At 65.7% G+C, this 56926-nt stretch carries 57 protein-coding genes (1 of these 57 cut by a window edge); 43 read left to right on the top strand and 14 right to left on the bottom strand.

Annotated elements, in window-relative coordinates:
- Positions 1–122, bottom strand: partial view of a Glu/Leu/Phe/Val dehydrogenase dimerization domain-containing protein gene (locus Q7514_RS12695; protein ID WP_330133625.1) — the beginning only. It extends 1132 nt beyond the left edge of the window; 122 of the gene's 1254 nt are visible here — the first part of the coding sequence; it begins with the start codon at positions 120–122; its stop codon lies off the left edge, out of view.
- Between the two features lie 141 nt (positions 123–263).
- Positions 264–773 (bottom strand): Lrp/AsnC family transcriptional regulator, encoded by a 510-nt coding sequence (locus Q7514_RS12690; protein WP_330133624.1) that lies wholly within the window; start codon positions 771–773, stop codon positions 264–266.
- A gap of 187 nt (positions 774–960) precedes the next feature.
- On the opposite strand from Q7514_RS12690, the gene hppD reads away from it, so the two are divergent.
- The 3 genes from hppD to Q7514_RS12675 all read left to right on the top strand — a co-directional run bounded on the left by hppD (position 961) and on the right by Q7514_RS12675 (position 2671).
- Entirely contained in the window at positions 961–2166 is a 1206-nt protein-coding gene (hppD, locus tag Q7514_RS12685; protein WP_330133623.1) for a 4-hydroxyphenylpyruvate dioxygenase, read from the top strand.
- A gap of 68 nt (positions 2167–2234) precedes the next feature.
- Positions 2235–2510 (top strand): maleylpyruvate isomerase N-terminal domain-containing protein, encoded by a 276-nt coding sequence (locus tag Q7514_RS12680; RefSeq protein WP_330133622.1) that lies wholly within the window; start codon positions 2235–2237, stop codon positions 2508–2510.
- Positions 2456–2671: a hypothetical protein gene (locus Q7514_RS12675; RefSeq protein ID WP_330133945.1), complete on the top strand. Its 216-nt coding sequence runs from the start codon at positions 2456–2458 to the stop codon at positions 2669–2671. Before Q7514_RS12680 ends, Q7514_RS12675 begins: the two co-directional genes overlap by 55 nt.
- 14 nt (positions 2672–2685) lie before the next feature.
- On the opposite strand, the gene Q7514_RS12670 is transcribed toward Q7514_RS12675, so the two are convergent.
- On the bottom strand, positions 2686–3129 hold the full coding sequence (locus tag Q7514_RS12670) for an SRPBCC family protein (RefSeq protein ID WP_330133621.1): 444 nt from the start codon (positions 3127–3129) through the stop codon (positions 2686–2688).
- A 155-nt stretch (positions 3130–3284) separates the two neighbouring features.
- On the opposite strand from Q7514_RS12670, the gene Q7514_RS12665 reads away from it, so the two are divergent.
- The 9 genes from Q7514_RS12665 (at position 3285) to Q7514_RS12625 (ending at position 10783) form a co-directional block, all read left to right on the top strand.
- Positions 3285–4412: an NDMA-dependent alcohol dehydrogenase gene (locus Q7514_RS12665; protein WP_330133620.1), complete on the top strand. Its 1128-nt coding sequence runs from the start codon at positions 3285–3287 to the stop codon at positions 4410–4412.
- A 35-nt stretch (positions 4413–4447) separates the two neighbouring features.
- Positions 4448–5074: a TetR/AcrR family transcriptional regulator gene (locus Q7514_RS12660; protein WP_330133619.1), complete on the top strand. Its 627-nt coding sequence runs from the start codon at positions 4448–4450 to the stop codon at positions 5072–5074.
- Positions 5075–5161: 87 nt separating this feature from the next.
- A complete protein-coding gene (locus tag Q7514_RS12655) occupies positions 5162–6379 on the top strand; it encodes an acyl-CoA dehydrogenase family protein (RefSeq protein WP_330133618.1) in 1218 nt (405 codons plus the stop codon).
- A gap of 2 nt (positions 6380–6381) precedes the next feature.
- Positions 6382–7407, top strand: coding sequence for a phosphotransferase family protein (locus Q7514_RS12650; protein ID WP_330133924.1), 1026 nt, complete (start codon positions 6382–6384; stop codon positions 7405–7407).
- On the top strand, positions 7404–8141 hold the full coding sequence (locus tag Q7514_RS12645) for an SDR family NAD(P)-dependent oxidoreductase (protein WP_330133617.1): 738 nt from the start codon (positions 7404–7406) through the stop codon (positions 8139–8141). The genes Q7514_RS12650 and Q7514_RS12645 overlap by 4 nt, the downstream gene beginning before the upstream one ends.
- Before the next feature lie 195 nt (positions 8142–8336).
- Entirely contained in the window at positions 8337–8840 is a 504-nt protein-coding gene (locus Q7514_RS12640; RefSeq protein WP_330133616.1) for a methylated-DNA--[protein]-cysteine S-methyltransferase, read from the top strand.
- The gene (locus Q7514_RS12635) at positions 8821–9330 is read left to right on the top strand and encodes an RNA polymerase sigma factor (protein ID WP_330133615.1); all 510 of its coding nucleotides are present in this window, start codon (positions 8821–8823) and stop codon (positions 9328–9330) included. Before Q7514_RS12640 ends, Q7514_RS12635 begins: the two co-directional genes overlap by 20 nt.
- An 8-nt stretch (positions 9331–9338) precedes the next feature.
- A complete protein-coding gene (locus Q7514_RS12630) occupies positions 9339–9914 on the top strand; it encodes a methylated-DNA--[protein]-cysteine S-methyltransferase (protein ID WP_408016089.1) in 576 nt (191 codons plus the stop codon).
- The gene (locus Q7514_RS12625) at positions 9911–10783 is read left to right on the top strand and encodes a DNA-3-methyladenine glycosylase family protein (RefSeq protein ID WP_330133613.1); all 873 of its coding nucleotides are present in this window, start codon (positions 9911–9913) and stop codon (positions 10781–10783) included. The genes Q7514_RS12630 and Q7514_RS12625 overlap by 4 nt, the downstream gene beginning before the upstream one ends.
- Positions 10784–10818: 35 nt before the next feature.
- Here Q7514_RS12625 and Q7514_RS12620 read toward each other — a convergent pair whose 3' ends face one another.
- Positions 10819–11481: a TetR/AcrR family transcriptional regulator gene (locus Q7514_RS12620; protein WP_330133612.1), complete on the bottom strand. Its 663-nt coding sequence runs from the start codon at positions 11479–11481 to the stop codon at positions 10819–10821.
- Between the two features lie 280 nt (positions 11482–11761).
- Between Q7514_RS12620 and Q7514_RS12615 the strand changes: the two genes are divergently transcribed.
- Both Q7514_RS12615 and Q7514_RS12610 read left to right on the top strand, forming a co-directional pair.
- Positions 11762–13123 carry an MFS transporter gene (locus tag Q7514_RS12615; RefSeq protein ID WP_330133611.1) on the top strand — a complete coding sequence of 454 codons (1362 nt, stop codon included), beginning with the start codon at positions 11762–11764 and terminating at the stop codon, positions 13121–13123.
- 188 nt (positions 13124–13311) lie between these two features.
- Positions 13312–13476, top strand: a complete 165-nt coding sequence (locus tag Q7514_RS12610) for a hypothetical protein (protein ID WP_330133610.1) — start codon at positions 13312–13314, stop codon at positions 13474–13476.
- Positions 13477–13560: 84 nt separating this feature from the next.
- Here the strand turns inward: Q7514_RS12610 and Q7514_RS12605 are convergent, their stop codons facing one another.
- Entirely contained in the window at positions 13561–15147 is a 1587-nt protein-coding gene (locus tag Q7514_RS12605) for a bifunctional 3'-5' exonuclease/DNA polymerase (protein ID WP_408016079.1), read from the bottom strand.
- A gap of 4 nt (positions 15148–15151) precedes the next feature.
- Positions 15152–16495, bottom strand: coding sequence for a YhgE/Pip domain-containing protein (locus Q7514_RS12600; protein ID WP_330133609.1), 1344 nt, complete (start codon positions 16493–16495; stop codon positions 15152–15154).
- 210 nt (positions 16496–16705) lie between these two features.
- On the opposite strand from Q7514_RS12600, the gene Q7514_RS12595 reads away from it, so the two are divergent.
- Both Q7514_RS12595 and Q7514_RS12590 read left to right on the top strand, forming a co-directional pair.
- Positions 16706–17056 (top strand): PadR family transcriptional regulator, encoded by a 351-nt coding sequence (locus tag Q7514_RS12595; RefSeq protein ID WP_330133608.1) that lies wholly within the window; start codon positions 16706–16708, stop codon positions 17054–17056.
- Positions 17053–18006 (top strand): permease prefix domain 1-containing protein, encoded by a 954-nt coding sequence (locus Q7514_RS12590; protein WP_330133607.1) that lies wholly within the window; start codon positions 17053–17055, stop codon positions 18004–18006. Before Q7514_RS12595 ends, Q7514_RS12590 begins: the two co-directional genes overlap by 4 nt.
- Positions 18007–18010: 4 nt before the next feature.
- Here Q7514_RS12590 and Q7514_RS12585 read toward each other — a convergent pair whose 3' ends face one another.
- Positions 18011–19000 carry an ABC transporter substrate-binding protein gene (locus tag Q7514_RS12585; protein WP_330133606.1) on the bottom strand — a complete coding sequence of 330 codons (990 nt, stop codon included), beginning with the start codon at positions 18998–19000 and terminating at the stop codon, positions 18011–18013.
- A gap of 69 nt (positions 19001–19069) precedes the next feature.
- A complete protein-coding gene (locus Q7514_RS12580) occupies positions 19070–19732 on the bottom strand; it encodes an IclR family transcriptional regulator (RefSeq protein WP_330133922.1) in 663 nt (220 codons plus the stop codon).
- Between the two features lie 176 nt (positions 19733–19908).
- On the opposite strand from Q7514_RS12580, the gene Q7514_RS12575 reads away from it, so the two are divergent.
- The 11 genes from Q7514_RS12575 (at position 19909) to Q7514_RS12525 (ending at position 30328) form a co-directional block, all read left to right on the top strand.
- On the top strand, positions 19909–20340 hold the full coding sequence (locus Q7514_RS12575) for a nuclear transport factor 2 family protein (protein WP_330133605.1): 432 nt from the start codon (positions 19909–19911) through the stop codon (positions 20338–20340).
- 80 nt (positions 20341–20420) lie between these two features.
- Positions 20421–21251 carry an SDR family NAD(P)-dependent oxidoreductase gene (locus Q7514_RS12570; RefSeq protein WP_330133604.1) on the top strand — a complete coding sequence of 277 codons (831 nt, stop codon included), beginning with the start codon at positions 20421–20423 and terminating at the stop codon, positions 21249–21251.
- Positions 21244–22041: an SDR family NAD(P)-dependent oxidoreductase gene (locus tag Q7514_RS12565; protein WP_330133603.1), complete on the top strand. Its 798-nt coding sequence runs from the start codon at positions 21244–21246 to the stop codon at positions 22039–22041. The genes Q7514_RS12570 and Q7514_RS12565 overlap by 8 nt, the downstream gene beginning before the upstream one ends.
- Positions 22038–23498 carry an FAD-dependent oxidoreductase gene (locus tag Q7514_RS12560; protein ID WP_330133602.1) on the top strand — a complete coding sequence of 487 codons (1461 nt, stop codon included), beginning with the start codon at positions 22038–22040 and terminating at the stop codon, positions 23496–23498. Before Q7514_RS12565 ends, Q7514_RS12560 begins: the two co-directional genes overlap by 4 nt.
- Before the next feature lie 36 nt (positions 23499–23534).
- Positions 23535–24866 (top strand): MFS transporter, encoded by a 1332-nt coding sequence (locus Q7514_RS12555; RefSeq protein WP_330133601.1) that lies wholly within the window; start codon positions 23535–23537, stop codon positions 24864–24866.
- A gap of 110 nt (positions 24867–24976) precedes the next feature.
- A complete protein-coding gene (locus tag Q7514_RS12550; RefSeq protein WP_330133600.1) occupies positions 24977–25504 on the top strand; it encodes a MarR family winged helix-turn-helix transcriptional regulator in 528 nt (175 codons plus the stop codon).
- Between the two features lie 121 nt (positions 25505–25625).
- Positions 25626–26828, top strand: coding sequence for a homogentisate 1,2-dioxygenase (locus tag Q7514_RS12545; RefSeq protein WP_330133598.1), 1203 nt, complete (start codon positions 25626–25628; stop codon positions 26826–26828).
- Positions 26825–27736: a hypothetical protein gene (locus Q7514_RS12540; protein WP_330133597.1), complete on the top strand. Its 912-nt coding sequence runs from the start codon at positions 26825–26827 to the stop codon at positions 27734–27736. Before Q7514_RS12545 ends, Q7514_RS12540 begins: the two co-directional genes overlap by 4 nt.
- The gene (fahA, locus tag Q7514_RS12535; protein WP_330133596.1) at positions 27733–28923 is read left to right on the top strand and encodes a fumarylacetoacetase; all 1191 of its coding nucleotides are present in this window, start codon (positions 27733–27735) and stop codon (positions 28921–28923) included. The genes Q7514_RS12540 and fahA overlap by 4 nt, the downstream gene beginning before the upstream one ends.
- Positions 28920–29678 (top strand): CoA transferase subunit A, encoded by a 759-nt coding sequence (locus Q7514_RS12530; protein WP_330133595.1) that lies wholly within the window; start codon positions 28920–28922, stop codon positions 29676–29678. The genes fahA and Q7514_RS12530 overlap by 4 nt, the downstream gene beginning before the upstream one ends.
- A gap of 2 nt (positions 29679–29680) precedes the next feature.
- Positions 29681–30328 (top strand): CoA transferase subunit B, encoded by a 648-nt coding sequence (locus Q7514_RS12525; RefSeq protein WP_330133594.1) that lies wholly within the window; start codon positions 29681–29683, stop codon positions 30326–30328.
- A gap of 61 nt (positions 30329–30389) precedes the next feature.
- Here Q7514_RS12525 and Q7514_RS12520 read toward each other — a convergent pair whose 3' ends face one another.
- The 3 genes from Q7514_RS12520 to Q7514_RS12510 form a co-directional block, all read right to left on the bottom strand.
- Positions 30390–30608 carry a helix-turn-helix domain-containing protein gene (locus tag Q7514_RS12520; protein WP_330133593.1) on the bottom strand — a complete coding sequence of 73 codons (219 nt, stop codon included), beginning with the start codon at positions 30606–30608 and terminating at the stop codon, positions 30390–30392.
- Positions 30608–31240, bottom strand: coding sequence for a hypothetical protein (locus tag Q7514_RS12515; protein ID WP_330133592.1), 633 nt, complete (start codon positions 31238–31240; stop codon positions 30608–30610). The genes Q7514_RS12520 and Q7514_RS12515 overlap by 1 nt, the downstream gene beginning before the upstream one ends.
- A 165-nt stretch (positions 31241–31405) precedes the next feature.
- Positions 31406–32200: an MOSC domain-containing protein gene (locus tag Q7514_RS12510; protein ID WP_330133591.1), complete on the bottom strand. Its 795-nt coding sequence runs from the start codon at positions 32198–32200 to the stop codon at positions 31406–31408.
- Between Q7514_RS12510 and Q7514_RS12505 the strand changes: the two genes are divergently transcribed.
- A complete protein-coding gene (locus Q7514_RS12505) occupies positions 32199–33167 on the top strand; it encodes an LLM class F420-dependent oxidoreductase (protein ID WP_330133590.1) in 969 nt (322 codons plus the stop codon). The two genes, Q7514_RS12510 and Q7514_RS12505, sit on opposite strands and share 2 nt — an antisense overlap.
- An 87-nt stretch (positions 33168–33254) precedes the next feature.
- A complete protein-coding gene (locus tag Q7514_RS12500) occupies positions 33255–34151 on the top strand; it encodes an alpha/beta fold hydrolase (protein WP_330133589.1) in 897 nt (298 codons plus the stop codon).
- Here the strand turns inward: Q7514_RS12500 and Q7514_RS12495 are convergent.
- Positions 34111–35301 (bottom strand): MFS transporter, encoded by a 1191-nt coding sequence (locus tag Q7514_RS12495; protein WP_330133588.1) that lies wholly within the window; start codon positions 35299–35301, stop codon positions 34111–34113. The two genes, Q7514_RS12500 and Q7514_RS12495, sit on opposite strands and share 41 nt — an antisense overlap.
- 159 nt (positions 35302–35460) lie before the next feature.
- Here Q7514_RS12495 and Q7514_RS12490 point away from each other — a divergent pair, with 159 nt between their 5' ends.
- Positions 35461–36843: an amidase gene (locus Q7514_RS12490; RefSeq protein ID WP_330133921.1), complete on the top strand. Its 1383-nt coding sequence runs from the start codon at positions 35461–35463 to the stop codon at positions 36841–36843.
- On the opposite strand, the gene Q7514_RS12485 is transcribed toward Q7514_RS12490, so the two are convergent.
- Positions 36836–38023: a CaiB/BaiF CoA transferase family protein gene (locus Q7514_RS12485; RefSeq protein WP_330133587.1), complete on the bottom strand. Its 1188-nt coding sequence runs from the start codon at positions 38021–38023 to the stop codon at positions 36836–36838. The two genes, Q7514_RS12490 and Q7514_RS12485, sit on opposite strands and share 8 nt — an antisense overlap.
- A gap of 239 nt (positions 38024–38262) precedes the next feature.
- Between Q7514_RS12485 and Q7514_RS12480 the strand changes: the two genes are divergently transcribed.
- The 12 genes from Q7514_RS12480 (at position 38263) to Q7514_RS12425 (ending at position 55056) form a co-directional block, all read left to right on the top strand.
- Complete coding sequence (locus Q7514_RS12480; protein WP_330133586.1) at positions 38263–39924, top strand: helix-turn-helix domain-containing protein; 1662 nt, start codon at positions 38263–38265, stop codon at positions 39922–39924.
- Positions 39925–40089: 165 nt separating this feature from the next.
- Positions 40090–41529 (top strand): uracil-xanthine permease family protein, encoded by a 1440-nt coding sequence (locus tag Q7514_RS12475; protein WP_330133585.1) that lies wholly within the window; start codon positions 40090–40092, stop codon positions 41527–41529.
- An 87-nt stretch (positions 41530–41616) separates the two neighbouring features.
- The gene (locus tag Q7514_RS12470) at positions 41617–42531 is read left to right on the top strand and encodes an FAD binding domain-containing protein (RefSeq protein ID WP_330133584.1); all 915 of its coding nucleotides are present in this window, start codon (positions 41617–41619) and stop codon (positions 42529–42531) included.
- An 8-nt stretch (positions 42532–42539) separates the two neighbouring features.
- Positions 42540–43202, top strand: coding sequence for a (2Fe-2S)-binding protein (locus Q7514_RS12465; protein WP_408016088.1), 663 nt, complete (start codon positions 42540–42542; stop codon positions 43200–43202).
- Positions 43199–45691, top strand: coding sequence for an aerobic carbon-monoxide dehydrogenase large subunit (gene cutA, locus Q7514_RS12460; RefSeq protein ID WP_330133582.1), 2493 nt, complete (start codon positions 43199–43201; stop codon positions 45689–45691). The genes Q7514_RS12465 and cutA overlap by 4 nt, the downstream gene beginning before the upstream one ends.
- Positions 45688–46344 carry an SRPBCC family protein gene (locus tag Q7514_RS12455; RefSeq protein ID WP_330133581.1) on the top strand — a complete coding sequence of 219 codons (657 nt, stop codon included), beginning with the start codon at positions 45688–45690 and terminating at the stop codon, positions 46342–46344. The genes cutA and Q7514_RS12455 overlap by 4 nt, the downstream gene beginning before the upstream one ends.
- Before the next feature lie 196 nt (positions 46345–46540).
- Positions 46541–48643 carry a hydantoinase/oxoprolinase family protein gene (locus Q7514_RS12450; protein WP_330133580.1) on the top strand — a complete coding sequence of 701 codons (2103 nt, stop codon included), beginning with the start codon at positions 46541–46543 and terminating at the stop codon, positions 48641–48643.
- Positions 48640–50592, top strand: coding sequence for a hydantoinase B/oxoprolinase family protein (locus tag Q7514_RS12445; RefSeq protein ID WP_330133579.1), 1953 nt, complete (start codon positions 48640–48642; stop codon positions 50590–50592). The genes Q7514_RS12450 and Q7514_RS12445 overlap by 4 nt, the downstream gene beginning before the upstream one ends.
- 4 nt (positions 50593–50596) lie before the next feature.
- Positions 50597–51427 carry an SDR family oxidoreductase gene (locus Q7514_RS12440; protein ID WP_330133578.1) on the top strand — a complete coding sequence of 277 codons (831 nt, stop codon included), beginning with the start codon at positions 50597–50599 and terminating at the stop codon, positions 51425–51427.
- Positions 51428–51504: 77 nt separating this feature from the next.
- Complete coding sequence (locus Q7514_RS12435; protein WP_330133920.1) at positions 51505–52284, top strand: enoyl-CoA hydratase; 780 nt, start codon at positions 51505–51507, stop codon at positions 52282–52284.
- A 67-nt stretch (positions 52285–52351) separates the two neighbouring features.
- On the top strand, positions 52352–53866 hold the full coding sequence (locus tag Q7514_RS12430) for an acyl-CoA synthetase (RefSeq protein WP_330133577.1): 1515 nt from the start codon (positions 52352–52354) through the stop codon (positions 53864–53866).
- 38 nt (positions 53867–53904) lie between these two features.
- On the top strand, positions 53905–55056 hold the full coding sequence (locus tag Q7514_RS12425) for an acyl-CoA dehydrogenase family protein (RefSeq protein WP_330133576.1): 1152 nt from the start codon (positions 53905–53907) through the stop codon (positions 55054–55056).
- Positions 55057–55068: 12 nt separating this feature from the next.
- On the opposite strand, the gene Q7514_RS12420 is transcribed toward Q7514_RS12425, so the two are convergent.
- Positions 55069–55908: an SDR family NAD(P)-dependent oxidoreductase gene (locus Q7514_RS12420; RefSeq protein ID WP_330133575.1), complete on the bottom strand. Its 840-nt coding sequence runs from the start codon at positions 55906–55908 to the stop codon at positions 55069–55071.
- 92 nt (positions 55909–56000) lie between these two features.
- On the opposite strand from Q7514_RS12420, the gene Q7514_RS12415 reads away from it, so the two are divergent.
- The gene (locus Q7514_RS12415; RefSeq protein WP_330133574.1) at positions 56001–56810 is read left to right on the top strand and encodes an SDR family oxidoreductase; all 810 of its coding nucleotides are present in this window, start codon (positions 56001–56003) and stop codon (positions 56808–56810) included.
- The last annotated feature ends 116 nt before the right edge of the window (positions 56811–56926 follow it).

The raw sequence follows: 56926 nt of genomic DNA, 5'->3' as shown, positions 1-56926 counted from the left end.
CCGGCCGCTCCGCCGCGTAAGGAGTTGATGACGACCCAGCCGCGTGCGGTGGTGTCGGTGTCGTGCCATTCGAAGACGATCTCGGGGGCCTTGTCTTCGAATTTCGTCAGCAGGTTCTTCATGGGAGAGAACTGTGACGGCAGTAACAATCTGACCGCAACTGCGGTTCAGGCAACTGTGCACGCTGCGGAGGTTCGGTTGAGTACTGAAGCAATTTTCTGTGCAATTCGTCCAGTTGAGTAGGTTCCCGCTGGTGGATCGGGTCAACGACGATATGCGGGGGCCTTCGCCGATCGTTCGGGTTCGAGGGTCCGGAGCAGCGGCATCGCGCGGTAGTGCACCACCTCCGACAGCACCATGACACTCGTCGATCGGGCGACGATCGACGAGCGGTTCAATTCGATGAGGGTCTGCTGTAGCCCGATGTGTGAATCGGCACCGATGCGGCACAGGATGTCGCCGGCGCCGGTGGTGGCGAATGCTTCGAGCACACCGGGGATCGCCTCGAGCACGTCGGTGACTGCTTCGAGTGCACCCTGGACGATTTCCATCGTCACGAATGCCTGGACCTCGAAACCTGCTGCAGACAAGTTGATTCTGGGTTCATAGCCAGCGATGACACCGGTGTCCTCGAGGCGTTTGAGGCGTGCCGACACCGTGGCGCGTGCGACCGTCAGGCGGCGTGACAGTTCGAGCGCGCCGACCTTCGGATCGGTGTGCAGTGCCTCGAGAAGCGCAAAATCCAACTCGTCCAGTTGCACGGGCTCACGCATGGCGGGTCCTTCCCATCGAGCCACAAATTCTAGACCGATTGTATAGCTGAACGGCGCCTCCCCTGTGGATTCGAGCCAACCCGACCAGTTGGGAAAGGCGACGTTGCGCGACGACATTCGATGGGTTTTTCCTGGTGATACACGACACATCGACCGGTGCCGCGGACGGCGGCAGGAGGTTCACGACATGACGCTCGAATACACCCTCACCGACAGCGAGAAACTCGCCCACCTCGACGCCGACGAGCTGCATCGTCTCGTCGGGCTCGTCGAATACGACAGTGAGAGTGACCCGTTCCCGGTGAGCGGCTGGGATGCGGTGGTGTGGGTGGTCGGCAACGCGACCCAGACCGCCCACTACTTCCAGTCCGTCTACGGAATGGAACTCGTCGCGTATTCCGGCCCGAACACCGGAAATCGCGACCATCATGCATATGTATTACGCAGCGGTGCAGTGCGATTCGTGATCAAGGGCGCGGTCGACCCGAACAGTGCGCTGATCGAGCATCACCGACTCCACGGTGACGGGGTCGTCGATATCGCGCTGCAGGTGCCCGACGTCGACAAGTGCATCGAGCATGCCCGCCTGCAGGGGGCGACGATCATCGAGGAACCCCGCGACACCGCGGACGAGCACGGCACCGTACGTACCGCGGCAATCGCGACGTACGGCGACACCCGGCACACCCTCGTCGACCGGTCGCGCTACAACGGGCCTTACCTGCCCGGATACGTCGAGCGCACGTCGACCTTCCGTAAGCGTGACGGTGCTCCGAAGCGGCTGTTCCAGGCCCTCGACCACGTGGTCGGCAATGTCGAACTCGGCCGGATGGACGAGTGGGTGGGCTTCTACAACCGTGTCATGGGGTTCACGAACATGGCCGAGTTCGTCGGCGACGACATCGCCACCGACTACTCGGCGCTCATGAGCAAGGTGGTGTGCAACGGCAATCACCGCGTGAAGTTCCCGCTCAACGAGCCGGCGATCGCCAAGAAGCGCTCGCAGATCGACGAGTATCTCGACTTCTATCAGGGTCCGGGAGCGCAGCATCTTGCGTTGGCCACCAACGACATTCTCACCACGGTCGATCAGTTGCGAGATGAGGGCGTCGAATTTCTCGCCACCCCCGACGCATACTACGAGGATCCTGAACTGCGTGCGCGGATCGGTGAGGTGCGCGTGCCGATCGAGGAACTCAAGAAGCGGGGGATCCTCGTCGACCGCGACGAAGACGGCTATCTGCTGCAGATCTTCACCAAGCCGATCGGTGATCGTCCGACCGTGTTCTTCGAACTGATCGAGCGCCACGGATCGCTCGGTTTCGGGAAGGGAAACTTCAAGGCCCTCTTCGAAGCGATCGAGCGGGAGCAGGCTGCGCGCGGCAATTTCTGATTGCACGATGAGTTCCTTACGTCGGACGGGTCTGCCCTGGCAGAAACTCCGAGTGAAGGGACCGACCGATGCCGAAGTCTGCACACCCCTATGTTGCTGGGGAACGGCGGGATCTCCTCGAGGTGCTCGACCGGCTCGACGAGCGGCAGTGGGATATCGCGTCGTTGTGCGAGGAGTGGAGGATCCGAGAGGTGCTCGCGCACACCACCACAGCGTTTCGCTACAGCATTCCGAGACTCGCGCTCGCCATGGTGAAGGCGCGGGGCGACATCAACCGCGCGTCCGACGCGTGCGCCCGCGCCGACACGCGCGCATTGCCATCGACTTCTTCGGTGCCGACCTGACCGGTGTTCGTCTGCAGGCCGATGATCACGACTGGTCGTACGGCACCGGTTCCACTGTCACCGGATCGGCGCAGCATCTCCTGCTGGTCTTGGCCGGCCGGACCCTGCCACCGGGTCTGTTGGCGGGGGAGCAGAGCGGGCGGTTCACCGCAGGGGTGTGAACCGCCCGCTGGAGTCAGGCGAGCTGCGTGAGTTGGACGCGCAGCGCCTGCTCGGTCTGTCGTACGGCCGTGCCCACGATCGGCTCGATGAGCTTGCCGAGGGCACGGCCGGCGAGTCCTCCGGGAAGTTCGTAACCGAAGATGACGTCCAGGCGTGCCTGCCGGTCGTCGAGTTCGGTGAACCTCCACGACGATGACGTCCGGAACCCCGAAATCGACGACAACACGATCGCCTTGCTGTGTTCCCACTCGACGATCTCGACGCGGGAATCGAGGTTCTTCGGGCCGACCCGCATGGTGGCATCGAACTTCGCGCCGAGGCCGTGGATCTGTGCTCCGACCGGCTCGAATCGGACGACGCCGAACATCCAGTCGGGGACGGTCCGGTGGTCGTCGATGTAGTCGAACGCGACGTCGACGGGAACCTCCGCGACGGCGGTGTGGTGGACCTCGATCATGGCGGGCGGGTTCCCTTCAAGATTTGTTTCTGTTACGAACAGTAGCTGTTACCTTCTGGCGCGGGAAGGGATACGGATGGATTTTTCCCCGAAATGCCGGAAAACCTGTTTCACTCTCCGATGGATCACGTGGTTCCCATCACTCAGGAGGCTCGGTGAAGGTAAAAGCGGCAGTCATCAAGGGCGTAAACCAGCCGTGGGAGATCGAGGAGATCGATCTCGGCGACCCGGTGGCGGGTGAAGTGCAGGTCAAGCTCGCGGCGTCGGGTCTGTGCCACTCCGACGAGCATCTGAGGACCGGGGCCTCGCCGCTTCCGTCGTTCCCTGCGCTCGGCGGTCACGAAGGTGCCGGCGTTGTCACCAAGGTCGGACCGGGCGTGACCAGCGTGGAGGAGGGCGACCACGTCGTTCTCGCGTTCATCCCGGCATGCGGGCGGTGTCGCTCGTGCGCGAAGGGGTTGCAGAACATCTGCGACGAGGGTGCCGGACTCCTGACCGGAAAGGCGATCTCCGACAAAACCAATCGTGTGACCCTGGGCGGTGAGCCGGTCATTCAGATGTGCCTGCTCGGCACCTTCGCCCCGTACGTCACGGTCAACGAGGCGTCGGTCATCAAGATCGAGAAGGATATCCCTCTCGAGAAGGCGGCGCTTCTCGGTTGCGGCGTCGCGACCGGCTGGGGATCGGCGACGGCGATCGGCGGAACCAAGGTCGGTGACGCGGTGGTGGTCATCGGCGTCGGTGGCGTCGGTATCAATTCCGTGCAGGGCGCTGCCCACGCAGGTGCGCGCTTCGTGATCGCAATCGACCCCGTCGAATTCAAACGGGACAAGGCGAAGGAGTTCGGCGCGACACACACGTTCGCGTCGCTCGAGGAAGCTGCGCCCGTGATCGGTGAAATCACCTGGGGTGCAATGGCCGACGTCACCATCATCACCGTCGGTGAGATCCACGGCGACATGATCGCACCGGCGCTCGCGGTGACGGCGAAGGGCGGCCAGGTGGTGGTCGTCGGTATGGGCGACGCGCGGGACACCGATGTCACCATGAGCCTGTTCGAGCTCACGCTGTTGCAGAAGCGGGTGCAGGGCGCGATCTTCGGCGGTGTCGGGCCGCGTTCGCAGATCCCGAAGCTGCTCGAGCTCTACCGCAACAACCAGCTCGACCTGGACGGCCTCGTCACCAAAACCTACAAACTCGAGGACATCAACGAGGGCTATGCCGACATGCTTGCCGGCAAGAACCTGCGCGGTGTCATCGTCTACGGCGACGACGACTACTGAATCTGTGAGGATGGCCGTCCTTTACCGTGATGTCCATGGACACGCGTGAGGATCAGGTCTCCGGCGACGCCGGGTCGTGGCGACACTACGGCCCGGTGTCATTGCCGAAACCCCTCGCTGCGGCACTCGACGCGTTCGCTGAGCGAGGCTACGACGGCACGTCGATCCGGGAGGTCGCCGCACGCGCGGGACTCTCTGTCCCCGGTCTCTATCACCATTACCCGTCCAAGCAGGCGCTTCTGGTGTCGCTGACGACGGCCGTCATGAACGAGCTGCTGGACCGTAGTCGGCGCGCCCTCTCAGAAGCCGGCCCGACCCCGTCCGAGCGGTTCGACGCGGTGGTGGAGTCGCTGCTGCGGTTCCACATGTTCCGCCGCGACCAGGCCTTCGTGGCCTCTACGGAGATGCGCAGCATGGAGCCGGAGAGTCGTGAGGCGTACGTCGCGCTGCGCGACGAACAGCAGCGAATGATCGATGAGATCATCGAGGCCGGGGTCGAGTCGGGCGAGTTCACCACGCCGTTTCCCAGGGATGCGGGGCGTGCGGTGGCCACCATGTGTATCGGGGTGGCCGATTGGTACCGCCCGGATGGCATGCTCACGCCCGATGAACTCGTCGAGCGGAATCTCGCGATCGCGCGCAGTGCAGTGGGAGCGCTCTGAGTCCTGGTTCCTTGACCGCACCGATGCCGGTGTGTCACCGTATCCAGAACCGAGCGATCGATCGGTCGGTGTGGAGAGGGAGTGATCATGGCAGTCGATCTGTCGTATTCGGATCAGGTAACCGGCCTGGTCGCGAAGACCGAAGCATTCATCCGCGACCACGTGTTGCCCATCGAGGACGCGCACGGCGGTGACATCACTGCGGCCGGGGGCGACGCCGTCCGCACCGACCTGCAGAAAGCCGCGAAGGACGCCGGTGTCTTCGCGCCTCACGCCCCCATCGAGTACGGCGGGCACGGACTCGGTATGTCCGACCGCGCACCCGTCTTCGAAGCGGCCGGCTACTCGCTCTTCGGCCCCACCGCGCTGAACATCGCCGCACCCGACGAGGGCAACGTGCATATGCTCGCGCACATCGCGAGCGACGAGCAGAAGCAGCAGTTCCTCGCACCGCTCGCAGCGGGTGACGTGCGTTCCGCGTTCGCGATGACCGAACCCGCCCCCGGTGCCGGTGCCGACCCCAACGCCCTCAACACACTCGCCGAGAAGGTGTCGGGCGGCTGGAAAATCAACGGACGCAAGCACTTCATCACCGGAGCCGATGGCGCCGGATTCTTCATCATCATGGCCCGCACCTCCGGTGAACCCGGTCAGCGTGGCGGGGCCACCATGTTCCTCGCGCCCGCCGATACCGAGGGGCTGACGGTCGGCCGGCACATCGCCACCCTCGACAAGTCGATGCTCGGCGGTCATTGCGAGGTGGCGTTCGAGGATCTGTTCGTACCGGACTCCGCCGTTCTCGGTGAGGTCGACCAAGGCTTCGCCTACGCGCAGGTCCGTCTGGGCCCCGCCCGCATGACCCACGTGATGCGCTGGCTCGGTGCTGCCCGCCGCGGCCACGACATCGCCGTCGGTTACGTCGCCGAACGCGAGGGTTTCGGATCGAAGCTCGGTGATCTCGGAATGATCCAGAAGATGGTCGCCGACAACGAGATCGACATCGCCGCTACCCGCGCTCTACTCACACAGGCATGCTGGGAGCTCGACCAGGGTTCGCACGCCGCCAACGCCACGTCCATCGCAAAGACGTTCGCCGCCGAGGCGATCTTCCGGATCGTCGACCGATCGGTGCAGATGTGCGGTGGTCTCGGTGTTTCCGAAGACCTTCCACTCGCACGTCTCTCGCGTGAGGTGCGTCCGTTCCGCGTCTACGACGGACCGTCCGAGGTGCACCGCTGGGCCATCGCCAAGCGCACCGTCGGTGCTGCTCGTAAGGCTGCTGCAGCGAAGGCGGCCCGGTCGTGACCGTGGTCGAGCACGAAGGCCTGGATCTTCCTGCTCTCCAGCGTTTCCTGTCGGAATCCGGAGTCGGTCTCGACGGTGAGCTGCGCGCGGAACTCATCTCCGGCGGCAAATCGAACCTCACCTACGGGATCTTCGACGACACGTCGAAATGGGTTCTCCGCCGTCCGCCCACCGCGGGTCTGACACCCTCCGCACACGATGTGGCCCGAGAATTCCGCATCACCTCGGCGCTGCAGGACAGCGGAGTCCCGGTTGCGCGGACGGTCGCGCTGTGCGAGGACGACGCAGTGATGGGTGCGCCCTTCACCGTCGTCGAGCACATCGACGGCCGCGTCATCCGCAGCAAGGACGATCTCGACACGCTGACCGACGACGAGATCACGGGCTGCACCGACGAACTCGTTCGCATCATTGCTGCGCTGCACAACGTCGACTTCGTCGCGGTGGGTCTCGGCGAACTCGGTCGCCCCGACGGATATGTCACGCGGCAGGTGAAGCTGTGGGCCGGCCAGTGGGGCCGCGTCAAGACCCGGGAACTTCCCGACCTCGACCGCCTCCATGCCACCCTCGCCGACGCGATTCCCGAATCACCCGCGCCGTCGATCGTGCACGGCGACTACCGGATCGACAACACCATCCTCGACAAGAACGATGCGAGCAAAATTGCCGCAGTGGTGGATTGGGAACTGTCGACGCTCGGTGATCCGCTCACCGATCTCGCGTTGATGTGCGTCTACCGGCACCCGGCGCTCGACGACGTGCTCGGCTTCCCAGCCGCGTGGACGAGCTCCCGGCTGCCGGCCGACAACGACCTCGTTCAGCGCTACGCCGTGGCCTCCGGTCGCGAGATCGCACACTGGGACTTCTACATGGGTCTCGCGTATTTCAAACTCGCAGTGATCGCGGAAGGGATCAACCACCGGTGGCGCGTCGGCGCGACCATCGGTGAGGGTTTCGACAAAGCAGGAGAAGCGGTTCCGGCGCTCGTCGCAGCCGGACTGGATGCAGTGAAGGGAGCGTTCTCGTGACTGCGAGTGCACTGGTCACCGGAGCGTCGCGCGGCATCGGGCTGGGTGTCGCGCTGAGGCTCGCCGAGCAGGGCTATGCCCTGACGATCTCGGCGCGCGGCGAGGAGCGGCTCGAGAAGGCGGCCGCACACCTGCGCGAGGCGGGTGCCTCGGAGGTGCGCGCGGTCGCTGCGGATCTCGCCGATCCCGAAGCACCGGCACGGGTGGTGGGCGCGCACGAAGAATCGTTCGGCACGATGCGTGCGCTGATCCTCAACGCCGGCGTCGGCACTGCGGGTGCGATCGCGGACTTCCCGGCGCGACGCTTCGACAAGACGCTCGCGGTGAACCTTGCTGCACCGTTCGCGCTGCTCCAGGCTTCGCTGCCGTTGCTGCGGGCAGCTGCTGCAGCCGATCCCGCCCGGGGCGCGAAGGTGGTGGCGTTGTCGTCCATCACCGGTGTCTATGCCGAAGCCGGACTCGCTGCCTACGGGGCGACGAAGGCCGCGCTGATCTCCCTGGTCGAGACCCTCAATCTCGAGGAGTCCGGCAACGGGGTCTCCGCGTCGGCGATCGCGCCGGCCTACGTCGACACCGACATGTCCGACTGGATCAAGGAGAAGATCCCCGCCGAGTCGATGCTCGAGGTGAACGACGTCGTCGAATTGGTCGACGCGCTGCTCAAGTTGTCGTCGCGGGCGGTGCTGCCGCGGCTGGTGCTCAGCCGCGCGGGATCGAGCATGTACGAGGCCTGACGAATCGGCGGTGTCCCGACCCCCTCCCCCCTTTGTGAGCGAATGGCTCACTCGTCTCCGTAGTCGAGACGGGTGAGCCATTCGCTCAGTTGGGGTCCATGTCTTCGACACGGGCAGGTGCGGGCAACCTCACGTTTCCACCGACCCGTGCGTCTACCTCGTGAAGACCTTGCACCGGATGGAAGGATCGAAGCCGTGACCGCATCACGAACCCACACCGTGATCGACTCGCCGATCGGCGAGCTGACCCTCGTGAACACCGACGGCATGCTGTCGGGCCTGTACATGTCCGATCACCAACCGGCACCCGACGCCACCACCTTCGGGCCACAGACGTCCGAGGGGTTCGACGAGGCCGTCGGGCAACTTCGCGAGTACTTCGACGGCACACGGACGACGTTTACGTTCCCGATAGCGCCGGTCGGCACGGAGTTCCAGCGCACCGTGTGGACGGCCCTCCGGGCGATCGAATACGGAACCACGTCGACGTATGGGGAAGTCGCGGCATCGATCGGCCGGCCCACCGCGGTCCGGGCGGTCGCGGCGGCCAACGCACGGAATCCGCTGAGCATCATCGTTCCGTGTCATCGCGTCATCGGCAGCGGCGGGCGGCTTACCGGGTATGCAGGGGGAGTCGAACGCAAACAGTTCCTCCTCGAACAAGAGGCGCGGATCGCCCATGCCCCCACGCCGTCCTGATGCGCACCTGCCACCGTTCGAGCGGGTCGTCGCCGACCACGGCCCGACGGTGCTCCGGGTATGCCGCGCCATGCTCAGCGCCGCCGACGCCGACGACGCATGGTCGGAGACGTTCCTGGCTGCTCTGCGTGCCTATCCGGATCTGAAGCCGGGTGCCAACATCGAGGCATGGCTCGTGACCATCGCTCATCGCAAGGCCATCGACGTCCACCGCGTGCACGGGCGAACACCGGTACCCACCGAGACGCTGCCCGAGCGCGCCTCGACCACCGACCTCCCCGGCACCGGCGACGATGAACTGTGGGGCGAGGTCGCGGCATTGCCGTTCACCCAGCGGGCCGCGCTCGTCTACCACTACCTCGGAGGAATGCCGTACGCGGAGATCGGTGAACTTCTCGGCAACACCGCAGAGGCCGCGCGCCGCGCAGCCTCCGACGGTCGTGCAGCGTTGCGACGTCGCTACAGCACAGAGACAGGGAGCGTGAAATGACCTTTCCGATGCCACCGGTCTCGACGCCCGACCTCGCATGGCTACATCAGCGGCTCACGATCGACGCCGAAGCTGCAGGCCTCCTCGACGTCGCGTACCGAATCCTCGACACCCCCGTCGGCCCGCTGCTGCTCGCGGCAACCGAGGCGGGACTCGTGAGGGTGGCGTATGTCGTCGATGGCCTGGACGACGTGCTCGGCGAACTCGCCGCGCGGATCAGTCCTCGGATCCTCGAATCTCCGGCACGGCTCGACACCGCGGCAGCTCAGCTCGACGAGTACTTCGAGGGTGCTCGGTCGTCGTTCGATCTGCCTCTCGATCTCAGACTCGCGACCGGGTTCCGTCGCGACGTGATCACGCACCTACCCGACATTGCCTACGGACATACGGCCAGCTACGCGGAGGTCGCGGCGGCGGCCGGCAGCCCCAGAGCGGTGCGCGCTGTGGGTACGGCGTGCGCGAAAAATCCGCTGCCGGTGGTCATTCCCTGCCATCGGGTGGTGCGCAGCGACGGCGGGATCGGGCAGTATGCAGGGGGAGTCGACGCGAAACGGATCCTGCTGAGTCTCGAGACCGCGGCATGACCACGCTGCGATTGCCGTTGACACCGCCGTTCGCTGCGTCGGCGATGCTCGATGCGCTGCGGAGTCACACCGTTGCAGGATACGAACGGCACGACGCACAGACCCGCACCCACAGCCGTGCGGTCGGGGGTCGCGGAGGTCCCGCGGTCGTGTCGGTGACGTTCGGGGACGATCCGGAAGCCGCGCACCTCACTGCGCGGATCGATGCCACCGATAATCGAGATGTTGCCGAACTCGAACGGTGCATTACCGCCTGGCTCGACCTCGACGCGGAGTCGGCCGCGATCGACGCCGTGCTGGGCACAGACCCGTTGCTCGCGCCGTTCGTGTCGGCGAGGCCCGGTCTGCGCGTGCTCGGTGCCACCGACTGGTTCGCCACCGCCGTGCAGACAGTGATCGGGCAACAGGTGAGTCTCGCGGCGGCCGCGACCTTCACGTCGAGACTCGTTGCTGCATATGGTGAACCTGCGTCAGCCGGGTTGCGGTGCTTCCCGACACCGCAGCGTCTCGCGGGTGTGGACCCGGACGAACTGAAGGCGACGGTGCGGGTCACGGGTGCGCGTTCCCGCACGGTGCACGCACTCGCGACCGCCGCGGCCGACGGACTCGACGCGACGCCGACCGCCGACTTCCGAACAGAACTGCTGGCCCTACCGGGAATCGGACCGTGGACCGTCGACTACCTGTCGCTGCGTGCACTCGGAGACCGCGACGCGTATCCCTCCGGCGACCTGGTGCTGCGCCGAGCGTTGGGAGGCATCACCGCCGGTGAGGCGACCACGCGCGCCGAACCCTGGCGGCCGTGGCGCGCTTACGCCGTATCGCACCTGTGGGCCTCCGCCGCCTACTCGAGAGGCCTCGGTCCCTGAGAGTAACGGCCGGCCGGCGAGATCGTCGCCGACGCTCAGCTGGCGAGATGCCGGTATGAATCGCGGTGTTCCGGCGCGACGATCGCCTCCAACACAAACCGCAATTGCGCGTGTGCGTATGTCTCCGCGGTGAATTTGGGTGCGAAGTGCCAGTGCTTGAGTGACCATCCATGCGCGATCATCATCAGATCGAACGACATGAGGTCGACATCGAGGTCGTTCATGAGCCCGGCCTCCACGCCGTCTTCGAGGGCATCCCGCAGTGGTGCCGACGTGGTCACCTCGAGTTCCTTGAGGGTGTCGCGTCCGCGCTGGTCGAGGGTCCGGCTCTCCCTGTAGGTGAGGGCGACGGCGTGGAGGTTCTCGTCGACGATCTGCACGTAGCGGTGAAAACCGGCGGCCAGCCTCTCGATCGGGTCGCTGCCGGCCGCGTCCATGGCGGGTGCGATGCGGTCGCGGAATTGATCGAGGATGTCCACGATCGTGGCGAGGAGGATCTCCTCCTTGCCGCCGAAGTACTTGTAGATGAGGCCGACACTGACTTTCGCTTCGTCGGCGAGCGCCTGCATCGACATTTGGTGGAATCCGGTGCGTTGCATCACTACGACGGCGGCGTCGAGTACCTGCCGTCGGCGCGAACTCGCACGGACGGCGCGCACCGCCTCTTCGACCTGCACTCCCGCGCTGTCCTTGGCCACGTCGGCTCCTCCCGATCGGCGGGCCACCGCCGATCGGGTCCACCGTAGGCCACGAGCCGGTCTTCTCGGCTACCGGCGCGCAATTTCGCTTGCGACGCCATGGGGTGCGACGGCACATGTCCCTTGACAGAGTGACCCGTGACACATTACTGTCCTGCTTCGTGAATGAATGAACATTCACGAAGCGCGAATTTATATTCACCGACGTCGTCGAGGGTTGATTCCGACTCGGCGCACCCTCCCCACCGCGCACCATCCCCACTGGACACATGGAGCCCCCATGCCCTCTGCCCCGACCGACTGGACCAGTCCGCAGCACCGGCGCTCGGTGACGTGGATCGTCGCGCTGGCGACCGCGGCTCTCGCCTTCGACGGATACGACCTGGTCGTATACGGCACGATCCTGCCGATCCTCATGGCCGACCCAACTCAACTGGGCCCGGTGTCTGCAGAACAGGCAGGCGCACTGGGCTCATATGCCCTGATCGGAGTTATGGTCGGTGCCTTGCTTGCCGGCGCTGTCGGCGACCGCATCGGGCGCCGGAAACTCCTCTTGATCTCCATCGCGTGGTTCTCCCTCGGTATGGGTGCTGCTGCGATGACCCACACAACTGCAGCGTTCGGCATCATGCGCATGCTCACCGGCATCGGCCTGGGCGGACTCCTCGCGACCGCCGGTGCCGTCGTCGCCGAGTTCGCGCCCGCAAGCAAGAAGAACGTGTACAACGCCATCGTCTACTGCGGGGTTCCCTTCGGCGGCGTCGTGGCGGCTCTGCTCGCGATGCTGCTGCGGGATTCGATCGGCTGGCGGGGTCTGTTCTGGATCGGAGCGCTGCCCCTCATCATCCTTCTCCCGCTGGTGGCGTGGAAGATACCCGAGTCGCCGCGGTGGCTCGTGTCACGCGGCCGCGCCGACGAGGCCCGCGCGATCGCGACCGCTACCGGTATTCCCTCGCCGACCCCGGAGGAACTCGTCGTCGAACGGGCCGGTGTCGACAAGGTGGGCTTTGCCGCGCTGGTGACCCGGCGGTACGCGTTGGGTACAGCTCTGCTCGGCCTCATGAGCTTCGGTGGCATCATGCTCACCTACGGGCTCAACACGTGGCTGCCGAAAATCATGGAGAACGTGGGTTTCGACGCGAAGAACTCGCTCGCGTTCCTTCTGGTACTCAACGGTGGCGCGATCGCCGGCGGCATGCTCGCATCCCGAGTGGCCGACCGTACCGGCCCGCAACGGGTCATCGTGGCCACCTTCCTCTTGGCAGTCCTCTCGATCGTCGTCCTCACGATGAACATGCCGCTCTGGGTTCTGCTCGCTGCGGTGGCAGCGGCCGGTATCGGTGGAATCGGCACGCAGATCCTCATCTACGGATTCGTCGCCAACTACTATTCGACGAATGCACGTGCTGCAGGTATCGCGTGGTGTGCCGGGTTCGGCCGGCTCGGCGGGATCTTCGGCCCCATCATCGGCGGACTGATCCTAGGTGCCGGGCTGGGTAGTAACGTTGCCCTCTACATCTTCGCGGGTGTGGCACTGATCGGAGCGGTCCTGACCGCGCTCGTGCCCGCGCGGCGCACCGCTGCGGCACCCGGCCGGGTGGACACGGTAACGGACATGGAACCCGACGCCGTCCGGTCGTGATGCGCGACGCGAGGGCCGGTATCACCGTGTGATACCGGCCCTCGCGCGTGTGGTCTCGGGTACGGTCGTAGAACGGTGCGCCACCGGGGAGGGCTCGAACTCGCCCTCGCGTGCGACTTCCGCGTCGCGGGTGAGTCCGTGAAACTGGGTCCTGCCGGAGGTGGGTATCGGAATGCTACCCGGTTCCGTTGGCACCCAACATCTTACGAGGCTCGCCGGTCCGTGCCGTGGCACACCGCATCACTCTCGGCGCCGAACTGGTCAACGGTGCGCAGGCAGAGAAGCTCGGGATCATGCACTCGGCGACGTCGAAGACGAGGGGCGTGCGCTGGCCGATCGTCTCGCAGCTGTGAGGTCGACGAGATCACGCGCTTGATCGAGACACCGGAGACAGCCGGTCTGCCGGAGGCATTCGTCGCACGCGCCCGCTGACCGTGCTACATGCCGTTTCCGGCAGCACCGTGGTTGCCGGACTCGTCGGCATAACAGGTGCGGACCGACGTCGACATGGGAAACCGGACGTCGGTCGCGCCGAACATCAACCGAGTTGCCGCCTCGACCGACGCCTCGATGTGCGCGGCCGCGGCATCGGCATGTCGTGTGTGCACCATCACCTCATCGTGTTGGAAGAACACCAGTTTGCCGTCCTGGCCGTCCGGTGCCGCCGTGAGCCGGCGACGAAGTTCGGCCAGCACGCACAACGCCCATTCCGCGGCCGTGGCCTGGACGACAAAATTGCGGGTGAATCGCCCGCGGGCGCGTGTGTCCCCGTGCGTGAGAAACTCAGGTTCCGTTGGGGGACAGGCGCGCCCGAGCCACGAATGCACCACCTCCCCGCGCTCTCCGGTGCGGGCTGCACGTTCGACGAATTCGACTGCGTCGGGGAAGCTTCTCCGCAACACTGTCAGTAGCGCACGGGAATCACCGGAGGTCGCGCCGTACAGCACACCGAGCACCGCGACCTTCGCTTTCGCACGGTCACCACCGAATGCTGCCGCCGCAACCGGTGCGTACAGGTCGTCGCTGCCTGCGGCAGCGACCATGCGGGGGTCTCCCGACATGGCGGCGAGGATACGAGGTTCGAGCTGCCCGGCGTCGGCGATGACGAAGGTATGACCGGGGTCGGCGACCACGCTCGACCGCAACGCTTTGGGGATCTGCAGAGCGCCACCACCGCGGCTCGCCCACCTCCCCGAGACGACGGCACCCGGCACGTAGACGGGGCGGAAACGGTTGTCGTGCACCCATGTGTCGAGCCAACTCCAACCGTTGGTGCTGTACAGCTTCGACAGGTCGCGGTGCCTCAACAACAATGGCACCGCGGGATGGTCGAGTTCGCGCAGCACGTGCTTGCGTGTCGACGACAGTTCGATGCCCTCGCGGCGGAACGCGTCGAGCACCTCGACATGCGATGCCGGGTTCACGGGCCGGCCGAACACGGCCTGAATCTCTGCGATCACCTCGGCGATCCGAGAGGGTGGTTCGTAGCCGAGGGGGCGTCGGCCGAGGGTGCGCTCCAGTAGGTCGCGGTGCACGTCGGCGGAGAACGGCAACCCGCCGAACCCCATTTCGGCTGCAGCGAGTGTCCCCGCAGATTCGGCAGCCACAAGCAGATCGAGACGTCGATCGGTGGCCGTGCGACGACGTTGCTCGACGAATCGCTCGATCACGGTGGCGATGTCGACGCCGGGCGCCGCGTCGAACAGCCCCGGGCGTTCGTCCACCGGTTCCTCGACGGGATCCGGCGGGATCCCGTCGCGCGTGTTCAGAATTGCGGCGGTGGTCGCCAGATCATGGCACCGCTGAACCCGCACACCGGCGCGCAGCAGATCCGGGTACACGGTTGCGGTGGAGGTCCACACCCAGCGTGGGCTGCGGGACGCTTCGAGTTCCGCAACGGTCGCCGCGAGGTCGCGACACTCATGGGATTCGCCCACCTGGGCACCCGCGTCGTCGACCAGGGCGATGGTGCCGCCCCGCACACCTCTGCTCTCGGAGGGATGGGGGACGACGACGGCACGCACCGCCCTAGTCTGCGCTATCGGCCACAGAGCTGCTGCCGTCTGCCAGCAGTTCGGCGGAGCGGTGGAATCCCCGACGGTCGTACAGCCACGTCACGATCGCCCCGAGCGCCACGCCGACACCGAGCCCGACGAATGTCATCGCGACGCCGTGTGTCAATCCTGCCGCGCCGTGACCGTCGAAGTAGAGGATCGCGCGTGTGGCGATGTAGATCTGGTGCATCGGCTCGAACGTGGACAGCCACTCGAACATCTTGGGCATCGCCTCGATCGGGACAGTGCCACCGGACGACGGCAGCCCGAGCACGATGAAGATGAACAGGTTCACGAGCAGACCTGCGGATCCGAACACGGACATCACCGACACCGAGGTGATGCCGACCGCGCTGATCGCGAGTGCTCCGTATTCCCACATCAGCAGGGCTCGCGGAACGGGCATACCGAGTGCTGTGGCGATCCACAGATACAGCGCCGACACGATCAACGACAGGACGACGATGATTCCCCATTTGATGAACAACACCGTCAAACGGGACATGCGGGTGGTCTCTTTGTTGATATAGAGCGGACCGTATTCGGTGGGGATGAACCCGAGAGCTGTGTCGACGAGGGTGTTGACGATCGTGGCGCCGGTGAATCCCGCGAGGATCAGCAGCAGCGTGAAGTAGAACGCGGACAGGCCGGCGCCGGTGCCGTCGGGTAGCGGTTTGTGTTCGACGTTGAGGACGTTGATCGGTTCCTGGAGCGTGAGCAGGCTTCCGCCCGACAACTGCAGGTCTGGTGCGGTCTCGGCGAGGGTGTTCGTGACCTGGGTGGTGAGCTGTTCCCCGACAGTGTCGTTGACCTGGGTCATGGCGGTGTCGCTGATCATGCCGACGATGCCGGTCGCGAACGTTCCGGTCCGGGGATTCGAGTAGACGGTGATGATCGGCTTTTCGATGTCGCCGGGCACGACGCTGCCTTGCGCAAGAATCGAGGTGCGTTTGGTGAAGTCGCTGGGGATCACGATCGCGCCGTACAACGACCCGGTGTCGAGACCGGAGTTGGCCGCGGAGATGCCCATCTCCTGCATGTCGATCTCTGCCGGATCGATACCGTCCAGGACCGCGGCGGTGATCTCGTTTCCGAGGTTCCGTGGTTCGTCGTCGCCGGGCATGACGTCACCGACGTCCTGGTTGACGATCGCCATGGGGAACTCGCGCAGGTTGTCCGCCGGACTGACCATGCTCGCGAGGTAGAAGTACCCGAGCGCAGACATCACTGCAGTTACGACGACGAGCGGCGCGAGCCAGAATCGAGGCCCCCGCAGTGTCTTGCGGTGGGGATCGGTCGCGGTACCTGTTGAACTCACCCATTGATTGTGCACACGAGTGTGCGAAATTGTGCCCGATGGGCGGGACGAAGTGCTCGAGAGCACGGCGCCGGACGGCTGGGGTGAGGCTCACGTCGGTCGGTGAGGCAGACCCACGGAGCTGCTGTGGACCTGGGGCTTGTCGCGTCGGCGTGCACTTCGGGTATGTGCCCGTTGCAATAGTGTGTGACGCACACTATCGTGTGACGTGTGATCGATCCTGAGATCTTCGCCGGCCACAGTCAAGAAGTGCGACGAGGTTCCGTCGTCGTCGCGAGTCTCCTGATGCTGCGCACCCCCGGGTACGGCTACGGCCTGCTCGAAGCGCTGGCCGCTGCAGGCGTCGCCGTCGATGCCAACACGCTCTATCCGCTGTTGCGGCGCCTCGAGAAGCAGGGCCTTCTCGTCAGCGAGTGGAACACCGATGAGGCACGTCCACGCAAGTTCTATCGGACCTCCGAGGCAGGGGAGCAACTTGCGGCGGTTCTGCTCGACGAGTGGACCGCCCTCGGACGCAGCCTGAGGACGATCGATTCCCACACCGAAGGAGATGTGCGATGACACTCACCACACTCACCGATCGTTACGTCGCCACGACGTTGCGCAGAATCCCCGCCGACAAACGCGACGACATCGATCGTGAACTGCGCGGGTCGATCGCAGACGCTGTCGATGCGCGGGTCGAATCCGGCGCCGACCCGGTCGAGGCCGAGACCGAGGTGCTCACCGAGCTCGGCGATCCCGACCGGTTGGCGGCCGAATACATCGGGCGGCCGCTGTACCTGATCGGGCCCGGTCTCTATCTCGACTGGCGCCGGCTGCTCTCGGTTCTGCTGTGGATCGCGCCGCTTCCCGGGGCTGTTGTGCTGGTCCTCGACCTCCTCGACGACGCGTCTCCCGGAGAGGCGATCGCGTCAGGTCTCTGGACGACGGCGATGGTGGCGCTGCAGATCGCGTTCTGGACGACCTTGGTCTTCGGCGTCCTGGAACGCAACGGGCATCGACGCGGAAACCTCACCGGGGAATGGACGGTGGAGAGGTTGCCGGAGACAGATCCGAACAATCGGGTGTCGCTCGGCGACACGGCCTGGACGATCGCACTTCTTGTTGTCGGGATCGCGGCAGTGGTTCTGCAGCGCAGCTTCTCGGCCTACCGGTATGCCGACGGATCCTCGATCCCGATCCTTGATCCCGACCTGTGGTCGTTCTGGCTGCCCGCCCTCATCGTCGTGCTGGCACTCAGCGCTGTGTTCGAGATCGTCAAGTATGTCGTCGGGCACTGGACCACCGCGCTCGCTGTCGTCAACACAGTGCTCAACCTGCTGTTCACCATCCCACTGGTCTGGCTCGCGTCGGTCGACCGGCTGTTCGAGCCCGACTACTTCGAGGCGGCGTTCGGCGACACCGGCGACTCGATGCGCGCAGCGAACACCATCGTCATCGTCGTTGCAATCGGGGTGGCGGTGTGGGAGATCGGCGAAGGTTGGTGGAAGGTGCTGCGCTCCCGCTGATCGCTCATTCCTCGACGGCAGGGACGACGGTCGCGGGATCGTCGTCGCTCGCCGCTGCGAGCGACGGGAGTGCCGCGCCGATCAGGTACGGCAGACTGAGAGGGCTCGCGAAACCGAGCGCCGCAGGCGCGGTGGTACCGAACTCGCCGAGGTAGACGGTGCGGTCGGAACTCACCACATCCAGTGATTGGAAGAGTTCGTCGTCCGCCAGCGTTTCGGCCGTCGCGCCCACGACGATGAGGTTCTCCTGGTCGAGCAGGTCGTAGCGTTCGGGGCCGACTTCGCCGGTGACCGCTGGAGTCGCGAAACCGAGGTCGGAGAAGAACCGATTGCGCGGATCCCCGGCCTCGAGAATGTAGAACGATCCGTCGTCCATGTGCAGCGCAACGGCGGCGGTGCGGCCCTCGAACTGCGGATTCGCCTCGACCGCGTCTCTGAAGTCCTGCTCGACGTCGGCGCGGAGTTGCTCTGCCTCTGCACGCGCGCCCATCGCGTCGCCGATCGCCGCGAGTTGTTCCTGCCACGACGGAGTGGAGGTGCCGTCGCCGGCCTCGAGATCGCCCACCATCGGTGCGATCTGGGAGAGCGTGTCGTACTGGTCCGGTTCGAGCACTGAATAGGTGCCGAGGATCAGGTCGGGCCCCAGCGCCGCCACCTGCTCGGCGTTTACCTCGAGCCCACCGACCTCGGGAATCTCCTGCCCGTCGAGTTGCTCCTGAGCCCACGGGCGGTTCCGGTAGTCGAATCCCATGTACTCGCGGGTGCCCACCGGAATCCGGCCGAGTGCGAGGACGAAGTCCTGGTCGTTGAAGCCCACCGTCACGATCCGTTCGGGCTGTTCTTCGATGGTGACGGTGCCGTATTTGTCGGTGACCTCGACAGGGAAGGCGCCCTCCGCGCCATCGCCCGACTCGGGGCCGGTGGAATCGTCCGAGGTTCCGCAGGCGGTCAGTATCAGTGCCGCGGCGGTGGTGAGTACGAGTGCGACACGCATGCGCGATATCCCTTCGTCCGCAGATCGCGAAATCGTTCCCGGATACGGGCAGCGTACTCACTTCGTGTCTCAGTGCAGGAGATCTCCGAGAGATCTCGCTGCCGCCGCAACGGCCGCACCGATCCGTGCTTCGTCGGTGGCATCGAAGACCGAGACACCTACCGCTGCCTGTGCCCCGCCGACGCGGCGGGGGACACCGGCGGAGATACCGATGGTGGTGGAGACGACCTCGCCCGCAGAGATCGCGTATCCGAGTCGACGTGCTCGGTCGACTTCTGGACGCTCGTCGGCTGTCGGTGGCAGCGTCGACAAGATGGCCAGGCCCGCGGAGCCGCGATTGACCGGATGGACCTGTCCGGGACGAAAAGCGATGTGGACCTGCGATCGTCGCGGCTCGATCACCATCATCGCTCGGACGGTGGTGTCCGATTCGCGGACGACGAGGTGGGCGGTCGCTTCCACGGTGTCGGCGAGATCTTCGAGGATCGGGCGCGCGAGCGTGCGCAGATCCTGTTCGACCGATTCCGACAGAGTGACGAGTCCGGCTCCGAGCGAGATCCGCTTGTACTCGTCGCGGCGGCACAAGCGGTGCGCTTCGAGGGTTCGGATCAGCCGATGGGCCACCGTCCGGTGCACGCCGATGCATTCGGCAATCTCACTGACGGACAACCCGTTCGGGTGCGCAGCCAGTAGCTCGAGGATCTCGAGACCGTTGTGAAGTGTCTTCGACATGCCCGAATCCGGCTCGATCCGCGCCATGTCGAACGCCCGCATAGGCGCAGCCTCATCCTGCGTTTGGGTCATCTCGCCCCGTACCTCCTTGACGTCTGTGAACTGTAACACCTAGCATTATCGTTAATCGCACGGATAGTGCGATTATCGCACACATACGAATGGGTTTCCACGACATGACACGCATTGACAACGGTGTCGACGCGGCGCTGCTCGCGCAGGTCCATCAGCTCTACGGACTGCAGAGCCACCTCATCGACGGTGGCTCCGCGCGGGCATGGGCGGAGACGTTCACGCCCGACGGCGAGTTCTGCTCACCCAGCTATCCGGCGCCCGTCTCCGGTACCGACAATCTCGAGGCTTTCGCCGGGCGGTTCTACTCCGGCGCGCACGATGCCGACGAGGTCCACCGTCACGTCGTCACCAACGTGGCGGTCGACAGAATCGACGACGACACCCTGCGCGTCCGGGCGTATCTGCAGATCGTGGCCACCGCCCGCGCCGGCGACTCGCGCCTCGTCCGATTCACCACGATCGACGACCGAATCGTCCGGCACGGCGACACGTGGCTCGTCGACCGCCGCACCGTCGCTCGCGACGACGCATGAACCACCGTCGCTCGCGACGACGCAAGAACTCGGTGTTGTTGTAACCCACTTTGTTTCGTACTTACGGAGGAATTTCCACGATGACCACTGATGCTCAGAACCCGGGTCGTACCGTCACCTCTCAGATCATCGCGCAGTACCCGGAGATGGCCGGCAAGGTCGCCGTCGTCACCGGAGCCGCACGCGGAATGGGGGCACAGTTCGCCCGTGGTCTCGCCTCGCGCGGCGTCAACGTCGTCGGTGGTGACATCAACGACGTCCAGATGAAGGAGACCGCCGAGCAGATCAACGCCGAGCTCGCGGCCGAGTCCCTCGCCGAGACTCCCGGCATCGTGGTCGGCGCGCGTATCGACGTCACCGATCCTGCCGAGCACGAGGCGCTCGCTCAGGTCGCGCTGCAGGAGTTCGGCTGGATCGACTTCTGGATCAACAACGCCGGCATCTTCCCGTTTGCGCTCGCCGACGAGATCTCGAAGGAGCAGATCGCAGCCACGCTCGACGTCAACGTCGAGGGTGTCCTCTTCGGTGCGCAGGCCGCGGCGCGGCACATGCAGCCGGGCAGCGCGATCGTCAACATGTCGTCGGTGTCGGCGCTGCGCGTGCGCAAGGGGCGCGGTGCCTACTGCGCGTCGAAGGCTGCTGTCGCGCATCTCACCGAGTCTCTCGCAGTCGAATTCGGCGACAAGGGAATTCGTGTCAACTCGATCGCTCCGGGCTACATCGACACCGAGATGACCCGCTGGGTGCAGGAGGATCCGGCAGCGCTGAAGCACGCACTCGACGTCGTGCCGCTGCACCGTCTGGGCTCGCCGGAAGAGGTCTTCGGTCCGCTCCTGTTCCTCCTGTCCGACAGTGCCCGCTACGTCACGGGACACTCGATCGCGGTCGACGGTGGCTCACGCCATGTCTGATCCGGTCCTGGAAACCGTGACGTACCCGTCGGTCGTTCTCGTCACGGGCGCGGCTGCGGGTATGGGCGCCAACCACTCTCGTGTGCTCGCGGCCCGCGGTGCTCATGTGTGCCTGGCCGACGTGGCAGATACCTCCGCGGTCGTCGAGGAGATCGAAGCTGCGGGGGGTTCCGCGTCGGCCTACACGCTCGACGTCGCCGACTCGGCGTCGTGGACCCGGGTGGTGAACGAGATCAGTTCTCGGCATGGGGCACTCGGTGGACTGGTCAACAACGCCGGGATCTCGCGGCGGCTCGAGTTCATGGATACCCCGGACGATGTCTGGGAATCCACGATGCGTATCAATCTGTTCGGTCCCTTCTACGGCATGAAAGCCGTTGCGCCCCTCATGCGCGACAGCGGCGGCGGCTCCATCGTCAACATCTCCTCGATCTCCGGGCAGATCGGCTACTTCTCTCCGGCCTACTCGTCGAGCAAGTGGGGAGTGCGGGGCCTGTCGAAATCGGCAGCAGGTAATTTCGCGAAGTGGGGAATCCGAGTCAACTCGGTGCACCCCGGGCTGGTCGGGACGTCGCTGCTGGGAGGGGCGGACGCATTCGTCGGTGCCGCTCTCGAGAGCGTTCCGGTCGGGCGGATGGCGACGGTCGACGAGATCACCGACGCCGTGATGTTCCTGCTCTCGGATCGGTCCACGTACATGACCGGCAGTGAGGTCACCGTCGACGGCGGGATGACCTCCAACGGCCTCTACCACCGCATCATCGCGGAGACGGGAGATCAACTGTCATGAGCGACGACATCATCGACGTCGTGGTGATCGGCGGCGGCGGCGCGGGCCTCGCTGCGGCGGTCTCTGCCGCCGAAGCCGGCGCGAGCGTTCTGCTGTTCGAATCCGAAACGGAACTGGGCGGGTCGACGCAGTTGTCGGCCGGGCTCTTCACGGCTGCAGGGACGAGCGTGCAGGCAGGACTCGGCATCGAGGACACCGCCGACAAGTTCTTCCAGCACTACATGGACCTCAACCACTGGATCCTCAACCCCGGTCTCGTCCGGGCGTTCTGCGACAACGCCGGTCCCACTCTCGAGTGGCTCCTCGAACTCGGTGTGGAGATCCCGGCGCGGGTGTCGTCGAATGCCCACATGCCGGGCCTGTGCCAGGCCGGGGTCGAGGACGTGTGGCGCGGCCACGTGCCGAAGGACCAGGGTTACGGACTCGTCCAGACGCTCGACCGGGCCCGCCGCGCCCATGGCGTCGAGGCGATCCTCGCCACCCGGGTGCAGCGCCTGCTCGTCGAGGGCGGTCGGGTCGTCGGTGTCGTCGCGGATGATATCGAGGTCCGCGCGCACTCCGTGGTCGTGGCGTCCGGCGGATTCGCACAGAGCACTGAACTGCTCGAGCAGTACTACCCGTACCCTCTCGCCGCGGGCGAGTCGTTGTTCGTGGTCGCCGCACCCGGTAGCCGCGGTGATCATCTCCGGTTCGGCGAGCAGATCGGGTCCGCGGTCGTCGGCAAGGACTGGGGCTTGACCATGCCCACCGCCTACTTCCAGCGCTACCACCACTGGCAGGCGGGGTTCCCGCCCAAATCGCGGATCTACGTCAACAAGGCCGGTCGCCGGTTCATGGACGAGGATGCCTCGTACGCCGTGTCGGGTGGTCTCATGGACGCGCAGGACGGGCCCGTGTGGGCGATCTTCGATGAGAAGGCGCGTACGGAGCTCCCCGCCGGTTACGCCGACTGGGACGCCGAGCGCGTCGCGGCGGAAGCCGACGCGGGGCGTACTGTGCGCGCAGGTACCCTCGTCGAACTCGCAGGGCTGATCGGCGTGCCCGTGCCCGCGCTGGTGGCCACCGTGACCCGGTGGAACTCCCAGCTCCCGAACGGTGTCGACGACGATTTCCTGCGCCACCGCACCCTTGCGAACAAGGGCTCGACCTCCGATCCCGACCCCGTCGCGCAGGGACCGTTCTACGCGGTGCGTATGCTGCCCGCCGAACTGGTCTGTACGCACGCGGGGCTCGAGATCAATCAGAACGCCGAAGTTCTCGACACGATCGGGAACGTCGTCCCCGGCCTGTATGCGGCCGGAGAAGCGGGAGCCGGGATCCTCGGCCTCCGCTATGTGGGTGGCGGAAACGCCGTCGCCAACGCATTGACCATGGGGCGCATCGCCGGCCGCAACGCGGCACGGGCGTCCTCCGTCGGCTCCACGCCGCCGTCTGAACTCGGGACAGCCGGCGTCTGACGCCCGCCTGTCCCCTCGAACCACTAAGGACACACCATGCTTGGATCCGACGCGGCAACGGCCGCGGAAAGGCCGCCGCACGCAGACCCCGCACCGAAGAAACAGTCGACGGCCACGGTCATCCGCGCGGCGGTCGTGGGTACCGTCGTCGAGTACTACGACTTCGGTATCTACGGCTACATGGCAACGATGGTTGCCACGCTGTTCTTCGTCTCGGAGAACGACACGGCCGCTCTGCTGGGGACCTTCGCGGCCTTCGCGGTGGCCTTCTTCCTGCGGGTGCCCGGCGGCATCGTCTTCGGTCACATCGGCGACAGATACGGACGTAAGACCGCGCTGTCGTGGACCATCCTGCTGATGGTGGTGGCGACGGCGGCCATGGGTCTGATGCCCACCTACGCCACCCTCGGCGTGTGGGCGACCGTCCTGCTCGTGCTGGCCCGCTGTCTGCAGGGCTTCGCAGCCGGCGGTGAGCTCGGAGGTGCCAACGCGTTCGTGTCCGAATCCGCACCGGCACGGTGGCGTGCGACGCAGACCTCGATGGTCAACTCCGGCACGTACCTCGGTTCTCTGGTGGCGTCGCTCGTCGCACTCGGTATCACGTCGACCTTCTCGGAGGAGCAGATCCTCGAGTGGGCTTGGCGCATCCCGTTCCTGCTCAGCGTCGTGATCGGTGTCATCGGCGTCTGGATCCGTAACCACCTCGAAGACACCCCGCAGTTCGAGGAGATGGCGGAGAAGGGCGAAACGAAGAAGCTGCCCGTCGTGGAACTCCTGAAGACCTCCGGCGGAAGCGTCCTCAAGATCATCATGCTCGGGGCGCTCATCGTCGGCGGCTACTACGTCGCGTCGGTCTACGCGGCGACGTACTTGCAGACCGAAGGTGGACAGACGTCGTCGGCGGCGTTCCTGTCGACGTCGCTCGCGCTGGTCCTGGGCGTGATCACCCTGCCGATCTCCGGCTACATGGCCGACAAATACGGACGTAAGCCGGTGTTGTTCGCCGGTAGCCTCGCTGCGGCGGTGCTCGGCGTCCCGATGTTCATGTTGATGGCAGGCGGAACCCTGTGGCAGGCCGTTCTCGGTCAGTCGGTGTTGTTCATCTGTGTGTCGGTCGTCAACGGCGCTTCCTTCGTCGTCTACGTCGAGATGCTGAAGGCGTCGGTGCGGTACAGCGGTATCGCACTCGGTAACAACGTCACGAACATGTGCCTGGGCGGCACCGCACCCTTCATTGCCACGTGGCTGATCGATGTCACCGGGAACTCGCTGGCTCCGGCCGGGTACTTCGTGTTCACGGCGCTGCTGACCTTGGTAGCGGTGTTCCTCATCGAGGAGACCAAGGGCATCGAGTTGCCGACCGACTGACGCCGGACCTGTATCGAGCGAACGCCGGCACCCGATGTGGGTGTCGGCGTTCGTTGTTCAGCAGATGATAAATGTGTGAACAAGCTCGCGGTCTGCGGTACTGTGACCGCATGTCCGCACCCCGCGACCTCGACTACTGGTCCTTCGTCGAACTCGCGCAGGAGCGTCTGAACAGCAAGTTCGGCGACCATCACCGCAGCGCGACCGAAGTGTTGCTCACGTTGAACCGAGCGTCGGACATCGTCACCTACGATCTCGAATCGAGCGTGCACCGCCCGCGCGGGCGCTCGTGGTCGGCGTATCGCCTGATGTTCGTGATCTGGCTGGCCGGCCCCATCGAACCGAACGTGGCGGCGAGGCTGACCGGGATGAGTCGTGCGGCCGTGTCGAATCTCGCGAAACCGCTGGTCGAAGCCAATGTTCTGGAGAAGACGCCCGTCAGTCACGATGCCCGCTCGGTGCAGCTGTCACTGACCGAGGCCGGCGAGAAGGAAATCGTCGAGGCATTCGGCGCGCAGAACGAGCGCGAACTCGCGTGGGTGGATGTTCTCAGCGACGCTGAGCAGCAGATTCTCGTGATGCTGCTGAACAAGCTCATCACCAACCGCAGTCAGTTCGACGTGCGCGGACGCAACTGATTCACGGCAACTTCTTCCCTGTGGTTGCGCTCACGCTCCCGAATTAGTTAATGTGTTTACTAACCCCGGCGGCGGCAGAGACCCCGCGCAGTCCGATTCATCATTTCCGAGGAGCCGAACCATGGCGTTCTACCGACAGCTCGGCGTCATCCCGCCCAAGCGTCACACCCAGCACCGCGACGACAACGGCAACCTCTACTACGAGGAGCTGATGGGTGAGGAAGGTTTCTCGTCGGACTCCGCGCTGCTGTACCACAAGTACATCCCCTCGGCGATCGTCGACGCCACCGAGTGGAAGGTCCCGGACCAGGCCACGACGCCGAACCATCCACTCAAGCCTCGGCACCTGAAGCTGCACGACCTCTTCCCGGAGAGCGTCTGGAACGACACCGACGTCGTCACCGGCCGCCGCATGATCCTCGGCAACCCCGACGTCCGCATCTCGTACGCCGTGTCCAAGAAGCCGTCGCCGCTCTACCGCAACGTGGTGGGTGACGAAATGGTCTACGTCGAGTCGGGCACCGCGAAGGTCGAGACCGTGTTCGGCACGCTCGAGGCCGAGCCCGGCGACTACGTGCTGCTGCCCATGGCCACCACACACCGCTGGGTGCCGACGGGCGACGAGCCGCTGCGCGCCTACACGATCGAGGCGAACAGCCACATCGTGCCGCCGAAGCGCTACCTGTCGAAGTTCGGCCAGTTCCTCGAGAACGCCCCCTTCTGTGAACGCGACCTGCACGGCCCCGCCGAGCCGCTGATCGTCGAGGAGGAGAACGTCGAGGTGCTCGTCAAGCACCGCACCTCCCACGGCATCGTCGGCACCCGCTACCTCATGCCGAACCATCCGTTCGACGTCGTCGGATGGGACGGCTGCCTGTACCCGTACACGTTCTCGATCCACGACTACGAGCCGATCACCGGCCGCGTGCACCAACCGCCGCCGGCGCACCAGTCGTTCGAGGGCAGTAACTTCGTGATCTGCAACTTCGTGCCCCGCAAGGTGGATTACCACCCGCTGTCGATCCCGGTGCCGTACTACCACTCGAACGTCGACTCCGACGAGGTCATGTTCTACGTGGGTGGCGACTACGAGGCCCGTAAGGGTTCGGGTATCGGACAGGGCTCCATCTCGGTCCATCCCGGCGGCCACGCTCACGGCCCGCAGCCCGGAGCGTACGAACGCAGTATCGGCGCCGAGTTCTTCGACGAACTCGCCGTCATGGTCGACACCTTCCGCCCGCTCGAACTCGGCGAAGGCGCCCTCGCGTGCGAGGACGCCGCGTATGCCGGAAGCTGGAACCGCAACAGGGAGGCATCCAAGTGACACCCTTCGGCCCTCTGCTCACGCAGCTGTGTGACGATGCCGCACTCTTCCCTCCTGGAAATGCGCCGATCGCGGATGCGGTCCCTGCGCACGCCGTCCACACTGCTGCCGATCACGCGCCGCTCGTCGGGTCGTTCGTGTTCCCTGCCGGGCGTCTCGGTGAGCTCGCCGAGCTGCTCGCGCAGGAGCCGTATACCGGTGAGCTCGAGCTGAGCTTGACGGTGCCCACCGGTACCGATGCGGTCGCACCCGCGCTGGCGAAGGCCGCGACACTCGATTCCGTGTCCGTCACCGCTCTCGAGATCGCCGTTCCCGCAGAGCAGACGGTCGACGAACTCTTTACCGCGCTGGGCGAGATCTCTTCGGCCAAACCGGAACTCAGCGTGTTCGTCGAAGTACCCCGAGACGAGCGTCGCCCGGAGATCCTGGCTCGCCTCGCACAGACGCCGTACTCGGCGAAGTTCCGCACCGGCGGGATCGTCGCCGAGGCGTACCCCGACGAAGCAGAGTTGGCGGAGGCCATCGGCACGGTTGTCGCTGCAGGTGTCCCGTTCAAGGCCACCGCCGGGTTGCACCACGCGGTTCGTAACACCGACCCCGAGACCGGCTTCGAACAGCACGGTTTCCTGAACATCCTCGACGCGGTCGCCGTGGCACTCGACGGCGGCGACAACGCTGCAGTTGCGGAGGCGCTCGCCGACCGCGACGGTGCTGCTCTCGCATCACGTTTGAAGGATCTGTCCGACGAGCGTGCCGCAGAGGTGCGTAGCAGGTTCCGCTCGTACGGCACCTGCAGCATCGCCGACCCACTCGCCGACCTGCTCGACCTCGGACTGGCACCGTCGACCGTATCTCCGATCAACTCTGCCGCTGATGCGGTGGCACACCGCGAAGGAACGCACGAATGACCACCATTGCAATCCCGGACGATTCGCTCTTCGGGCTCGACAACCTGCCCTACGGCATTTTCTCCACCACTGATTCGGAGCCGCGCGTCGGTGTGCGCGTGGGTGATTCGGTCCTCGACCTGAGTCGCGTGTTCGAAGACGACGTCGTGTTCGCCGAACCGAGCCTCAACGCCTTCATGGCGCAGGGCCGTGCCCGCTGGGACGAGGTGCGCGCCACCATCAAGCAGACGATCGCCGGTGATGTGGCCGACGACGCTGTCTTCCCGATCGGCGACGTCACGCTGCACCTGCCCATCGAGGTCGCCGACTACGTCGACTTCTACGCATCGGAAAACCATGCGTCGAACCTGGGTCGGCTGTTCCGTCCCCAGAACCCCGACCCGCTCATGCCGAACTGGAAGCATCTGCCCGTCGGATACCACGGACGCTCCTCGACCGTCGTCACCTCGGGTGTCGACATCGTCCGTCCGTGCGGTCAGCGCAAGGGACCGAACGACGAAGCGCCCGTGTACGGTCCGTCGATCCGCCTCGATATCGAAGCCGAGATGGGCTTCATCGTCGGCGCGGGCTCGAAGATGGGGGAGCAGATCGCTCCCGACGAGTTCGCTGATCACTGCTTCGGCGCCGTGATCCTCAACGACTGGTCGGCCCGCGACATCCAGGCATGGGAGTACGTGCCGCTCGGACCGAACCTCGGCAAGTCGTTCGCGACGTCGATCTCGCCGTGGGTCGTGCCGATCGCAGCGCTCGAGGCCGCGCGCATCGACACCCCGGTTCAGGACCCCGAACCGCTCCCGTACCTGTTGGGTGAGGAGAAGTGGGGCCTGGACATCGATCTCGCGGTGGAGTGGAACGGCCACATCGTCTCGCGCCCGCCGTATGCCCAGATGTACTGGTCACCCGCGCAGATGCTTGCGCACACCGCGGTCAACGGCGCCGCGACCCGCACCGGCGACCTGTTCGGCTCCGGCACCATCTCCGGCACGGAGAAGGATCAGCGCGGTGCGTTCATCGAACTCACCTGGGGTGGTGCAGAGCCCGTCCAGGTCGGTGACGAGACTCGCACCTTCCTCGAGGACGGCGACGAAATCTCGATCTCCGCTACCGCTCCCGGACCGAACGGTTCGCGTATCGGTTTCGGTGAGGTGCGCAACCGCATCCTGCCCGCCACAGGGGACAGCAAGTGAGCAAGGTTTTCGCTACGGCGGCCGACGCGGTCGCTGGTATCCCCTCGGGTGCGTCGCTGGCCGTCGGTGGTTTCGGTCTGTCGGGTATCCCCGATGAACTGATCAAGGCGATCGCTGCGGGTGACGCCACCGATTTCGAGGTGTTCTCCAACAACTGCGGTGTCGACGGCCACGGACTCGGAATTCTTCTCGGCGAGAAGCGGATCAGCCGGGTCACCGCGTCGTACGTCGGTGAGAACAAGGAATTCGCACGCCAGTACCTCTCCGGTGAACTCGAGGTCGAGCTGACACCGCAAGGCACCCTCGCCGAGAAGCTCCGCGCCGGTGGTGCCGGGATTCCGGCGTTCTTCACTCCCGCGGGTGTGGGCACCCCGATCTCCGAGGGTGGGTTGCCGTGGCGGTATGCGGCGGACGGGTCGGTGCAGATCGCGTCGCCGGCGAAGGAGATCCGCGAGTTCCGTGGTAAGCGGTATGTGCTCGAGGAGGCGATCAGCGCCGACTATTCGTTGGTGCATGCGCTGCGGGGGGATACCGAGGGCAATCTGGTGTTCAACAAGGCCGCGATGAATTTCAATCCGCTGGCGGCGATGGCCGGCGCGGTGTGCATCGTGCAGGTCGAGGAGCTCGTCGAGCCGGGTGAGATCGATCCGGGGCAGGTGCATCTGCCGGGTGTGTTCGTCGATCGGATCGTGCACACCGGCATCCAGGACAAGCTGATCGAGAAGCGCACCGTCAGCGCCGGAAAGGTGGCCTGAGCATGACTGCTGTTGTGGAGACGCTCGGCTGGTCGCGTACGGAGATGGCTGCGCGTGCGGCGCAGGAACTGTCTCCGGGTGAGTACGTCAATCTCGGTATCGGCCTGCCGACCCTGATCCCGAATTATCTGCCCGAAGGTGTGCGGGTGACTCTGCATTCGGAGAACGGGATTTTGGGCACCGGCCGGTATCCGACCGAGGACGAGATCGACCCGGATCTGATCAATGCCGGTAAGGAGACGGTGACGGTCAATCCCGGTGCGGCGTTCTTCGATTCGGCACTGTCGTTCGGCATGATCCGCGGTGGTCACATCGATACCGCCGTCCTCGGCGGTATGCAGGTGTCGGCCACTGGAGACCTGGCGAACTGGATGGTGCCGGGCAAGATGGTCAAGGGCATGGGCGGTGCGATGGATCTGGTGCACGGTGCTCGCAAGGTGATCGTGTTGATGGAGCACACCGACAAGACCGGTGCGCCGAAGATCGTCGATTCGTGTTCGCTTCCGCTGACCGGTGAGGGCGTGGTGCAGAGGATCATAACCAATCTTGCCGTCATCGACGTTACCGATGATGGTCTGGCTCTGCGTGAGTGCGCGCCGGGCGTGACCGAGGAACAGGTCCGCGCAGCAACAGGAGCGCCCCTGGCTTGATGGCCGGACCACGCAACGATGCCCGGGACCCACAAGGACCCGGGCATCGCTGTATCTCGAGTCAATCGACCGAGAGCAGATCTCCCACAGAGCAATTCAGAACTCGACACACAGCGGTGAGGGTCGAGAAGCGGATGGCGCGAGCGCGCCCGTTCTTCAACACCGACAGGTTCACGACACTCACCCCCACCTCTTCGGCCAACTGCGCCAACGTCATACCTCGATCGGCCAGCAATGTGTCGAGGTGGCAGCGAACGGCATGTTCCGTTTCGGGAGGCATCAGACGAGGCCTTCGTTGTCGCGGGCCATACGGCTACCGATCCGCAGCGCGACCGCGACCGCCGACAGCGCCATGCAGAACACATACCCATACCAGAATTCGGGACCGAGCGTCGCGGTGTCCATCATCTCGCGGGCCTCCACGTCGCGTAGCAGCATGTTGGTGCCGAGTGTTCGGGGGAACTGCGGAACGAGGATGGTCGCGACCGCCACCAGGGAGGAGACCGCGACGAGACGCACCGCGAGGCGGTCGAACAGGTGGCCGCGGACGAATCGCACGACCATCCACGTCAACAGTGCCAGTACCGCCAGGTAGCCGAATGTCTGCAGTGCGTCGGCGCTCCGGAGGAAGCCGACAGTGACGGGGGAGAGCGGGTCTGTCGACACGTCGATGGTGGAAGGCGACCCCAGTTGCATCGCAACACCGTCGAGCGACGTCAGTGCCTGAGGCTCGTCGAACTCGACACGCGCTGTGACGATCCCGTCGTTCAGTTCGCGGAGGAGTCCGGTGAAATACGTGTAGAGGACGACGCCGCCGGTGAGGGCGAAGACGGTGATCGACGCCCACAGGTCGCGGCGGTCTTTCTTCGATGTGTCGGTCGGAGTGATCGGCTCGCTGTCGGTGGTGTTCATATCGTCTCCTGCTACTCGAAGAGCCATAACGATTATCGATGCATCGATAATCGTTATACACATCGACAAACGATATGTCTAGTGTTGGATGTCGAAACCGCAGCCGCTTCGGACAGATACTGCCCGCCGACGGGTTGCCTCTGTCTCCCAAATGCGCGCCGGGGGTCAGGCGTTCGAAATTGCGACCGGGTCGCCGCAGTGGATGGTCCCCGTTGTGCTGACCTGTGCGTACACACCGACGCACGGCGCTTCCTTGCCATCCTCACGGGTCATCACACGATTGCGCGACATGACGGTGCGCAACATCTCGCGCCGAGCAGGAATCTCCTGGTGGTCGAGCGTCACCATCACACACCGATCGGTGCGCTTGTTCGGCTCGACGACCGCGTTGCCTACCCGGAGCCGAACACCCAGCCAGTCGTTCTCGACGAAACCGTCCATGCCTTCTGTGTCGACGACGATCGTCGGCCTGAACCGGCGGACGGCTATCTCGACCGGATCGCCCGTGTCGAGCGCCTCGACCGCTGCCGTCGTCACCACGTGAAGAGGAGCTGCGTCGTACGAGCGGGCCTTGGCTTCGAGCCGGACGGCGTGCCCCGTCAGATCCGACAACATCTCGTCGACGCCGCTGTCGTCACCCCGCATCACGGTGCCGTCAGGGAAGGTCAATTCCAGCGATGCCGGGTCGCGCGGGTCGGCCTCGTCCGTCAGGCGTGCACGGCATGTCAGCAACACGCCGAACCGGCGGAACTTCTTCGCGCTTGCCACCGCGCCCGATTCTGCATCGACGACGGCCCACACGTGATCGCCGCGCGAGCCGTCGGATTCGATCGTCGCGGACTGCAGCCGCTCGCCTCCGAAGGACTTGACCGGATACCGCCACAGTTGACCGACATGCACAACGAGCCAGCATACGGATGCTGTGTGACCTCTGGGGACCTGCTCTAGTGTGACGGCCATGACCGACAAGACACGACGGTGGGGACTCACGGTTCCCCTCGACGGCATCCCCCTGGCCGATCAGCGCAGCATCATCGAAGAGCTTCCCGACCTCGGCTACTCCGACGTCTGGTCGTCCGAAGCCAACGTGGCCGACGCCTTCACCCCGCTCGCACTCGCGAGCGTGTGGGCGCCCACGTTGAGGCTCGGCACCGCGATCGTCCCCGTCTACACCCGCGGCCCGGCCACGCTCGCGATGTCTGCTGCCACCTTGGCCTCCGCAGCTCCAGGACGGTTCGTGCTCGGAGTCGGCACGTCGTCCAACGTCATCGTCGAGAAGTGGAACAGCATTCCCTTCGACGAGCCGTACAAGCGCGCCCGCGACACGCTGCGATTCCTGAAGTCGGCGTTGGCCGGCGAAAAGGTGACCGAGGAGTACGACACCTTCACCGTCGACGGGTTCCGCGCCGGGATGGTCGCGGATCCCGCTCCGCCCGTGCTGCTCGCGGCCCTGCGACCCGGGATGCTGCGACTCGCCGGCAAGGAAGCCGACGGGGCGATCGTCAACTGGTTGTCGGCCGACGACGTCCGCACTGTCGCGCCGTACGTCCACGAGGGCGGCGACGGTAAGGAGATCGTCGCGCGGATCTTCGTGCTGCCCGGATACGACACCGACACCGCTCGGGCCATGGGCCGGCGCATGATCGCCGCGTACATGAATGTGCCCGTCTATCGGGCCTTCCACGAGTTCCTCGGACGATCCGACGAGTTCGCCGGCATGTGGCGGCTGTGGGCGGAAGGCGACCGCAAGGCCGCGCTCGAAGCGATTCCCGACCATGTCGTAGACGAACTCATCGTGCACGGACACCCCGACGCGTGCCGCGAACACGTCGAACGTTACGTAGAGGCGGGCGTCACCACCCCCGCGATGCTGCTCGTCGCAGACGGCGATCCGGCACCGATGATCAGGGCGCTGGCACCACGCTGAGGTCCGGGTCGTCACGATTCTGTAGCGACAGTTAACGGAAGGGAACGAGGACACGAATAATCGAGCAGGTCGCTCGAGGAGTTGTTCATGTTCGATTCACCTTCCCGGTTCACCGTCGCCGCCGACGACGGTGTGCCACTCGCCGCATATGTGGATGGTCCGGCCGATGCCGAGCTCACCGTCGTGTTCGTGCACGGCCACTGTCAGGACTCGGCGTGCTGGACCGGCGTCGGCGAGCGACTGGGCGCGCCTGCGGTCAGAACCGTGCGCTACGACCAGCGCGGACACGGCCGTTCCGGCATCGGTGATGTCGAGTCGTTCACGTTCGACCAGCTGGCCCGCGACCTCGACGCCGTCCTTCGCACGCTCGTGCCGCGCGGCCCGGTAGTGCTGGCCGGTTACTCGATGGGCGGCATGGTGTCGCTGGCCTATGCACGACTCCAGCCTGCGACGATCGGGCCCCGGATCGTGGGATTCGCGCTGGTGTCGACGGCCGCGGGTGGGCTCGCCGACGATGGGGTCGGCCGGTATCTGAGACATCCCGCCACGTCGTTCCTGCATCGCGCGGTGGCACGTGCACCGCGGACCATGGAGCGCTCGAAGCGGGCCGGCGGCGCCGTGTGCACGATGCTCGGGCGACGACGTTCCGAGGATTCGTGGCTGCGCATGCTCGGCGTGGTGCTCGCGAACGAGACGTCCGTCGTCACCTGGTCGCGGCTGCTCGCGGCGTTCGCGGTGCTCGACGAATACGACGCGATCGGGGCACTCGCGGCAGTGCCCGTCGTGGTGGCAGCGGGAACCGCCGACCGTTTCGTGCCGATCACCCACTCGGAAGCGATCGTCTCGCACCTCCCGGGCGCCGAACTGGTCCGGATCCCCGGCGCAGGACACCGCGTGCTCTCCGAAAGCGCAGACGCGGTCGCGGGAGCAGTCGGCCGGTTGCTCACACGTGTGCGCGACGGTGCGCTCGCCCCGGCGGGTTGATCCGGACACGGCGACCGAAGATCAGCGCCGCACACATCAGCACCGCGGCAGCGGCGAAACACGCACCGAATCCGATGTGCGGAGCGGCGAGCGCGATGACGAACGGCACCGCGAAACCGAGATAGATCAGGCAGTAGAAGACTGCCACGCTCTGGGCCAACTCGTCGGCAGGTGCGATGTGCTCCACTGCGACGAGGCCTGAGATGAGCAGGATGCCGTAGCCTGCGCCGAGGAGAACAGCTGCGGCGACGATCACCACGACCGACCACGGCCCGTCGGTGTATGCGGTACCGGCGCCCGCGGCGAATCCCAGGACGCCGATCCCGACCCCGAGCCGCACACCGAGGGTCTCGTCATGTCGGGCCATGCGCCGCGCCCACGGCTGGATCAGGGCGCCGGTGAGCAAGGTCAGCGCGGCGATCATGCCGGTGAATGCGATGGACACCTCGCTCACGCTGTCGGATACGAGCGGCGGCAGAGTGACGAATGAGACTGTGGCGCAGCCGAACACCCATGGGGCCCACGGCATCACACCCCACCGGAACCGCGGGTTCGACAAGATGGACAGCCGCCACGAACCCTGCTCGGTTCGGGGCACGTGGCCATCGGGGACCGGCCACACCAACACCAGAGCCACTGCCATCAGCGCGATGTGCACGACATAGGTCAGCACCTCGGGCGCCGGCAGCCACTGTGCGATGAGCCCGGCGAACAATGCTCCGCATCCGAATCCCGCCGACAGTGACACCGCGGCGCGCCGCGCACCCACGCCGGGGCCCGCGTCGACGCTCAGTTCCTTCATCCAGGCGGTGCCCGCGCCGAACGCCATCCCCGATGCAAGGCCGGCGAGGACCCGGCCCAGATACAGCAACAGCGGTAACTCGGCGCCGAGAAGCAGTACCACCGACGACACGATGCTCACCGGGACCATCGCGAGGATCACCGGACGCCTGCCGATCCGATCGGCGACCCGGCCGAAGTACAGCAGCGCGGGAATCAGCCCCAGGATGTAAGAGCCGAGCATGGCGGTGAACGACCCGCTGCCGAGACCGAGATGCTCGCGGTAGACGAGTTGCATGGGGGCGAACTGATTGGCGCCCCAGCTCACCGCGAACACAGCGAACGACAGACGGGCCCACGGCGCAAACATGGACCGATCCTGTCAGGTGTGCCCACACATCGGCGTATCAACTCTTCACAGCCTGGCGTGCGCGATCCTGTGGACACTGAACGTTGGCGAGCCCACCGACCCACACCTAGCGTTCACGTCCATCGGAGCGAAGGAGGACTCGTGGAGACGAACGGTCGTGTGAGGACGGGTACCTGGGTCGGTGCGGACGCACACGCGATTGCGCGTGCGGTGCACCGGCGAGAAGTCTCGGCGCGCGCGGTCGTGGAGGAGCATCTCGCGCACATCGACGACGGAAATCCGCAGCTGAACGCGATCGTCACCGTCGCGACCGAGCAGGCCCGCCGCGCCGCGGATGTGCTCGACGACCGGCTCGCGTGCGGCGAGCCACCGGGTCCGCTGGCCGGGGTCCCGTTCACCGTGAAAGATCTCGTCACCACGGCGGGTCTTCGCACCACCGCCGGGTCGCGGGCTCTCGCCGATAATGTGCCCGGCGTCGACGCACCTGCGGTGGCGGCGATGAAGGCAGCAGGGGCGATCCTGATCGGGAAGACGAACACACCGGAGTTCGGCACGTCCGGCCTCACCGACAACGAGCTGTTCGGACCTACGGTGAATCCCCTCGGAACCGCTGATCTGCCTCGATCGCCGGGCGGTTCGAGCGGCGGGGAAGCGGCTGCGATCGCCTCGGGTATGAGCGTGCTCGGGCTGGGCACGGACTTCGGCGGGTCTGTGCGCTGGCCCGCGCACTGCACAGGCCTGGCGTCGATCCGGCCCACGGCAGGCCGGGTCTGCGCCGACGGTCAGTATCCCGGGGTGGTCGCCGGTGATCACCTGCTGGCGAATCCCGTCACCGTGCACGGCGCGCTCCAGACCATCGGTCCGATGGCGCGCAGCCTCAACGAGGCTGCCCTCGTCCTGCGGGTGGTCTCGGAGCCGCACATCGCGTGGGTCGATCCGGCCTCCGTGGATGTGGATCGGCTGGACCTCACGTGGGCGCCCGGTGAAGGAACCGTGCCGGTCGCGGCGGACATCGTCGCGGCCGTGACGGAGGTGGCGGGCAGGCTCGGTGCGCGCCGCTACGGAGGGTCGGCGCTCGGTGAGGGCAACGGCCTGTTCGGACGACTGCGGGCAACTCAGACGCACGCCGACATCATCGCGTCGTCCGCGCCGGACATGTTCGGCGCGAGCATCCGGCAGATGCTGTCCGCGGCACGCGCCGAGTCCAGTGCCGAGGTCGAGGAGCTGTGGGTCACCCGCACCCGGTTCGTGCAGCGGTTGCTCGCCGAGATGGGGGATCTTCTGGTGCTTCCGGTTGCGTCCATCGGCGCTCCGCTTCTCGGGTGCGATCGGTTCGATGTGGATGGGCGTTCCCTCACCTGGCAGGAGGCGTTGGCGAGTTGCCGCACTATCAGTGTCGCGGGATTTCCGTCGTTGGTGGTGCCGGTGGGAGAGACGGGCGACGGCATGCCGATCGGCGTGCAGCTCGTCGCCCGCCCGTTCCACGAACACGTCGCGCTGGCCGTGGCAGCGCGGCTGTGCCGGGTCGCCCGGGTCAGATGACCCCCGCCCGGTGCAATCCGTCGAGTTCGGCTTCGCCGACACCGAATTCGGCGAGTACCGCGTCGGTGTCCTGACCGAGGACCATCGGCGGCGCATTCCGAATCGGCAGTGTTTCGGAATCGACCCAGAACGGCCCGCGCAACAGCGGCAGATCGTTGCCGTCGGGCGTGGTCACCGTCTGCACCATGTCCAGCGCCTGCACCTGTGGATCGGCGAAGGCTTGGTCGATCGAATGAACTGGACCGCAGGGAATTCCGGCCGACCGCATCGCCGTCACCCATTCGGCCGCCGACCTGTGTGACAGTAGTTCGAGCAGTTCCTTGGTGAGCCTGTCGCGGTGTTCGAGGCGGGATACGCCGGTGGCGTAGTCGGGTCGCTCCGCAAGCTCGGGGTCGCCGAGGACGGCGCACAGTGCTTCCCAATGCTTGTCGGAACCGGTCGCGATGATGATCGGGTAGTCGGCGGTGTCGAAGCAGCCGTACGGGGTGATGGTCGGGTGGGTGTTCCCGTTGGGTTCGGAAACCCTTCCCGTGCTGAGATAGTCCTGCGCTTGGAAAGTCATGATCGACAAGGCCGATTCGATCAGAGATGTCTGCACGTGGTGGCCCTCACCGTCGCGTGACCGGGCGACGAGTGCGGCGGTGATACCCAGTGCCGCATAGATTCCCGAGACCGTGTCGATGATGGGCACGCCGACGCGCATGGGTGTGTTGTCGCCGCCGCCGGTCACGGACATGAGACCGGACATCCCTTGCGCGACCTGGTCGAGGCCCGGTGCGAATCGGTCGGGCCCGGTGGGGCCGAAACCGCTGACACTCATCACGATGACGCCGGGGTTGTCGCGCCGCAGTGTGTCCTGGTCCAGTCCCATTGCGGCGAGCACCCCGGGCCGGAAGTTCTCGACGATGACGTCCACATCGGAAGCCATGCGGTGCAGCAGTTTCCGACCTTCGTCTGTGCGCATGTCGAGCGCGACAGACCGTTTGCTCCGGTTCACCGATGCGAAATAGAGGCTGTCGGAGCCGTCGAACGGAGGCCACTGGCGCGAGCTGTCGCCCCCGCCGATGGATTCGACCTTGATGATGTCGGCGCCGAAGTCGGCGAGCAGTGAGGTGCACAGCGGTCCGGCGAGGGCTCGGGACAGATCGAGAACGCGGACACCGTGGAGTAGAGGCTTCATCGTCACGACGATGGTCCAGTGGGGTACCACACCGCGACGGCGACAATGTACAAGTGGATGCCCATGATTTCGGCGTATTCTGTGGCTGGTGCTCCCCGGTCTCACGTCTGACGTCGGTGTCGGCCACCCCTGTGGGTGTCGGTGTTGACGGCGCTGTCTCGGGAATCTATGGTCATGGTCTCGCGCCCGCGGGATGAACGACTGGCAGGTGAACGGGTGTTGCTGTGACGGTGCGGAAGATGAAAGCCTCCCCGAAAGCCGACTCGGGCTGCTCTCATCACGCGATCGTCGCCCCGACTCCGTTCGTCGACGTCGTTGCGTCGGGACTTCTGGATGCGCCGGCGGTGATCGCGGGAGACGTGGCAACCGCCCGCGACGTCACCGGCATCGCCGTGATGATGCTTCCGGAGATAGGCCCGTGGTTGCGTCCGAACCAGCTTCTCGTCACCTCGACCACCGTGCTCCGGCGCCTTGGAGGAACGATCGGCGATTTCACGGCGCGGTTGGCGCGGAACGAGATCGCCGGTCTCGTCGTGCGGCTCGACGAAGGCTGCGCGCTTCCGGACGGCATCGCGGACGCTGTCGCCTTTCCGATCGTGACGACCCCCGGCGACATCGTTGCCGGCCACGAGCTCGCACACGGTCTCGCGGAGATGGCGAAAACGCAGGTCGACTCGGTCTTGAGAGCCGATCATCTACGCCGTGGGTTGCTCGAGATCGTGATGGCGGGCGGGGGACACAAAGCACTCGCCGACGGTGTCGCGCAGAGCCTCGGCGGAGCAGTGCTCATCACCACCCCGGATGGTCGGCAGACCTGCCGTTCCGGGACGGACGCGGATTTCTGCTGGCTGGCGTCGACTGCGGCGCTCGACCCGACGGGCCGGGTCCGCACCGATTCCCTCGACGGCGGGCTCGGGTTGCATCGCTTCGACGACGAGTACGTGGCGATCGCAGCGATCTCGGCGAACGGCATCGACCATGGCCGACTCGTACTGTTCTGTCCGGGGCGCACTCTCACGAGTGCGGACCTGTACCTCGTCGAGCAGGCCGCGACGGTGTGTGCGCTCGTGGTGAGTAGGGAACTGGCAGTGTCGGCGGTCGAGGAGAAGCACCGCGCCAACTTCGTCCGCGACCTGTTGCGCGGGCGCGGTGGCGATCCCGAGCAGGTCATCGTGCATGCGCAGATGTTCGGTTGGAATCTCGACCGGCCCATGGTGGTCGTTGCTGTCGAGCCGGACGTCGTCGACGACGATGCGCCGCCTGCGCCCGCGCGCCTGCCTGTCGTCGAGCGGCAGGCGAGGGCGTTCGTCGGTGCCGTTGCGGGGCGTGACCCCGGAGCCGCCGTGACAGCGCTCGCGACCGAGATCGTGATCATCATGGGCGAGGGGAGCGACACCATGACACTCGTGCACGAACTCGTCGCGCAGGTGCGAGGTGCCGGGGGCGGTGGACGCCGTCCGTTCGGAGTGGGGGTGTCGAGGGCGGCGTCCTCGACGGCCGACCTTCCGGCGCTCTACGGCCAGGCCAGAACCGCACTCGAAGTGGGGCGCAAGATATCCGGGGCATGGGCGGTCACGCACTTCGACGACCTCGGTGTGTACCGGCTGCTCAGTCTCGTCGAGGACACCGATGAACTCGAGTCGTTCGCGAGGGAGACGCTCAAGGAGCTCACCGACGACACCGCGGAAGCCCAGGACATGCGACGCACCCTCGAAGTGCTGCTCGCGACGAATATCAACATCGCAGAAACCGCGCGCCAGTTACATTTTCATTACAACACGTTACGATACCGGGTCGCGAAGCTCGAGAAGATGCTCGGCCTGTTCACCGCGCATCCAGAGTTGCGTCTCGACCTCTCACTCGCTCTCAAGATCATCGCCATGCGCGGGATCAATTCCTAATATTGCCAATATCTGCCCTCCCGCACTGGCAGATTGTTCCCACCCTGGAACGCCCCCTCTCAATTAACGTTTCCGCCTATCCGGGTGCATGTGTGAGCGGCAACACAACCGTAACAATCCACGTCGACTCTCTTGGCACCACACTCTCTTCCTGAAAGGTCCGCCATGGCCATATGGACGTTGCACGGAGACGGAAAGACCATCGAACCGGGGGAGGTGGTCGCGCCGAACGAACGGTTGACCTGGGGCCGCACCATCGGACTCGGTGGTCAGCACGTGGTGTCGATGTTCGGGGCCACCTTCGTCTTCCCGATCATCATGGGGCTCAATCCCCAGCTTGCGGTGATGCTTTCAGGATTCTGCACGCTGTTCTTCCTGCTCGTCGTCAAAGGGCGGATCCCCAGCTATCTCGGAACCTCGGCGGCATTCGTCGGTGGCATTGCCGCAATCCATGCGCAGGGCGGTACCAGCGCGGAGGTGACGGGCGCGATCATGGTGTCGGGCCTCGTCCTCGCGGCCATCGGCGTGGCGATCCACTTCCTCGGTGGGTCGGTGGTCTTCAAGGTGCTGCCACCCGTCGTCACGGGTGCGGTCGTCATGCTGATCGGATTCAATCTCGCCCCCGTGGTGGCCGGCACCTACTGGCCGCAGGATCAGTGGGTAGCGCTGATCGTCATGGTGGTGCTCGTCGTCTCCAGCGTCGTACTCCGCGGATTCCTCGGCCGGGTCGCGATCTTCCTGTCGCTGCTGTTCGGTTACGCGCTCTCGTGGGTCCTCGACCTGGTCACCGGACCGATCACGTCGTACGACGCCACCGCCGGTGCCGTCACCGAGCATTTCCGCGTCAACTGGGATGGTGTGGCGTCGGCGTCGTGGGTCGGCCTGCCGCCGTTCACCGACGAGGCGAACGGAATCGTCGGCATCCATGCGCCGTCGTTCAGTCTCACGTTCATCGTGCTTGTGCTCCCCGGAGTGATCGCCCTCATCGCGGAGAACGCCGGTCACGTCAAGGCCGTCGCCGAGATCACCAAGACCGACCTCGACCCGATGATGGGACGCGCCCTCGCGGCGGATGGCTTCGCCACCGCGATGGCGACAGGTGTCGGTGGTTCGCCCACCACCACGTACGCGGAGAACATCGGAGTCATGGCAGCGACGAAGGTGTACTCGACCGCGGCGTACGCCGCCGCCGGTGTGATCGCGATGCTGCTCGGCTTCTCCCCGAAGTTCGGTGCCGTGATCTCGGCTACTCCCGGAGGTGTGCTCGGTGGAATCACCGTCGTCCTCTACGGAATCATCGGCCTTCTCGGCGCCAAGATCTGGAAGGAGAACGGCGTCGATTTCGGCAATCCGCTCAACCTCATGCCGGTCGCGGCGGGCCTGATCATCGCGATCGGCGACACCTCGCTGCGCTTCACCGACACCTTCTCGCTCAGCGGTATCGCGCTCGGCACCATCGTCGTCATCGTTCTCTACCACGTGTGTCGAGTAATCGCCCCGAAGGACGGCGCAGGTCCCGCCGGCGGTAGTGGCGAAGCGGATCGTGAACCCGACACCGACCCCGACGGGGGAACCACCCGGGAGCGGGTGGAACAGCCGGCGTGACGCCGATTACTTTTGACAGAGAATGGACGTGAGCGTTGTCACTTCTTCACCAATCAACGATTGCACGATGCGGGCAGGATCTACAGAATGAAACCGTCGCCACTCACCTATCACCGGCCCCGGTCGATCGACGAGGCCTGCGAGATGCTTGCGCGGGTCACCCCTGAGGGCAAGGTGCTCGCCGGTGGTCAGTCGCTGGTACCGCTGCTGTCGATGCGGCTCGCCGCGCCGGCACACGTCGTGGACATCGGATCGATACCGCGGTTCGACGCGGTGACGGCGTCGCCGGAGCTGGGGGTCACCTTCGATGCCCTGGTCACGCACAGCGCACTGGAAGCAGACGCATCGGCGGCGACGGTGCAGCCGCTCCTGGGCCGGGCGCTGCGCCTGGTGGCGCACCCGACCATTCGCAACCGCGGCACCACGGTGGGGTCGATCGTCCACGCCGACCCCTCCGCGGAGATGCCCGCCGTGCTGGCGTTGCTCGGTGGCACACTCACGGCGCGATCGGTGCGTGGGGTACGGGAGATCAGGGCCGACGGGTTGTTCGCCGGTCCGCTCGAATCCACTCTCGGGCCCGACGAGATCGCGACGAGTGTCACGGTGCCACCGGCCCGGCCCGGTGTCGGCACCGCAATCGACGAAATTGCCCGCCGTCACGGCGATTACGCACTCGTGGGTGTGGTAGCACAGGTGGAGGTCGAGGACGGCTTCGTCGTGGGCGCTCGGATGACCTACGTGTCCGCAGGTGAGCTCGGGCAGGTCGTCGATTACAGCGACACCCTGCGCGGAGCATCGGCAACCGACGACCGCGACCCCCTGTGGCAGCAACTCGCAGAGATCGCACGCGAGAACGTCGAGACCGACGCCGACATCCACGCCACCGCCCGCTACCGGTCACAACTGGTCGCGGCACTGACAGGGCGAGTCGGTTTCGCCGCCGCACAGGACGCCGCACACGACGGGACGCGGATGCCGATGCCGACAGGAGGACGATCATGACGAGCACGATGCCGCGAGGCGCAAGGGGGCGCGCGCCGGTACGCACCCTCGACGAGCAGGTGAACGACCTGGAGGCCGAGACCGGCGAGCAGCACGTGGCGGTGACCTTCACACTGAATGCGGTGACACAGACGGTCGTGCTGCCGTCCCGAACGCTCGCCTCGGACGCGATCCGGCACCATCTGCGACAGACCGGCACCCATGTCGGATGCGAGCACGGCGTGTGCGGTGCATGCACAGTGCTGCTCGACGGCAAACCTGTCCGATCCTGCCTCGTCCTCGCCGCGAGTCTCGAAGGACGTTCGGTGACGACGGTCGAGGGTCTCGTCGAACCCGACGGCACACTGCACCCTGTGCAGCAGGCCTTCGTCGACTGCCACGGTCTGCAATGCGGTTTCTGCACACCGGGTTTCGTCACCACGATCGCCGCCTATCTGGAGGAGAATCCCTCGCCCACCCGTGAAGAAGCGACCGAGGCGATTGCGGGCAACCTCTGCCGGTGCACGGGGTACCAGAACATCCGCGCCGCAGTCCTCCGTGCCGCCGAGATCACCCGGGAACGCGCCGGGGGATCACCGCTCGGGCCCGACGACGAAGCGGCGCGCGCCTCGCTCGACGGCAAAGTCCGCGGCACCACCCATCCGGTGGATGGAAAGGCGGGACCCGTATGAACGCCACCACTTCCCATGTTGCGAGCACCGCAGCGGACCTCCTGGCCGACAAGGACGGTAAGTCGTTCGGAAAGCCCATCCCGCGTAGTGAGGACCGCCGTCTTCTCAGCGGCCAGGGCCGCTACCTCGACGACCTGGGGCAAGGCGCGCTCATCGCGGCTTTCGTCCGGTCACCGCACGCCCACGCCCGCATCACCGGCATCGATATCGACGCCGCCCTCGACGTGGCCGGTGTCCACGCGATCTACACATACGACGATCTCGTCGACGACACCCCGGAGATGGCGGAAAATCTGCCACTGCTGATTCCGCATCCGGCGATCACCGCTCCCCGCAACGGATATCCGCTCGCGAAGGACGAAGTGAACCACGTCGGTGAAGCCATCGCGATGGTCGTCGCCGACAACCGGTACATCGCGGAGGACGCATGCGCCCTCATCGACGTCACCTACGAGACGCTGCCCGAGGTGGTGGGCATCGACGTGTCCCGCCGGGCCGAGCACAGCGTCCACCCCGATGTGCCCGACAACGTCGCCGCACACCTGCAGCACGGTTTCGGGGACGTCGACGCCGAACTCGCGGCTGCGCCACACCGCCTCACGCTGAATCTCGAGATCGAGCGGTCGGCGTCGATGCCGATGGAGGGCAAGGGCGTCTACGCGCGCTGGGACGACGACGAGAAGGCCCTCACGTTCTGGACCTCCACGCAGACCTCCACCTCCGCGCGTGCCGCGATCGCCGCGAGGCTCGGATTGGCTCACAACAAGGTGCACTGCATAGCCCCCGACGTCGGCGGCGGCTTCGGTGTGAAGATCGTGCACCCGTGGCCCGAAGAAGTGATGGTGACGTGGGCAGCTCGCAGGCTCGGGCAGGCCGGCATCTCCGACGAGGTCAAATGGGTCGAAGACCGGCGTGAACACTTCATCTCGAGCGCGCACGAACGCGGGCAGGTTCACGAGGTGACCATCGGGTTCGACGACGAGGGCCGGCTTCTGGCCTTCGACTTCTCCCTCTGGCACGACAACGGCGCCTACCTGCCGTACGGCATCATCGTCATCCTCAATACCTCCACTCAGGTTCTCGGCCCGTACAAGCCGAAATCGTTCCGGGTGGACGCCTATTCGCTGTACACCAACACTGTCATCGTCACGCCCTACCGTGGTGCGGGCCGGCCGCAGGGGGTGTTCGCGATGGAACGGTCGATGGATGCGATCGCGAAGTACCTCGGCAAGGACGTCATCGCGGTACGGGAGGCGAACCTCATCCGGCCAGAGGAGATGCCGTACGACTTCCATCTCACCTTCCAGGACGGCCGCCCGCTCATCTACGACACCGGCGACTACCAGGCCGGCATCGACAAGCTCAAGGAACTCATCGACTGGGACGGCTTCGCCGAGTACAAGAAACAGGCGAAGGCCGACGGACGTACCGTCGGCATCGGTATCGGCGCGTACGTCGAAGGCACCGGACCCGGCCCGTACGAAGGCGCGCACGTGCTCGTCGAGACCTCCGGAAAGATCAAGGCGGCAACCGGCCTGACGACCCAGGGCCAGGGGCATCAGACGTCGTTCGCGCAGATCGTCGCCGACGATCTCGGGGTCCCTGTGTCCGATGTCGAGATCGTCACCGGTGACACCCGCCGGTTCGGCTACGCCGTGGGCACTTTCGCCTCGCGCGGCGCGGTCATGTCCGGATCGGCCTTCCACGTCGCGGCACAGATGGTGGCGGAGAAGGCGAAGAAGATCGCCGCCGAACACCTGCACGTCGACCCGGCAACCTTGGAACTGCGCGGCGGACACGTCTGTGTCGCCGGCACCGAACCCGGCGCGGAGGGGACGTCGATTCCGCTCGGAGTGGTCGCCGTGCTCTCCAACCCGCTGCGGTACGCGTTCGACGATGCATCCCGGCAAGCAACGGGGTTCGCCAAGGCCGACACCGACATGACGGTGCCGCCCGTCCCCGAAGGGGAGCAGCCGGGACTCGAGGCCACCGGCTACTACTCGCCGCCCACATCGACCTTCGCGTCCGGTGTCCATGCGGCAATCGTCGAAACCGACCCCGTGACCGCGGAGATCCACGTGCGGAAGTACGCGGTGGTGCACGACTGCGGCAACGTGATCAACCCGCGGATCGTCGAAGGTCAGGTGATGGGCGCGGTGGCCCAGGGCATCGGGGGTGCGCTGTACGAGCGGATCGTCTACGACGAGCACGGTCAGATGCTCAACGCGTCGTACATGGACTTCCTGATGCCGTTCGTCACCGAGATGCCCGACTCCCTCGAGATGGACCACACCGTGACTCCGTCCGCACTCAACCCCCTAGGTATGAAGGGCGCCGGCGAGGCGGGCGTGATACCGACGTCGGCCGTCATCGCCGCCGCGATCGAGGACGCAGAGGGCATCCCGATCACGTCCATGCCGATTTCCCCCTCGGAGTTGTTCGAGCTGCGTCTGACCCACGCGGCGACCCGAAGCAAGGAGAACGAATGAGAATCGCCGGTACTGCACAACTGCTGGCACCGCCGGATGTCGTGTACGACAGCCTGCAGGACGGCCGTGTCCTCGCGGCCACCATCCCGGGTGTGCAGTCGCTCGAACAGATCAGCGACAACCACTACAAGCTGTCGATCACCGCGGGCGTCGCGTCGATCAAGGGTACCTACGACGGCGAAGTGCTTCTGTCCCAGCAGAATCGGCCGGACTCGTTCGTGATGACCGCATCAGGCTCGGGAGCGCCGGGAACGGTGAAGGCCGACGTGACGGTCCGGCTCGAAGAACGTGACGGTGGCACGGTCCTCAGTTATGACGCCGACGCGGTCGTGGGCGGCATGGTGGGTGGCGTGGGCCAGCGGATGATCACCGGTGTCGCGAAAAAGATGGCCGGTGTGTTCTTCAACGGTATCGACGGGGTGATCGCGAACGGAATCCCGGAAGCCGTAACCCGAGAGACAGCTCCTACGGAGACGATTCCGGCCGCGGTTCCCGACGTGGCCGGGGCGTCGACGAGGCAGGTTCCCGCGGTTGCAGTGCCTGCGTGCACCGGCGGCGGTACGTCGGGCGTCACGGTGCTCACGTCCGTGGGGGTCGGTGCCGGCATCGCTCTCGCCGGTGTCGTCGTGGGCGCGATTCTCGCGCGCAGATAGCGGCCGGCCGGCACGAATACGACGACACCCTGGGTCTGTGGACCTGGGGTGTCGTTGCATCTGCGGCGGGAGGTACACGGCCCCCCAACCTGCGGCGGTGAGTTCGGCGATATGTGACAAAGAATCGGCGTCGCGCAGCGGGTGGAATATCACCAAGAGTCAGGCAGGAACCGGCGAAACGAACCCAGGAGGAAGTGTGGGATCCAGGAAGATTCGGGTCGGTATCGACACCGGCGGAACATTCACCGACATCGTGGCCGTGGACGACGAGTCCGGTGCGATCGTCACGACGAAGACCCCGTCCACCCCGTCGGACCCGGCGGTGGGCTTCCTCGCCGGCGTCGAGAAGGTGCTCGCGAAGCTCGGCGAGACCGGCGATGCGATCGGGGCCGTCAGTCACGGCACTACCGTTGCGACCAACAAACTGCTCGAAGGCAAGGTCGGACACCTCGGATTCATCACCACCGAGGGCTACGAGCACGTCCTCGAGATCGCGCGTCAGTCCGTTCCGGACGGCTACGGCAACTCCTACTTCTGGGTCAAGCCCGACCGCATCGTCCCGGCCGACCGGGTCCGCACGGTGGGTGGACGACTCAACTTCGAGGGCAAAGAGATTCGCCCGCTGAACGAGGACGATGTCCGCGCCGCGGCCCGGTTCTTCCGGGACAGCGAGGTACGCACCATCGGTGTGTGCCTGATGCACTCGTACGCGAACCCGGAACATGAGCGCCGCGTCCACGACATCCTGCTCGACGAGTACCCCGACGCGACCGTGAGTATCTCCAGTGAGGTGCTGCGCGAGTATCGGGAGTACGAGCGGTCCATCACGACGCTCGTCGACGCCTCGGTCAAACCCAACATCCGCAGCTACGTGAGCAACATTGCGAACCGTCTGCGAGAGTTCTCCTCGCTCGAGGGCGAATCGCGCGACATCCCGTTCTACGTGATGAAGTCGAACGGCGGCGTGCTGTCGGCGAAAGAGGTCGTCAATCAGCCGATCACGACGGTCCTGTCCGGGCCTGCGGCAGGTGCGCTCGGTGCCGCCCTGATCGCGGGCGTCGCGGGGGTCGACCAGGTGCTCACGTGCGACGGCGGCGGTACTTCGACCGACGTCACCGTGGTAGTCGGCGGCGAACCGGCGCTCACCACCGAGGGCCGAGTGGGCATGTACCCGTCGAAGATCCCGATGATCGATGTGGTCACCGTCGGAGCCGGCGGCGGCTCGATCGCGTGGATGACTCCGGAGGGCACCCTCCGTGTCGGACCGCAATCGGCCGGCGCCGACCCCGGTCCGCTGTGCTACGGCAAGGGCGGCGACGAGCCGACCATCACCGACGCGCACGTGTTGCTCGGCCGCATCCCGCCGCACCTGCTCGGTGGTGAGATCCCCCTTGACACCGAACTCGCCCGTAAAGGTGTCGAAGAACTCGCACGCCGACTGGGTCTCGAGTTCGAAGCGTGCGCCACGGGCATCCTCGAAGTCTCAGCGTGGAACCAGGCGAATGCGTTGCGGCAGGTCACCGTCAAACGAGGTCTCGACGTCCGAGACTTCACACTGGTCACCTTCGGGGGCTCCGGTTCGCTGCTCGCGTGCCGCCTCATCGACATCCTCGGTCTCAAGGATGTGCTCGTGCCGTCGAACCCCGGCAATGTCTCGGCGTTCGGCCTGCTCACCGTCGACGTCCGCAACGATTACGTGCAGACACATGTGAGCCGGCACGACCGGCTGCAGGTAGCGGAGCTGCAGTCCGGGCTGGACGCGCTGGCCGTGGAGGCCGAGCGCGCGCTCGCCGACGAAGGGTTCGCTCCCGACGAGCGTCGTTACGCGCGCTCCGCCGATCTGCGGTATCTCGGACAGGCATTCGAAGTGCGGGTTCCGCTCGGAGACGGGCCTGTCACCCAGGAACTGATGGACGAGGCGGCCGCGCGATTCCACGAGGCCCACCGCGAACTCTACGGCTACGACTTCTGCGGCGACCCGCATCAGCATGTGGAGTGGGTCAATCTCCGCGTGAGCGGTATCGGGCCGATCAAGCGTCCGGAACTGAAGCAGATCGCCGTTGGCCGCGGCGCCGACGTCGCTGTGACCGGCACCCGCGAGGCGTACTTCGACGAGTGGGTCACCACCCAGGTCTACGACCGCGCCCTGCTCGGCGCCGGCGACGAATTGGACGGTCCCGCAGTGATCGAGGAGTTCAGCTCCACCATTCCCGTCCACCCCGGTTTCCGCGCGCGCATCGATGCGTTCGGAAACATCCGCATCACCAAGACGTCCGACACGAACGGAGCGAACCGATGACCGCGATCCTCGATTCCGCCGCAGCGCAGGCGGCGAAGCCCTATCGGCTGACCGACGCCGACGGTGCCTCACCTGATCCGGTACTCGTGGAGATCGTGGCCGGTTACCTCGCAAGTGTCGAGATGGAAGTGGAGACCTCGATCTCGCGAACCTCGCGATCACCGATGATCCGAGATGCGCACGACTTCCGTGCGGGCATCCACGATCGGAACCTCCGCAAGCTCACGGGCCGTTCGTATTCGGCTCTTGTGCACCCGGTGGCGCGGGACTTCCCGCTCGACACCATGAAACCGGGAGACGTCTTCTTCCACAACGACGTGTACCTGTCCGAAGGCGGCATCGGCCACCTGCCGGACCTGTGCGTCACCGTGCCGGTCTTCGCGACCCGCTCCGGTGACACGGAGCCGAAGGTCGTGGCATTCGTGCAGGCGTTCGGTCACCACGACGATATCGGTGGTTGCTGTCCGGGATCGATGCCGTCGGGTGCCACCACAGTGTTCGAGGAGGGCCTGATGGTGCCGCCGATCAAGTTGTGGGACCAGGGTGTTCCCAACGAGGCGGCGCTGCGCATCATGACCCGTAACTCGCGGACACCCGACGCGCTGGCCGCAGACCTCGACGCCGAATGCTCGGCGTGCCTCATGGGTGCGCGTCGCCTCACGGAACTGTTCGAGCGGTACGGCGTGGAGACCGTCGAGTCCTGCTTCGACGCGATGATGGATGCCACGACGGAGACCTACCGGCGCGAGATCCTCAGCAAGATCCCGAGGGGTGAGTACACCTGGGAGGACTACGCCGAACACGACGGCGTGGACGAACCCATGCTGCACGTTCAGCGGATCACCCTGACGAAGACGGGCCCCGAGGACGAGGGCGGGGAACGCCTGATCCTCGACTTCACCGGCACCGGACCCCAGGCGAAGGGGCCGATCAATCATTGCGGTGACTACGCCGACGGCAACTTCCTCATCAAGTGGCTCGCCCCGATCCTCCGCAACCTGGCCGACACCCCGGAACGCATGGCCGAACTCGACGTCAACGAGGGTGTCGTGCCGTTGATCGAGATGAAGTTCCCCGAGAAGGGCACGCTCATCACACCGATCTTCCCGGCGCCCACCAACGCCCGCACGTTTGTGATCCTGCGGCTGCTCGGTGTGCTGGCCGGCGTGGTCGCGAAGGCCGTCGACGGCAACATGCCCGCCGATCAGGAGACGATCCGCTACACCGGTGTGTACGGCGAGGACTTCGAAGGCCACTCGTACCTCATGCGTGAGGTGCTGGGCGGTGGCTCCGGCGGACGCAACTATGCAGACGGTGAAGACACCATCCACGTGGTGCCCGACTCCCGCAATCTGCCGACGGAGTTCACCGAGAGCCGATTCCCGTTCATTGTCGAAAAGCTCGTTCTGGCTATCGATTCCGGCGGAGCCGGACGGTATCGCGGTGGTCTGGGATATGAGAAGCACATCCGGATGCTCAAGGATGCGCACTTCATGTCCATCGCCGACCGCTCCATCCTCGCGTGCTGGGGCGTCAAGGGCGGTAAGGCCGGGCGCTCGTTCTCCGTCGTCCTGAACCCGGGCACTGCCGAGGAGCGCGAATTCGACGCACTCACCGACGCCGAACCCATCAAGGCCGGCGAAGTGGTCCGGATCCGCACGACCGGTGGTGGCGGCTGGGGCGACCCGCTCGATCGGCCGGTCGACGAGGTCGTTCGGGATGTCCTGTGGCGCAAGGTGTCCGTCGAGGGTGCCCGCGACGATTACGGTGTCGTCCTGAAGGGCGGCGCGGTGGACAGCCCGGCTGCGGACACCGAAGCAACCGAGGCGTTGCGTGCCCGGATGCGAACGGGTCGCGCCGCGGAAGAGCCGTTCTTCGATCGTGGACCCGGATACGAAAGGCTTTCCGGAGGAGCGAAGTTCGCCGAGTACGACTTCATCGGGAACTGAGACCGTGGCTTCGGCACCTGCCTCCGGCGGCGATCTCGCAGTGATCGGCGCTGCGGGGAAGACGGGCACCGCACTCGTGTCGGCCCTCGCGGGGCGGTCGTCCGTCCGCCGGGTGGTGCATACCGCCCGGCGGACGGGCGATCGGGCCGTCGATCTCGAGACCGGCGCCGGTCTGATCGACGCACTGTCGGGATGTCGGGGCGTGTATTTCATCGCGCCCAACGTGCACCCCGACGAGCCGGCATTGCTGCGACGGGTTCTCGTCGCTGCCGTGGAGGCGGGTGTCGAACACGTCGTCTACCACTCCGTTGCGTGGCCGTACACACCCGAGATGCCCCATCATCTCGACAAGGCGCGTTGTGAGGACATGCTGCACACGTTCGGCGGTGTGCGGTGGACGGTGTTGCAACCCTGTGCGTACGCGGAGAACTTCGGTGCTGTACTCGACGGGTCGGTGGACACCCTCGAGGTGCCGTACGACCTCGACGCGCCGTTCTCGTTCGTTGCGCTCGCCGATGTCGCAGAAGCGGCGGCGCGCGTTCTGGTCGAGGGCGCCGCCGTCCATCACGGCGCCACCTACGAACTCGGCGGACCCGAGGCGATCGGTGTCCGGCAGCTGTGTGAGCAAGCGCTCCGCCCGATGAACCCGACCCGCATCTCGGTCGCCGAGTGGGAGGACCGGTACGCGCAGTCACTGAGCGGAGACGCCCGCACGCGTCTCGCAGCGATGTTCGATTTCTACGACCGCCACGGGTTCGTGGCCGGAAGTGCGCAGTTACGCGGGCTCCTGGGGCGTGCGCCCCTCGGCGTTGCCGAGCTGGTCCGTGCGATGTGAGGTTCTTCTCCGCTCGCGTCGTGTAGGAAAGGGCTGTGACGGATCACCACGCGAACGGCCGCTCTGCCGATGAGACCCTGCCCGCGTCCGTGCTGATCGCGGTCGACGAACCGACCGCTATCGGTGTGCTCACCCTCAACCGTCCGGAGCAGCGGAATCCGCTGTCGGTGGCAGCCATGCGCGAGGTCACGCTCGGGCTGAAGACGTTGTCGGCCGAACCCGCAGTTCGGGTGATCGTGATCCGGGCCGAGGGGCCGGTGTTCTCTGCCGGACACAATCTGCGGGAGATGATCGGTCGCACACTCGAGGAAGAGCGGGCCGTCTTCGATACGTGCACCGAGATGATGCAGACGGTGCAGTCGGTCCCGCAACCGGTGATCGCCTCGGTACAGGGCACGGCGGTCGCGGCCGGGTGCCAGCTGGTCGCGTCCTGCGATCTCGCGGTGTCGTCGTCGACCGCGGTGTTCGGTACTCCGGGCGTCAAGATCGGTCTGTTCTGCTCGACACCGATGGTTGCGGTGAGCCGCGCAATCGGACGCAAGCGCGCACTGCAGATGCTGCTCACCGGCGAGACGATCGACGCACACACCGCCGCGGACTGGGGTCTGGTGAACTTCGTCGTGGACCCGGAAGGACTGGAGACCGCGACGACGGAGCTGGCCTCGAAGATCGTCGGCGCCTCTCCTGCGACGTTGAAGATCGGCAAGGAAGCGTTCTACCAGCAGATCGACCTTCCTCAGGATCAGGCGTACGAGGCGATGGGCGAGACGATGGCCCAGAACGCGATGATCTGCGATGCACAGGAAGGCATGACGGCCTTCGTGGAGAAGCGGGCGCCGGTGTGGCAGGGCCGTTGAGGGATTTCCGGCCCCGCTCGACAGCTGGGTCTGGACCGATTGTTGGACGTCCTATAACCTCGTCGATATGAGCCCCGATCCCCGCTCGAGCACCGTCGATGCAATCGTCCGACGCTCTGCCGGACGCTTCCCTGATCGTGTCGCACTGCGGTTCGAGGACCGCACGGTCACCTACCGCGAACTCGACGATGCGGTGTCGCGCGCTGCTGCACACCTCCTGTCGCTCGGGCTCGGCCCGGGAGATCGCGTCGCCGCATACGGCACCAACTCCGACGCCTATGTCATCGGCTACCTGGCCGCGGCCCGGGCGGGCTTGGTGCACGTACCCATCAACTACGCCTTGCGCGGCGAGGAACTGAGCTACCTGCTCGGGCAGTCGGGTGCCCGGGCGATACTCGTCGACCCTGCCCTGCAGGCGAACGTCGATCAGGTGTTCCCGGACGTACCCGCCCGGATCGTCCTACGTCTGCGCGATACGGACGACTCGCTGCTCACACTCGCCTCCGCCGGGGATGTCCCCGTCGTCGAGGCCGACGTGGCCGACACCGATCTCGTGCAACTGCTCTACACATCCGGCACAACGTCGAAGCCCAAGGGCGCCATGATGACCCATCGTGCACTCGTGTTCGAGTACACGTCGTCGATCGTCGCGCTCGACCTCGCACCCGACGACAACCCGCTCATCTGCATGCCGCTGTACCACTCGGCGGCCATGCATGTGTTCATGCTCCCGTACCTGGCGATCGGGGCGACGATCCGCCTGCTGCCCGCACCCGACATCCCGGCGATCCTGCGCATCGTCGAGGAGGAGTCGGTCGGATCGCTCTTCCTCGCACCGACAGTGTGGGTGCCGCTCGCCAACCACCCGGATCTGGACACCCGCGACCTGTCGTCGCTGCGCAAGGCCCAGTACGGTGCGTCGATCATGCCGGTCACGGTGCTGAACCGGCTACGCGAACGTTATCCGGACCTGGCCTTCTACAACTGCTTCGGCCAGTCGGAGATCGGCCCCCTCGCGTGCGTACTACGACCCGAGGATCACGAGGCACGGCCGTCGTCGTGCGGCAAGGCGATCCTGTTCGTCGAAACCCGGGTCGTCGACACCGACGGCAACGACGTACCCGACGGTGAACCGGGTGAGGTGCTGTACCGGTCGCCGCAGCTGTGCCTCGGCTACTGGGAGAATCCGGAGGCCACCGCGGAAGCGTTCCGCGACGGCTGGTTCCACTCGGGCGACCTCGTCACGCGCGACACCGAGGGCTACATCACGGTGGTCGACCGCATCAAGGACGTCATCAACACCGGGGGCATCCTGGTGGCGTCCCGCGAGGTGGAAGACGCACTCTATCTGCACAGCGCGGTCGCCGAGGTCGCAGTGATCGGCACCCCGGACGAGAAATGGATCGAGGCCGTCACCGCGGTCGTGGTGCTCAAGGACGGACAGTCCACCACCGAGCGTGAGCTCATCGACCACGTCAAGCAGAGGCTTGCTCCGTTCAAGGTGCCCAAGGCGGTCCGATTCGTCGACACCCTGCCGCGGAACCAGAGCGGCAAGCTCCTCAAGCGTGAGCTGCGTTCGTAATAGTCCATCGCCTTCGGCCACAAAGATCGGAACAGTCCATGGTGAACAAGCATGTGCCCGCGTGGTACGACGACGAAGTGAGCGCCGTGCACGAACTCGCGAGCGACTTCTTCGCACGCGAGGTCATGGGACACGCCGAGAAGTGGGACGCGCAGCGTCGTATCGATCGCGAGGTGTGGTCGAAGGCAGGCGAGCTCGGCCTGCTGTTGTGCTCGGTGCCCGAGGAATACGGCGGCGGGGGAGGGACATTCGCGCACGACCTCGCGGTGTTCGAAGCGCAGGGGTACTCGGGCGACCTCGCATTCGGCGTCTCGGTGCACAGCGGCATCGTCGCGCACTACATCCTCGAGTACGGCACCGAAGAACAGAAGGGGGCGTGGCTGCCAGGGATGGCCACCGGCGAGATCCTCGGCGCGATCGGCATGACCGAGCCGACCGCCGGGTCCGACCTCAAGGCGATCAAGACCAGCGCGATTCGCGACGGCGACCACTACGTGGTCAACGGCAGCAAGACGTTCATCACGAACGGCTCGTCGGCCGACGTCATCGTCCTCGCCGTCAAGACGGATCCGAAGGCCGGTGCCAAGGGCGTGTCGCTGCTGATCGTCGATCTCCGCGACGCCCCAGGGTTTTCGGTGGGCCGTGTGCTCGACAAGGTCGGCCAGCATGCGGCCGACACCTCCGAATTGTCGTTCGTCGACGTCCGAGTACCCGTATCGAACTTGCTCGGCGAATCCGAAGGTCTCGGATTCGGTCAGCTCATGGCACAGCTCGTGCAGGAGCGACTCATCATCGGCGCGCAGGCCGCGGGTGCGATGGAACGCGCGGTCGAGGAAACCGTCCGCTACACCAAGGCGCGGGAGGCCTTCGGGCACAGCCTGTTCGAGTTCCAGAACACCGCATTCGAACTCGCCGAGTGCCAGACCATCGCGCGCACCAGCCGTGTATTCCTCGACTACTGCATCGAGAAGCACCTGCGAGGAGAGCTGGACGCGTCCGACGCCGCAATGGTCAAGTACTGGCTCACCGACAAGCAGTGCGAAGTGATCGACCGATGCGTGCAGTTGCACGGCGGATATGGGTACATGCGCGAGTACCTGATCGCGCGGATGTACGAGGACGCACGGGTTCAGCGGATCTACGCCGGCGCGAACGAAGTGATGAAATCCCTTATCGCACGGTCATTGTAGGGATCCGGAGAGTCACCCGTCGACAAATACATTCGGCTGGTCGTCGTGGACACCGGTGAACATTTCGATCGGGGTCAGGGGTCGCGAGGCCGCCGTGGGCATGATCCCCTCGCGGTGAGCGAGGTGGGTCATGCTCTCGAGTTGCCCGGAGTAGTCAGTGGGCTGATCGAGCATCCAGAGGATGCCCTCCGCTGCTTCGGAGCTCGGTGCGAAGTCGCTGTGGTCGACGTCCGGAAGGTTGGCCAGCGTGCCTTCCGATGCGACCGGGGAGTCGATGCGGAAGCAGTTTGCCGCGATGTTGTCTGCCGCGAGCTGGCGGGCGAGATCGACTGTCATCCGCTCGAGACCTACCTTGGCGATCCCGTAGGACATCAGACCCGGTACCGGTTTGAGGGCTGCCAGTGAGGACACGTTGAGAATGCGGCCCTCTCCGGCTGCACGCAGGTGCGGGACGGCGTGGCGGATTGCGATCAGCGGAGCGTCGAGGTCGATCGCCATCACGAGGTCGTGCCGACGCAACGGGATGTCGATGTCGCCGACGAACGTGACGCCCGCATTGTTGACGAGGACATCGAGCCGCCCGAGTTCCGCGACGGTCTGCTCGACCATGACACCGACCTGCTCGCGGTCCGACAGGTCCACCGGAACGGCGATCGCTGTACCTCCTCGGGCCCGGATCGTGTCGACGATGTCGTCGAGCGTGCCGGGGGTGCGGCGGGGGTTGTCTCGCGTGGACCGGGCGGCGCAGGCCACCGCGTAGCCGGCATCGGCCAGTGCGAGGGCCGCGGCCGCTCCGACGCCTCGGCTGGCTCCGGTAACGAGTGCAACCTGGCCAAGAACAGTATTCTCCATATGCAGAACTATACTTCCGAAGGCTGGTGAATCAAGGTCGCCGGCTTCCCTGGCCGGTCGAGGCCGAAATCGATGAAGAAGGTGGAGCCCCGATGCACATCGAACAAGGACAAGTCGCCGTGATCACCGGCGGAGCGAGTGGGATCGGGTACGGCCTCGCGGAAACCCTCGTGTCCCGAGGTGTCTCGGTGGTGATCTCCGATATTCGGTCGGACGGTCTGGTGGAAGCGGAATCCTCCCTGCAGAGCATGGGCGGTGAGGTCACGGCCGTGCTCGCGGATGTCGCTGACGAGTCCTCCGTTCGTGCGCTCGCCGAGCGGACGATGGAGGTGTACGGACGCGTCGACCTCGTCTGCAACAACGCGGGAACAGTGTGCCCGGCGGCGCCACTGTGGGAGCAGAGCGCGCAGACATGGCAGCGGATGATCGACGTCAAGGTGCGCGGTGTGATCCACGGAATCACGGCTTTCGCGCCACTGTTCCTCGAGCGGGGTACGGGCCATTTCCTCAACACCGCGTCGTCGGGCGGTCTTGCTCCGCTGTCCGGTCGCACGCCCTACACCGCGACGATGCACGCGGTCGTCGGATTGACCGAAACCCTCGATATCGAGCTGAAGGAGGCCGCTCCCGGGCTGGGTGCGACGGTGCTGTGCCCGGGCCTCGTCGACACTGCGCTCGGTGTGAACTCCGCTGCGCTCGGCGCGATCTCGTTACCCACCGGCGGTGCGCAGCGATCCATGCGCAGTATCGGCGGAGGCAATGTCCTCACACCTCGCGAAGTCGCGGAGTCCGCTCTCGCGGCGATCGAGGCGGGACGCGTTCACGCTGCGCCGGGAAGCGGTGTCGTGGAACGGGCACGTCGTCGCGTCGACGAATTGCTCGCCGACATCACCGTCGGCTAATGGGAGGTATCAAGCCTGGCCGATCCGGCAGACTTGATACCTGGTAGCCGCTGGTGGATGAGCACTCTCGTCGGCTGGACCCCGACCGAGTCCTGAGATCAGACCGTGCCTCCACC

The organism is Rhodococcus artemisiae (assembly GCF_036327795.1).
Classification (GTDB): domain Bacteria; phylum Actinomycetota; class Actinomycetes; order Mycobacteriales; family Mycobacteriaceae; genus Rhodococcus; species Rhodococcus artemisiae.
Note: the sequence above shows the minus strand (reverse complement) of the source record. Positions and strands in the feature narration are given on the sequence as shown.

Excerpts from the sequence above, each read along its gene's own strand:
- Q7514_RS12690 (WP_330133624.1), bottom strand. The coding sequence starts at position 773 with ATGCGTGAGCCCGTGCAACTGGACGAGTTGGATTTTGCGCTTCTCGAG.
- hppD (WP_330133623.1), top strand. The coding sequence starts at position 961 with ATGACGCTCGAATACACCCTCACCGACAGCGAGAAACTCGCCCACCTC.
- Q7514_RS12680 (WP_330133622.1), top strand. The coding sequence starts at position 2,235 with ATGCCGAAGTCTGCACACCCCTATGTTGCTGGGGAACGGCGGGATCTC.
- Q7514_RS12670 (WP_330133621.1), bottom strand. The coding sequence starts at position 3,129 with ATGATCGAGGTCCACCACACCGCCGTCGCGGAGGTTCCCGTCGACGTC.
- Q7514_RS12660 (WP_330133619.1), top strand. The coding sequence starts at position 4,448 with ATGGACACGCGTGAGGATCAGGTCTCCGGCGACGCCGGGTCGTGGCGA.
- Q7514_RS12655 (WP_330133618.1), top strand. The coding sequence starts at position 5,162 with ATGGCAGTCGATCTGTCGTATTCGGATCAGGTAACCGGCCTGGTCGCG.
- Q7514_RS12635 (WP_330133615.1), top strand. The coding sequence starts at position 8,821 with ATGCCCCCACGCCGTCCTGATGCGCACCTGCCACCGTTCGAGCGGGTC.
- Q7514_RS12630 (WP_408016089.1), top strand. The coding sequence starts at position 9,339 with ATGCCACCGGTCTCGACGCCCGACCTCGCATGGCTACATCAGCGGCTC.
- Q7514_RS12625 (WP_330133613.1), top strand. The coding sequence starts at position 9,911 with ATGACCACGCTGCGATTGCCGTTGACACCGCCGTTCGCTGCGTCGGCG.
- Q7514_RS12615 (WP_330133611.1), top strand. The coding sequence starts at position 11,762 with ATGCCCTCTGCCCCGACCGACTGGACCAGTCCGCAGCACCGGCGCTCG.
- Q7514_RS12590 (WP_330133607.1), top strand. The coding sequence starts at position 17,053 with ATGACACTCACCACACTCACCGATCGTTACGTCGCCACGACGTTGCGC.
- Q7514_RS12585 (WP_330133606.1), bottom strand. The coding sequence starts at position 19,000 with ATGCGTGTCGCACTCGTACTCACCACCGCCGCGGCACTGATACTGACC.
- Q7514_RS12580 (WP_330133922.1), bottom strand. The coding sequence starts at position 19,732 with ATGTCGAAGACACTTCACAACGGTCTCGAGATCCTCGAGCTACTGGCT.
- Q7514_RS12575 (WP_330133605.1), top strand. The coding sequence starts at position 19,909 with ATGACACGCATTGACAACGGTGTCGACGCGGCGCTGCTCGCGCAGGTC.
- Q7514_RS12570 (WP_330133604.1), top strand. The coding sequence starts at position 20,421 with ATGACCACTGATGCTCAGAACCCGGGTCGTACCGTCACCTCTCAGATC.
- Q7514_RS12565 (WP_330133603.1), top strand. The coding sequence starts at position 21,244 with ATGTCTGATCCGGTCCTGGAAACCGTGACGTACCCGTCGGTCGTTCTC.
- Q7514_RS12560 (WP_330133602.1), top strand. The coding sequence starts at position 22,038 with ATGAGCGACGACATCATCGACGTCGTGGTGATCGGCGGCGGCGGCGCG.
- Q7514_RS12555 (WP_330133601.1), top strand. The coding sequence starts at position 23,535 with ATGCTTGGATCCGACGCGGCAACGGCCGCGGAAAGGCCGCCGCACGCA.
- Q7514_RS12550 (WP_330133600.1), top strand. The coding sequence starts at position 24,977 with ATGTCCGCACCCCGCGACCTCGACTACTGGTCCTTCGTCGAACTCGCG.
- Q7514_RS12545 (WP_330133598.1), top strand. The coding sequence starts at position 25,626 with ATGGCGTTCTACCGACAGCTCGGCGTCATCCCGCCCAAGCGTCACACC.
- fahA (WP_330133596.1), top strand. The coding sequence starts at position 27,733 with ATGACCACCATTGCAATCCCGGACGATTCGCTCTTCGGGCTCGACAAC.
- Q7514_RS12525 (WP_330133594.1), top strand. The coding sequence starts at position 29,681 with ATGACTGCTGTTGTGGAGACGCTCGGCTGGTCGCGTACGGAGATGGCT.
- Q7514_RS12520 (WP_330133593.1), bottom strand. The coding sequence starts at position 30,608 with ATGCCTCCCGAAACGGAACATGCCGTTCGCTGCCACCTCGACACATTG.
- Q7514_RS12515 (WP_330133592.1), bottom strand. The coding sequence starts at position 31,240 with ATGAACACCACCGACAGCGAGCCGATCACTCCGACCGACACATCGAAG.
- Q7514_RS12505 (WP_330133590.1), top strand. The coding sequence starts at position 32,199 with ATGACCGACAAGACACGACGGTGGGGACTCACGGTTCCCCTCGACGGC.
- Q7514_RS12510 (WP_330133591.1), bottom strand. The coding sequence starts at position 32,200 with ATGGCCGTCACACTAGAGCAGGTCCCCAGAGGTCACACAGCATCCGTA.
- Q7514_RS12500 (WP_330133589.1), top strand. The coding sequence starts at position 33,255 with ATGTTCGATTCACCTTCCCGGTTCACCGTCGCCGCCGACGACGGTGTG.
- Q7514_RS12495 (WP_330133588.1), bottom strand. The coding sequence starts at position 35,301 with ATGTTTGCGCCGTGGGCCCGTCTGTCGTTCGCTGTGTTCGCGGTGAGC.
- Q7514_RS12485 (WP_330133587.1), bottom strand. The coding sequence starts at position 38,023 with ATGAAGCCTCTACTCCACGGTGTCCGCGTTCTCGATCTGTCCCGAGCC.
- Q7514_RS12480 (WP_330133586.1), top strand. The coding sequence starts at position 38,263 with ATGAAAGCCTCCCCGAAAGCCGACTCGGGCTGCTCTCATCACGCGATC.
- Q7514_RS12475 (WP_330133585.1), top strand. The coding sequence starts at position 40,090 with ATGGCCATATGGACGTTGCACGGAGACGGAAAGACCATCGAACCGGGG.
- Q7514_RS12470 (WP_330133584.1), top strand. The coding sequence starts at position 41,617 with ATGAAACCGTCGCCACTCACCTATCACCGGCCCCGGTCGATCGACGAG.
- Q7514_RS12465 (WP_408016088.1), top strand. The coding sequence starts at position 42,540 with ATGCCGCGAGGCGCAAGGGGGCGCGCGCCGGTACGCACCCTCGACGAG.
- cutA (WP_330133582.1), top strand. The coding sequence starts at position 43,199 with ATGAACGCCACCACTTCCCATGTTGCGAGCACCGCAGCGGACCTCCTG.
- Q7514_RS12455 (WP_330133581.1), top strand. The coding sequence starts at position 45,688 with ATGAGAATCGCCGGTACTGCACAACTGCTGGCACCGCCGGATGTCGTG.
- Q7514_RS12445 (WP_330133579.1), top strand. The coding sequence starts at position 48,640 with ATGACCGCGATCCTCGATTCCGCCGCAGCGCAGGCGGCGAAGCCCTAT.
- Q7514_RS12430 (WP_330133577.1), top strand. The coding sequence starts at position 52,352 with ATGAGCCCCGATCCCCGCTCGAGCACCGTCGATGCAATCGTCCGACGC.
- Q7514_RS12425 (WP_330133576.1), top strand. The coding sequence starts at position 53,905 with ATGGTGAACAAGCATGTGCCCGCGTGGTACGACGACGAAGTGAGCGCC.
- Q7514_RS12420 (WP_330133575.1), bottom strand. The coding sequence starts at position 55,908 with ATGGAGAATACTGTTCTTGGCCAGGTTGCACTCGTTACCGGAGCCAGC.
- Q7514_RS12415 (WP_330133574.1), top strand. The coding sequence starts at position 56,001 with ATGCACATCGAACAAGGACAAGTCGCCGTGATCACCGGCGGAGCGAGT.